The organism is Commensalibacter sp. M0268, assembly GCF_016101925.1.
Lineage (GTDB): Bacteria > Pseudomonadota > Alphaproteobacteria > Acetobacterales > Acetobacteraceae > Commensalibacter > Commensalibacter melissae.
The window spans coordinates 1-57671 of sequence record NZ_JACFPQ010000001.1; the positions used below are offsets into that span (position 1 = coordinate 1).

General features: G+C 38.4%; 53 protein-coding genes and 3 tRNA genes (1 of these 56 running past the window's edge). 32 read left to right on the top strand and 24 right to left on the bottom strand.

Annotated elements, in window-relative coordinates; all coding sequences use genetic code 11:
* Nucleotides 1-73 precede the first annotated feature (73 nt).
* Nucleotides 74-424 carry a hypothetical protein gene (locus H3R28_RS00005; RefSeq protein ID WP_198209488.1) on the bottom strand — a complete coding sequence of 117 codons (351 nt, stop codon included), beginning with the start codon at nucleotides 422-424 and terminating at the stop codon, nucleotides 74-76.
* A 449-nt stretch (nucleotides 425-873) separates the two neighbouring features.
* Between H3R28_RS00005 and H3R28_RS00010 the strand changes: the two genes are divergently transcribed.
* Nucleotides 874-2271, top strand: a complete 1398-nt coding sequence (locus tag H3R28_RS00010) for a carbohydrate porin (RefSeq protein WP_232351191.1) — start codon at nucleotides 874-876, stop codon at nucleotides 2269-2271.
* 99 nt (nucleotides 2272-2370) lie between these two features.
* Nucleotides 2371-2631, top strand: coding sequence for a hypothetical protein (locus H3R28_RS00015; RefSeq protein ID WP_198184448.1), 261 nt, complete (start codon nucleotides 2371-2373; stop codon nucleotides 2629-2631).
* Between the two features lie 205 nt (nucleotides 2632-2836).
* On the opposite strand, the gene H3R28_RS00020 is transcribed toward H3R28_RS00015, so the two are convergent.
* The 4 genes from H3R28_RS00020 to H3R28_RS00035 all read right to left on the bottom strand — a co-directional run bounded on the left by H3R28_RS00020 (nucleotide 2837) and on the right by H3R28_RS00035 (nucleotide 4136).
* Nucleotides 2837-2911: transfer RNA gene (locus tag H3R28_RS00020), tRNA-Thr, on the bottom strand.
* A 309-nt stretch (nucleotides 2912-3220) separates the two neighbouring features.
* Entirely contained in the window at nucleotides 3221-3751 is a 531-nt protein-coding gene (gene nusG, locus H3R28_RS00025) for a transcription termination/antitermination protein NusG (protein ID WP_110438580.1), read from the bottom strand.
* A gap of 7 nt (nucleotides 3752-3758) precedes the next feature.
* Nucleotides 3759-3953, bottom strand: coding sequence for a preprotein translocase subunit SecE (secE, locus tag H3R28_RS00030; protein ID WP_110438579.1), 195 nt, complete (start codon nucleotides 3951-3953; stop codon nucleotides 3759-3761).
* A 106-nt stretch (nucleotides 3954-4059) separates the two neighbouring features.
* Nucleotides 4060-4136: transfer RNA gene (locus H3R28_RS00035), tRNA-Trp, on the bottom strand.
* Nucleotides 4137-4321: 185 nt separating this feature from the next.
* On the opposite strand from H3R28_RS00035, the gene H3R28_RS00040 reads away from it, so the two are divergent.
* The 7 genes from H3R28_RS00040 to atpC all read left to right on the top strand — a co-directional run bounded on the left by H3R28_RS00040 (nucleotide 4322) and on the right by atpC (nucleotide 11391).
* Nucleotides 4322-4395, top strand: a tRNA-Gly gene (locus H3R28_RS00040).
* Between the two features lie 1408 nt (nucleotides 4396-5803).
* Nucleotides 5804-6004, top strand: a complete 201-nt coding sequence (locus H3R28_RS00045) for a hypothetical protein (protein WP_155569609.1) — start codon at nucleotides 5804-5806, stop codon at nucleotides 6002-6004.
* 320 nt (nucleotides 6005-6324) lie between these two features.
* Nucleotides 6325-6912 (top strand): ATP synthase F1 subunit delta, encoded by a 588-nt coding sequence (atpH, locus tag H3R28_RS00050; protein WP_122124050.1) that lies wholly within the window; start codon nucleotides 6325-6327, stop codon nucleotides 6910-6912.
* Nucleotides 6912-8450 carry a F0F1 ATP synthase subunit alpha gene (gene atpA, locus H3R28_RS00055; RefSeq protein ID WP_122124049.1) on the top strand — a complete coding sequence of 513 codons (1539 nt, stop codon included), beginning with the start codon at nucleotides 6912-6914 and terminating at the stop codon, nucleotides 8448-8450. Before atpH ends, atpA begins: the two co-directional genes overlap by 1 nt.
* A gap of 12 nt (nucleotides 8451-8462) precedes the next feature.
* Nucleotides 8463-9380 carry a F0F1 ATP synthase subunit gamma gene (locus H3R28_RS00060; protein WP_155567306.1) on the top strand — a complete coding sequence of 306 codons (918 nt, stop codon included), beginning with the start codon at nucleotides 8463-8465 and terminating at the stop codon, nucleotides 9378-9380.
* Nucleotides 9381-9460: 80 nt separating this feature from the next.
* Nucleotides 9461-10933: a F0F1 ATP synthase subunit beta gene (gene atpD, locus H3R28_RS00065; protein WP_110438630.1), complete on the top strand. Its 1473-nt coding sequence runs from the start codon at nucleotides 9461-9463 to the stop codon at nucleotides 10931-10933.
* Nucleotides 10934-10962: 29 nt separating this feature from the next.
* Complete coding sequence (atpC, locus tag H3R28_RS00070) at nucleotides 10963-11391, top strand: ATP synthase F1 subunit epsilon (protein ID WP_155569608.1); 429 nt, start codon at nucleotides 10963-10965, stop codon at nucleotides 11389-11391.
* 12 nt (nucleotides 11392-11403) lie between these two features.
* On the opposite strand, the gene queF is transcribed toward atpC, so the two are convergent.
* A complete protein-coding gene (queF, locus tag H3R28_RS00075) occupies nucleotides 11404-11871 on the bottom strand; it encodes a preQ(1) synthase (protein WP_110438573.1) in 468 nt (155 codons plus the stop codon).
* Between the two features lie 203 nt (nucleotides 11872-12074).
* On the opposite strand from queF, the gene H3R28_RS00080 reads away from it, so the two are divergent.
* From H3R28_RS00080 to H3R28_RS00090, 3 genes are all read left to right on the top strand, one after another.
* On the top strand, nucleotides 12075-12248 hold the full coding sequence (locus H3R28_RS00080; RefSeq protein WP_198209486.1) for a hypothetical protein: 174 nt from the start codon (nucleotides 12075-12077) through the stop codon (nucleotides 12246-12248).
* Between the two features lie 587 nt (nucleotides 12249-12835).
* Complete coding sequence (rnd, locus tag H3R28_RS00085; protein ID WP_155569607.1) at nucleotides 12836-14011, top strand: ribonuclease D; 1176 nt, start codon at nucleotides 12836-12838, stop codon at nucleotides 14009-14011.
* A gap of 59 nt (nucleotides 14012-14070) precedes the next feature.
* The gene (locus H3R28_RS00090) at nucleotides 14071-14607 is read left to right on the top strand and encodes a GcrA family cell cycle regulator (RefSeq protein ID WP_110438570.1); all 537 of its coding nucleotides are present in this window, start codon (nucleotides 14071-14073) and stop codon (nucleotides 14605-14607) included.
* Between the two features lie 98 nt (nucleotides 14608-14705).
* Here the strand turns inward: H3R28_RS00090 and H3R28_RS00095 are convergent, their stop codons facing one another.
* Nucleotides 14706-15206, bottom strand: a complete 501-nt coding sequence (locus H3R28_RS00095) for a polymer-forming cytoskeletal protein (protein WP_198209484.1) — start codon at nucleotides 15204-15206, stop codon at nucleotides 14706-14708.
* 290 nt (nucleotides 15207-15496) lie between these two features.
* Between H3R28_RS00095 and H3R28_RS00100 the strand changes: the two genes are divergently transcribed.
* The 3 genes from H3R28_RS00100 to H3R28_RS00110 all read left to right on the top strand — a co-directional run bounded on the left by H3R28_RS00100 (nucleotide 15497) and on the right by H3R28_RS00110 (nucleotide 19091).
* Entirely contained in the window at nucleotides 15497-16525 is a 1029-nt protein-coding gene (locus H3R28_RS00100) for an adenosine kinase (protein WP_155580852.1), read from the top strand.
* A gap of 130 nt (nucleotides 16526-16655) precedes the next feature.
* Nucleotides 16656-18479: a translational GTPase TypA gene (gene typA, locus H3R28_RS00105; protein ID WP_122124041.1), complete on the top strand. Its 1824-nt coding sequence runs from the start codon at nucleotides 16656-16658 to the stop codon at nucleotides 18477-18479.
* A 288-nt stretch (nucleotides 18480-18767) separates the two neighbouring features.
* On the top strand, nucleotides 18768-19091 hold the full coding sequence (locus H3R28_RS00110) for a hypothetical protein (protein WP_198192456.1): 324 nt from the start codon (nucleotides 18768-18770) through the stop codon (nucleotides 19089-19091).
* Nucleotides 19092-19151: 60 nt separating this feature from the next.
* Here the strand turns inward: H3R28_RS00110 and alr are convergent, their stop codons facing one another.
* Together alr and H3R28_RS00120 are read right to left on the bottom strand one after the other, a co-directional pair.
* Nucleotides 19152-20282 carry an alanine racemase gene (alr, locus tag H3R28_RS00115; RefSeq protein WP_198209482.1) on the bottom strand — a complete coding sequence of 377 codons (1131 nt, stop codon included), beginning with the start codon at nucleotides 20280-20282 and terminating at the stop codon, nucleotides 19152-19154.
* 24 nt (nucleotides 20283-20306) lie between these two features.
* A complete protein-coding gene (locus H3R28_RS00120; protein ID WP_198209480.1) occupies nucleotides 20307-21329 on the bottom strand; it encodes an NAD(P)/FAD-dependent oxidoreductase in 1023 nt (340 codons plus the stop codon).
* 231 nt (nucleotides 21330-21560) lie between these two features.
* Between H3R28_RS00120 and tsaE the strand changes: the two genes are divergently transcribed.
* From tsaE to trxA, 4 genes are all read left to right on the top strand, one after another.
* Nucleotides 21561-21998: a tRNA (adenosine(37)-N6)-threonylcarbamoyltransferase complex ATPase subunit type 1 TsaE gene (gene tsaE, locus H3R28_RS00125; protein ID WP_232347493.1), complete on the top strand. Its 438-nt coding sequence runs from the start codon at nucleotides 21561-21563 to the stop codon at nucleotides 21996-21998.
* A gap of 27 nt (nucleotides 21999-22025) precedes the next feature.
* Complete coding sequence (gene addB / locus H3R28_RS00130; RefSeq protein WP_198209478.1) at nucleotides 22026-25067, top strand: double-strand break repair protein AddB; 3042 nt, start codon at nucleotides 22026-22028, stop codon at nucleotides 25065-25067.
* A complete protein-coding gene (addA, locus tag H3R28_RS00135; RefSeq protein WP_198209477.1) occupies nucleotides 25040-28603 on the top strand; it encodes a double-strand break repair helicase AddA in 3564 nt (1187 codons plus the stop codon). Before addB ends, addA begins: the two co-directional genes overlap by 28 nt.
* Nucleotides 28604-28684: 81 nt before the next feature.
* The gene (trxA, locus tag H3R28_RS00140; protein ID WP_155580846.1) at nucleotides 28685-29014 is read left to right on the top strand and encodes a thioredoxin TrxA; all 330 of its coding nucleotides are present in this window, start codon (nucleotides 28685-28687) and stop codon (nucleotides 29012-29014) included.
* A 6-nt stretch (nucleotides 29015-29020) separates the two neighbouring features.
* Here trxA and hpnK read toward each other — a convergent pair whose 3' ends face one another.
* The 5 genes from hpnK to dxs form a co-directional block, all read right to left on the bottom strand.
* Nucleotides 29021-29872 carry a hopanoid biosynthesis-associated protein HpnK gene (hpnK, locus tag H3R28_RS00145; RefSeq protein ID WP_198184457.1) on the bottom strand — a complete coding sequence of 284 codons (852 nt, stop codon included), beginning with the start codon at nucleotides 29870-29872 and terminating at the stop codon, nucleotides 29021-29023.
* A 19-nt stretch (nucleotides 29873-29891) separates the two neighbouring features.
* A complete protein-coding gene (gene hpnJ, locus H3R28_RS00150) occupies nucleotides 29892-31316 on the bottom strand; it encodes a hopanoid biosynthesis associated radical SAM protein HpnJ (protein ID WP_110438558.1) in 1425 nt (474 codons plus the stop codon).
* A gap of 83 nt (nucleotides 31317-31399) precedes the next feature.
* Nucleotides 31400-32566 carry a bacteriohopanetetrol glucosamine biosynthesis glycosyltransferase HpnI gene (hpnI, locus tag H3R28_RS00155; RefSeq protein WP_198209475.1) on the bottom strand — a complete coding sequence of 389 codons (1167 nt, stop codon included), beginning with the start codon at nucleotides 32564-32566 and terminating at the stop codon, nucleotides 31400-31402.
* A gap of 13 nt (nucleotides 32567-32579) precedes the next feature.
* Nucleotides 32580-33257, bottom strand: a complete 678-nt coding sequence (locus H3R28_RS00160) for an ABC transporter substrate-binding protein (protein WP_198209469.1) — start codon at nucleotides 33255-33257, stop codon at nucleotides 32580-32582.
* Between the two features lie 27 nt (nucleotides 33258-33284).
* Complete coding sequence (dxs, locus tag H3R28_RS00165; protein ID WP_232351208.1) at nucleotides 33285-35273, bottom strand: 1-deoxy-D-xylulose-5-phosphate synthase; 1989 nt, start codon at nucleotides 35271-35273, stop codon at nucleotides 33285-33287.
* A 471-nt stretch (nucleotides 35274-35744) separates the two neighbouring features.
* Between dxs and hpnH the strand changes: the two genes are divergently transcribed.
* On the top strand, nucleotides 35745-36914 hold the full coding sequence (gene hpnH / locus H3R28_RS00170; protein ID WP_110438555.1) for an adenosyl-hopene transferase HpnH: 1170 nt from the start codon (nucleotides 35745-35747) through the stop codon (nucleotides 36912-36914).
* Between the two features lie 239 nt (nucleotides 36915-37153).
* Complete coding sequence (locus tag H3R28_RS00175) at nucleotides 37154-38443, top strand: hemolysin family protein (protein WP_155565909.1); 1290 nt, start codon at nucleotides 37154-37156, stop codon at nucleotides 38441-38443.
* A 46-nt stretch (nucleotides 38444-38489) separates the two neighbouring features.
* Here the strand turns inward: H3R28_RS00175 and H3R28_RS00180 are convergent, their stop codons facing one another.
* Nucleotides 38490-40409, bottom strand: a complete 1920-nt coding sequence (locus tag H3R28_RS00180; RefSeq protein WP_198209465.1) for a lytic transglycosylase domain-containing protein — start codon at nucleotides 40407-40409, stop codon at nucleotides 38490-38492.
* Between the two features lie 92 nt (nucleotides 40410-40501).
* Nucleotides 40502-41254 carry a uracil-DNA glycosylase gene (locus H3R28_RS00185; protein WP_198209464.1) on the bottom strand — a complete coding sequence of 251 codons (753 nt, stop codon included), beginning with the start codon at nucleotides 41252-41254 and terminating at the stop codon, nucleotides 40502-40504.
* Between the two features lie 78 nt (nucleotides 41255-41332).
* Between H3R28_RS00185 and H3R28_RS00190 the strand changes: the two genes are divergently transcribed.
* The 3 genes from H3R28_RS00190 to H3R28_RS00200 are packed head-to-tail and all read left to right on the top strand — an operon-like array spanning nucleotide 41333 to nucleotide 44404.
* On the top strand, nucleotides 41333-43087 hold the full coding sequence (locus H3R28_RS00190) for a lipopolysaccharide assembly protein LapB (protein ID WP_198209462.1): 1755 nt from the start codon (nucleotides 41333-41335) through the stop codon (nucleotides 43085-43087).
* A gap of 28 nt (nucleotides 43088-43115) precedes the next feature.
* The gene (locus H3R28_RS00195; RefSeq protein WP_198209460.1) at nucleotides 43116-43991 is read left to right on the top strand and encodes a 4-(cytidine 5'-diphospho)-2-C-methyl-D-erythritol kinase; all 876 of its coding nucleotides are present in this window, start codon (nucleotides 43116-43118) and stop codon (nucleotides 43989-43991) included.
* Nucleotides 43992-44041: 50 nt separating this feature from the next.
* A complete protein-coding gene (locus H3R28_RS00200) occupies nucleotides 44042-44404 on the top strand; it encodes a hypothetical protein (protein ID WP_110438549.1) in 363 nt (120 codons plus the stop codon).
* A gap of 9 nt (nucleotides 44405-44413) precedes the next feature.
* Here H3R28_RS00200 and H3R28_RS00205 read toward each other — a convergent pair whose 3' ends face one another.
* From H3R28_RS00205 to H3R28_RS00215, 3 genes are all read right to left on the bottom strand, one after another.
* Nucleotides 44414-44992 carry a YqaA family protein gene (locus H3R28_RS00205; protein ID WP_110438548.1) on the bottom strand — a complete coding sequence of 193 codons (579 nt, stop codon included), beginning with the start codon at nucleotides 44990-44992 and terminating at the stop codon, nucleotides 44414-44416.
* 66 nt (nucleotides 44993-45058) lie between these two features.
* Entirely contained in the window at nucleotides 45059-46447 is a 1389-nt protein-coding gene (locus tag H3R28_RS00210) for an ATP-binding protein (RefSeq protein ID WP_155565903.1), read from the bottom strand.
* On the bottom strand, nucleotides 46434-47159 hold the full coding sequence (locus H3R28_RS00215) for a response regulator (protein WP_110438546.1): 726 nt from the start codon (nucleotides 47157-47159) through the stop codon (nucleotides 46434-46436). The genes H3R28_RS00210 and H3R28_RS00215 overlap by 14 nt, the downstream gene beginning before the upstream one ends.
* 159 nt (nucleotides 47160-47318) lie before the next feature.
* Between H3R28_RS00215 and H3R28_RS00220 the strand changes: the two genes are divergently transcribed.
* Nucleotides 47319-47729, top strand: coding sequence for a rhodanese-like domain-containing protein (locus H3R28_RS00220; protein WP_155565902.1), 411 nt, complete (start codon nucleotides 47319-47321; stop codon nucleotides 47727-47729).
* 7 nt (nucleotides 47730-47736) lie between these two features.
* On the opposite strand, the gene H3R28_RS00225 is transcribed toward H3R28_RS00220, so the two are convergent.
* Nucleotides 47737-48633 (bottom strand): DUF2272 domain-containing protein, encoded by an 897-nt coding sequence (locus H3R28_RS00225; protein ID WP_155568467.1) that lies wholly within the window; start codon nucleotides 48631-48633, stop codon nucleotides 47737-47739.
* A 242-nt stretch (nucleotides 48634-48875) separates the two neighbouring features.
* Here H3R28_RS00225 and panC point away from each other — a divergent pair, with 242 nt between their 5' ends.
* Nucleotides 48876-49697, top strand: a complete 822-nt coding sequence (gene panC, locus H3R28_RS00230; RefSeq protein ID WP_198209459.1) for a pantoate--beta-alanine ligase — start codon at nucleotides 48876-48878, stop codon at nucleotides 49695-49697.
* 46 nt (nucleotides 49698-49743) lie between these two features.
* On the opposite strand, the gene dksA is transcribed toward panC, so the two are convergent.
* Nucleotides 49744-50175: an RNA polymerase-binding protein DksA gene (dksA, locus tag H3R28_RS00235; protein WP_110438542.1), complete on the bottom strand. Its 432-nt coding sequence runs from the start codon at nucleotides 50173-50175 to the stop codon at nucleotides 49744-49746.
* A 411-nt stretch (nucleotides 50176-50586) separates the two neighbouring features.
* Between dksA and speD the strand changes: the two genes are divergently transcribed.
* From speD to H3R28_RS00255, 4 genes are all read left to right on the top strand, one after another.
* Complete coding sequence (speD, locus tag H3R28_RS00240; protein ID WP_110438541.1) at nucleotides 50587-51051, top strand: adenosylmethionine decarboxylase; 465 nt, start codon at nucleotides 50587-50589, stop codon at nucleotides 51049-51051.
* Nucleotides 51052-51143: 92 nt separating this feature from the next.
* On the top strand, nucleotides 51144-52004 hold the full coding sequence (speE, locus tag H3R28_RS00245; protein WP_198209458.1) for a polyamine aminopropyltransferase: 861 nt from the start codon (nucleotides 51144-51146) through the stop codon (nucleotides 52002-52004).
* Nucleotides 52005-52167: 163 nt separating this feature from the next.
* Entirely contained in the window at nucleotides 52168-52320 is a 153-nt protein-coding gene (locus tag H3R28_RS00250) for a hypothetical protein (protein WP_155565898.1), read from the top strand.
* A gap of 22 nt (nucleotides 52321-52342) precedes the next feature.
* The gene (locus H3R28_RS00255) at nucleotides 52343-52921 is read left to right on the top strand and encodes a histidine phosphatase family protein (RefSeq protein ID WP_198209457.1); all 579 of its coding nucleotides are present in this window, start codon (nucleotides 52343-52345) and stop codon (nucleotides 52919-52921) included.
* Here the strand turns inward: H3R28_RS00255 and cobS are convergent.
* Genes cobS through H3R28_RS00270 form a run of 3 tightly spaced genes read right to left on the bottom strand, consistent with a single transcriptional unit; the run spans nucleotide 52889 to nucleotide 55994 of the window.
* Complete coding sequence (gene cobS / locus H3R28_RS00260; protein WP_198209456.1) at nucleotides 52889-53665, bottom strand: adenosylcobinamide-GDP ribazoletransferase; 777 nt, start codon at nucleotides 53663-53665, stop codon at nucleotides 52889-52891. The genes H3R28_RS00255 and cobS overlap by 33 nt on opposite strands.
* Nucleotides 53662-54678: a nicotinate-nucleotide--dimethylbenzimidazole phosphoribosyltransferase gene (locus tag H3R28_RS00265; RefSeq protein WP_198209455.1), complete on the bottom strand. Its 1017-nt coding sequence runs from the start codon at nucleotides 54676-54678 to the stop codon at nucleotides 53662-53664. Before H3R28_RS00265 ends, cobS begins: the two co-directional genes overlap by 4 nt.
* Complete coding sequence (locus tag H3R28_RS00270) at nucleotides 54675-55994, bottom strand: cobyrinate a,c-diamide synthase (RefSeq protein WP_232351189.1); 1320 nt, start codon at nucleotides 55992-55994, stop codon at nucleotides 54675-54677. The genes H3R28_RS00265 and H3R28_RS00270 overlap by 4 nt, the downstream gene beginning before the upstream one ends.
* A gap of 147 nt (nucleotides 55995-56141) precedes the next feature.
* On the opposite strand from H3R28_RS00270, the gene H3R28_RS00275 reads away from it, so the two are divergent.
* The gene (locus tag H3R28_RS00275; RefSeq protein ID WP_198209550.1) at nucleotides 56142-57218 is read left to right on the top strand and encodes a cobalt-precorrin-5B (C(1))-methyltransferase; all 1077 of its coding nucleotides are present in this window, start codon (nucleotides 56142-56144) and stop codon (nucleotides 57216-57218) included.
* Nucleotides 57219-57393: 175 nt separating this feature from the next.
* Nucleotides 57394-57671, top strand: partial view of a DUF3644 domain-containing protein gene (locus H3R28_RS00280; protein ID WP_198209454.1) — the beginning only. The gene runs 838 nt beyond the window's last position; the window shows 278 of its 1116 coding nt (coding positions 1-278); it begins with the start codon at nucleotides 57394-57396; the stop codon falls past the right edge of the window.

Consider the following 57671-nt stretch of genomic DNA (forward strand, 5'->3'; position numbering starts at 1 on the left):
TCGTCAGGCTCATAACCTGAAGGTCAGAGGTTCAAATCCTCTCCCCGCTCCCAATAACTTCCACTCAAAATTGCTATATCATCACGGACAATATCCTGTCGATCCCGTGTTGAGACGCATCATCCTTGTTGCCGATCCTGCTTCCGCAGGCCAGTGGCTGATCCATGTGATCTGCCGCTTTGGAACCGAAAAAGTCTTTTATACATGAAACCGTGAAAAAATGCGTCCTGTATGGCAATCTTGGCAAACAACATGGCCACTGGGCAGTCTTTATTCCCGAGGCTGGCGTATCACTTGAAAATACCATGAATTGTTGCAAACACAAACCTGCATGACCAACATGAAATCCAGTGCCAAACCCCTCCCATCCCCTCATGCAAAAAATGAATAAACCACTTGTGAATATCGCATGTCCACCTCTCATATACCGTAAAAAAACAAATAAATATCATAACTTAATAAATATAAAATTCTTATACAAAATAATTAATACTGGAAACAAAATATAAACAATATATTTAGTTCTGTATTTTTTCTGTTTTTATATCAAAAATATTTTGTTTATTAAAAATTAAAAAAAATTATTTAATATCATTTTTTATATTTAGTAAATAATTCAAAATGAAGTGTATTATAAAATATACAAATTTAAAGATTTTAACCAATTTTTCATTTTTTATCTAAGGTAACAATAAATTTATATTTTAATATATTAATCTAATGATTAACTAATATTGAAATTTTCAATTTAGAGAAAATATATCCTCTGATTGAATGTACTTTATGAGGAAAGGTTAAGTTATGGATAGTCTAATTGCTTTTTATAGTCCTATAAATTTCCTGAAAAAGTATATTATATTGGGTTTAAACGTAATGATTTTGCTTATGCCAATTAACAAATTAATGGCGCTTGATCTTTCCAATAATGGTAAACCTCCTCAAAATATTGATGATGCTTCAGTACCAGAGACGAATCGGAATGTTGCACTTGGTGAGATGAATAAATTCAATACACGTGAAGTAAACCCGTCCAGTCTTGATCCAACAAAAAGTATTTTTTCTAAACCGATAAATGACTATCTTGATAAATATGGTATTCAGCTTGGATTAAACTGGGTGACAGAAACAGCTGGTGTGGTTCATGGTGGACGGAGAAACGGTGCTGATTTTACACAACAAATAACATTTTCAGTTGATATGGATTGGGAAAAAATTGCCGGCTTAAAGGGCTTTTCAACTCATATGATTGTTATGAATCGTTCAGGTCGTAATGCCAGTGCTGATTATGTTGGGGATACGCAGATTCAGGCCCAGGAAGTATACGGGGGTGGCTATTCTCGCTTATTTCATATTTATGATGTTTATGGTGAACAAAAATTATGGAATGGTCGGGTCGATATTAAAGTCGGTCGTATGAGTGTAGGAGATGATTTTGCCCATAGTCCCATGGCATGTCAATTTATGATTCTTTCAACTTGTGGCCATCCAAGAAGTACTCAATCTCAACAGGGATTTTCAGATTGGCCTGGTGCAGTTTGGGGGGGAAGAATTCTTGTTAATATGACATCTAATAGTTATTTTGAAGTGGGTGCATATCAAAGTACACCTTGGCCACAAGGAGGAGCAACTGGATTTTATTGGGGAACCAAGGGAACAACTGGTGCTTTCGTTCCTGTTGAATTTGGTTATAATCCTGATATCGGAAAACATCATTTAGTGGGTAGCATTCATATTGGTGCAGGTATAGATAGCAGTCATTTTCAAACCTGGTCTTCACAAGTTTTAAATAACAATAAAAAAGATTACCGTACCCAATTCTGGATTCAATCCTACCAAATGATTTATCGTCATGATGCAATTGATGATCATGGATTATTTGTTTTGGCAAATTATGGGCATGATTCTACGACAACATCAACATTTAAGGACTTTTACAATTTCGGGTTTTTGGATCGTGGATTTTGGAAAGACAGAGCCTATGATCAAATTGGGGTGATGTTTACATATTATACGATCCCTCATACTCTTCGGCATGCACAGCAATTTCAAGTGGCACATGGAGCACCATTAAATGGTAATGGAGTTTTCGCTCTATTGAATGGCGCCCCTGGAGTTCAGGGAGATTCAATTTTATTTGAAGCTAATTATGGTTTTGCTGCCTATCGTGGAATCATGATTATGCCAGTATTTGAATATTTTCATCATGTTGCCGCGACGAAGGCCTATAAAGATGCAACGATTGTTGGTTTGAAAACCAACGTAACTTTTTAAAAAACTATATTGCTTGTCACTGTAAAAAGAATAAATTAACGATAATAGCTATTCTCATTATAATCAAAAATCTTATTAAAGATTTCAGGGTTGAATACAGTGATAAACTATAAATCGATTTTAATTTTATTTACTGGATTACTGCTTAATGCCTGTAATCCAGAAATGGGGCGTTTACCCTTGGAAAGTGATGTTGGATGCCTGCGTAAAGAATTATCTTCTCCTGATCATCCTTCATTTCATATGGCGGCCAATTTTTGTCAAAAGACAAAGAATCATATATTACAACCCTTGAATTTAAAAAATGCCCCTGATCTGCAAAAAAAGGCTGAAAAAGCAGGAATTGCTTATTGTTCATAGTTGAAAAATAATTTTTTTAGAATTTATAATAATTTTATTGAAGTCAATAAAACAATTTTTTGTTTTATGACATTAAAAAAACAAAATATATATAATGTGTTTTTAAGCAGATTTAGTTTTATATTATTGTCTACTATAACGTCAGATTATTAAGTCAAGTCGGATCACGTTAAATTATATTTAGAAAATGATTTTATTATGTTCATGGTGCCGACACTCGGAATTGAACCGAGGGCCTACTGATTACGAATCAGTTGCTCTACCCCTGAGCTATGTCGGCGTGGTTTTTGTTTTATATAGGAGCTTTATTTATTCTTCAAGAGTGGAGGGTGAAATTTATTAAGAAATATGAAAATGAAGCTTATTATAGAAATTTTTTGGATATAAGATTTGTTTTATTAGGCTTATTGATCAATCACTATTATAAAAAAAGAGATTTTGTCTCAATGGATCTTATTTAAGTTTTATGAAAAAATCAGAATTTAGTAAAAATGGTTCTGAATATTTGGATAAGTCAATAAGGATGCAAAAAATGATAATGGGAAACGAAAAGCTGTTTTATATTGTTTTGCATCCAGTATTTAAGGGACTAAAGTTTTTCCACCTGATTATATTCCAGATCAACAGGTGTAGAACGTCCAAAAATGGAAACACTAACTTTTAGTCGACCTTTTTCAGTATCTATTTCTTCAATAACACCATTAAATGAAGTGAATGGCCCGTCGGAAACGCGAATTTGCTCGCCAACCTCAAAGTCTACAGAAGGACGCGGACTATTTGCACCTTCTTTGGCTTGATTAATGATATATTCGGCCTCTGCATTGGAAATTGGGGATGGATGCATTCTGTTTCCAAGAAAACCCGTAACCTTGGGAGTATCCTTGATTAAATGCCATGCCTCATCAGTCATCTCCATTTTGACCAGAACATAACCAGGGAAGAATTTACGTTCTGTTTGGACTTTCTGGCCACGTTTAACCTCTATGACTTCTTCTGAAGGGACAAGGATTTCTTCCACTTGGTCAGTTAAACCTTTTTGTTCAATCTGTTCTTTAATTTGTTGAACAACCTTTTTTTCAAAACCAGAATAGACATGAATGACGTACCACCGTTTTGCCATAACTGGTTTACCCTCCTAGGCCAAATAAAATCCGTATTCCAAAGCCGATAGCCTGGTCCACGATGAAAAAGAATGCAGAAGCACCCGCAGCCATTGCCAGAACAGCGGCGGTTGTGACTAATGTTGTACGACGTGAAGGCCAAGTTACCTTTTTGGCTTCAGCACGAACCTCATTTAGAAATTTCGTGGGATTGACCGGCACGAAATACCTTCCCTACATAAAATGATCCTAAAATACTATGTTAAATTATTATAATATATCAGGATGGGTTGAAAACAAAATGAATGTTTGTCATTCATATTTAATTTGGCAGGGGTGGAGGGTCTCGAACCCGCAACCTCCGGTTTTGGAGACCGGCACTCTAGCCAATTGAGCTACACCCCTGCAAAAAATTTGATATGAATAGATCAGAACCATCATATCTATTGATACAAGAAAAAGCAATGGAATGGACAGAAAGTCAAGTAAAAAATGAATAAAAATTATTTTTTATAAAAATGATAAAAAAAAGCTTGATTTGGGAAGAAAAATCATTAAAAGTTTTTTCAGACTCAATTGAGCATTATCAAGCGGGCGTAGCATAGTGGTAATGCAGTAGCCTTCCAAGCTACCGAGGAGGGTTCGATTCCCTTCGCCCGCTCCATTTTCAAATTTTCAGAATTTCACTGAATTTAGCTGCGTTCAACCGTATCATGATGTGCTCACATCTAAAATTGGTTGGGAAATGTAAAATGAATTCATTTTCGAAGATTTTCCTCTGCGACTGGCAATTGTTACCGGCTTCTGGATGGTTATTGATAGACATAAGCTGGCTGTGAGTGATACTGAGACGATAATTGGGTTATATCGCTACTTTACTGTCATGCTCATTATCTGGACATTCAAAATAAAATCAGCGTTAAAAACTTATGCTCAAATGAGTTTAATTTAAACTGAAAATGAATCCATTCTGCATATTTATTTTTGGTATTATATTGTATATTGCAATAACGGTATGGAATCAGAGCTATAAAATTAATATTATTCATAGTCAGAAAATAGCTGGATACGATGCTAGAATTTTTTTGGAGGTTCAATATCCTACGTTCCATGCGGTTTGCGCATACGCATTTCTAATAACATTTTTTGAGGTGTCGTATTAGATAAATAACTAAATTCTTTTCTGAATTTCGTCTTACGATAGTTTCTTTCGGCTGCGGGGATTAATGCCAATCAGTTCGGATAAAAGGCAAGGGCTATGGATATGTAAAATTAATTGGTCTATACCGGCTGAAGAAGAATTGAGATGGCGTATTAATTAATATCGAGGCGTAAGATAGACTGGCGTGTGATGTTTTCTGATGCAGCAGCTGATTTAATTGTTCATTTCCTAACAGTGAGTTGGCGCCTTTTCGCCGAGATATACTGGTACATGTGCTAATAATAATCCGTAAAATCAAGTTTCAGAGCAATAAAGCAGATTTCAATCTGTGGTGAGATGATCTTGGCACATCAAGTGTTGAGCGTCATGATTTATATACAGTTGACTTGAGTATAGTGAATAATTGTGAGGTGTTTTTAACAACGTTAAACTTGATGAAAGTGAATGAATAGGTGAAGAAGGACGTGGTTTTATCCAGATGATGAAAAATTTGATCCTGACCGTTTGGTAGTTGTCATTTTTATTTAGTTCACTAGATAAAAATTCAACGGGCTTAATTAATTGTGCGGGGATTTTTAATGCCAACGTATGAATATATGGAAAATAATATAGCATAGAAAATGTTTTTATTATAAATATAGCCAGATTTGTATTATCGGACTTATTATTTTCACACTGGTTATGATGACACGGTGATTATCGTGATAGCAGATAAAACCGAATAGCAATTTGAGTATTATCTTATATTCTCGTAGTATGGCGTGTTAAATACAGAGGTTTAATAATAGCTGATAACTATTTTTTTTAGCAGTAATCGCCATCTAGTGCCTGTGACGATTAAAGATTGCGGCAGTGTTTAGGTAGAATGTTCCCGCATTACGATTTGTTTCTCTTGTCCCGTTCAGGCCCTATGAAAAGCTTATCGGAGTATTTATCGAAACGCGCATGTTCTGCCAATTTGGATGCATTATCCGATCAGTCGGGATTGAGCGGGTCAAGATCAGTTGTAGTTTTATCGTGCTGCCCTGTGTCCAAACTGGCTGAGACAATAATGTTTATCGGAACAGGCTTTTATTCGTCGGCATTGCATAGACTTGCCAATAACGGGTAAGAAAGTGATTTACTTATATCTTTGTCGACGCACCAAAATTGATATCCAATAATTGTTATTTTTCCTTAAATAAAAATATTTTTTACTAAAAATTATATTAAATCGAATTGATCGTTTGAATGATTGTCGGTATAACAATCATTCTGTATGACTTGAGACAAATTTATTTTTGAAAAATATTTTTGTTTTTATTATTGATTTACTTTAAAATATAGGCTTTTAATAATATCATTTTGGACTGTAAAACCTTTGCTGAAGAGGTAAAATGAAGCGGGTGAAGTTTCAATTGCATTTTAGTGAACGATGAGAGAACAAGCGAAGTGAATACCGATGCAACACATGCTGCGCTTGCAGCTTCCGCCTTTACGGCAAATAATCTTAAGGGGCGATATGCTACCGCGTTATATGAATTTGCTGAGGAACAGCATGCTTTAAATGAGGTGATTGCAGAGGCCGAGGGTTTGTTAAAAATTATTTCTGAAAATGAAACATTGAGAAATGTTTTAAATAACCCTTCTTTGGATACTGTACAAAGCAAAGCAATAATGGCTGAGTTGATGAATCATTGTGGATTCAGTCAGATTTTGCAGAATTTTGTAGGTGTGGTTGCAAATAATCGAAGACTTGCTGATTTAAAATCTTTTTTAATGGCATTTTTTGCTTTGGTTAATCTTCGTCGTGGCATTACTGCTGCTGAAGTCATTACAGCTTCTCCTTTAACGGATATGCAACGTGCCCAATTAAAGGATCGTTTTTCCCAAGCAGGGTACAATAAAGTAGATATTCAAGAGCGTATTGATTCAAAGATACTAGGTGGAATTATCGTACGTATTGGGTCAAAGCTCTACGATGCTAGTCTTCAATCACGTCTTAATCGCCTATACAATGTTATGAAGGGAGCCGCGTGATGGAAATCCGTCCCGCAGAAATTTCGGACATCCTTAAAAAACAAATTGCGTCCTTTGATAAAGAATCTGACATTGAGGAAACAGGAATTGTTCTGTCTGTTGGTGACGGTATTGCATTGGTTTATGGCCTGCAAAACGTTATGGCGGGGGAATTGGTTTCTTTTGTCAACAGCAATTTGACCGGGATGGTTTTAAATCTGTCAATCGACCATGTTGGTGTTGTTATTTTTGGTGACGACAGTCAAGTTCGTGAAGGGGACAACGTTACTCGTACAAATCGGGTTGTGGATGTGCCTGTTGGTAAGGGATTGTTGGGTCGTGTTGTTGACGGATTGGGAAATCCGATTGATGGAAAGGGGCCCTTGAAAGATGTCGAACGTCGTTTGGCAGATGTTAAGGCTCCCGGAATTATTCCGCGTCAATCCGTATGTGAATCAATGTTGACCGGGATCAAGGCTATTGATGCTCTGGTTCCAATCGGGCGTGGACAGCGTGAATTAATCATCGGTGACCGTCAAACTGGCAAATCAACAATCTTGGTTGATACGATGATTGCCCAAAAAACCATGAATGCTTTAAAGGATCCTAAGCAGACTCTTTATTGTATATATGTGGCTATCGGTCAAAAACGCTCCACTGTTGCACAGGTTGTTCGCACGTTGGAGGAACAGGGTGTAATGGATTACTGCATTGTGGTGGCCGCAACCGCTTCAGATGCTGCGCCAATGCAATATATTGCACCTTATGCCGCCACGGCAATGGGTGAATATTTTCGTGACAATGGTATGCATGCATTGATTAGTTATGATGATCTGTCAAAACAGGCCGTAGCTTATCGTCAAATGTCCCTTTTATTGCGTCGTCCTCCTGGACGTGAGGCTTATCCTGGCGATGTATTCTATTTGCATTCTCGTCTCTTGGAACGTTCTGCAAAAATGTCCGATGAACGTGGTGCAGGTTCATTAACTGCCTTGCCTGTTATTGAAACACAGGCTGGTGATGTTTCTGCATATATTCCTACCAACGTTATTTCCATTACAGATGGTCAGGTTTTCTTGGAAACAGAATTATTTTATCGCGGTATTCGTCCTGCGGTTAATGTGGGGACTTCAGTTTCCCGTGTTGGGTCAGCGGCACAAAGCAAAGCAATGAAACAGGTTGCCGGCAGTATTAAGCTGGAGCTTGCCCAATATCGTGAAATGGAAGCGTTTTCTCAATTTGCTTCCGATCTTGATGCATCGACCCGTAAGTTGCTTGAACGTGGCTCAAGATTAACAGAATTGTTAAAACAGCCCCAAAATTCTCCCTATACCATGGAAGAAGAGGTCGTTGTTTTATATGCGGGTACCCGTGGTTACACTGATGAAATTCCAGTAAACAAGATTCAGGAATTTGAGCATCAATATATTGAATCCATGCGTTCTACCGGTATCGAAATTCTTAATGGAATTCGTGATGCACGCCAGATCACTAAGGAATTGGAAGAAAAATTGGCAGCATTCCTGAAAAATTTTGTTGCACAATTCAAACAGGCTTAGGGAACTTTGTGAATGGCTTCTTTAAAAGAATTGCGTGCTCGTATAAATAGTGTCAAATCGACCAAAAAAATAACGAGTGCTATGAAAATGGTTGCGGCAGCCAAAATGCATCGTGCTGAGCGACGTTCTCGTCAGGCTCAGCCTTTCGCTATGGCGATGCAGCGTATTCTGGTTAGTTTGAAGCAGTCTTTGGATGGTCGTCCTGGTTTGCCTGCATTGTTAACAGGTACTGGTAAAGACAAGGTTCATCTTATTGTTCCAATGAGCAGTGATCGGGGTTTGGCAGGTGGATTTAACAGTAATATAAATCGTACATTACGCAATATGGTTAAACGTCTACAAGAACAGGGAAAGACTGTTAAGATTTTTCCTGTTGGCTTGAAAACGTATGTATATTGCCGTAGTGAGTTTCCCAATCTTATCATCGGACCTGAACATGTCGATTATCGTTTGGGTAACGTTGAATATCAGTCTGCAGACCAGATCGCTGCCTATATCGAGTCTTTATTAGAAGAACAGCGATTTGATGTTTGTACTGTCATTTACAATAAATTTAAAAATGTGATGGTTCAAACACCAACGGAGTTGCAGCTTATTCCATTGGAGCTTGCCGTAAAGGATACGGACCGTAAAGACGGTGCTGATCAAAAAAACAGTTCAGGATTGCGAGATCAGGCAGATTATCTGTTTGAGCCTGAGGCGGAAGATGTATTGCATCGTTTGCTTCCGGAAAATTTGAGAGTTCAGATTTTTGCGGCAATGCTTGAAACAAATGCTGGTGAACAGGGCGCTCGAATGACTGCAATGGACAGTGCGACACGCAATGCCGGAAAGGCTATTGATAAGTTGAGTTTATATTATAATCGGACGCGTCAGGCCAATATTACTAATGAACTTACTGAAGTTATATCGGGTGCGAATGCTGCCTGATTGTTATTATAAATTATACTATACTGCTAGGAGCTGACCTTATTATGTCGGATACAGCAATTAATGAAAGTAATGCAACAATGGGTGATTCAGAAGCGGGGAATCAAGAAAATCAGGCATCTAAAAGTAATTCTGTGGGAAAAGTTACAGAAATCAAGGGTGCTGTTGTTGATGTGCAGTTTACAGGGGAGCTTCCTTATATTTTAAATGCGTTAACATGTAAGGTCGGGGATCGTACGCTTGTATTGGAAGTTGCACAGGAAATCGGTGATAACCAGGTGCGCTGTATCGCCATGGATTCAACAGATGGTATGGTTCGTGGAATGGAAGTGATTAATACGGGTAGCCAGATTTCCGTTCCTGTCGGGCCTGAAACACTCGGTCGTATTTTGAATGTTATTGGTGAACCTATTGATGAAATGGGCCCTGTTCATTCTGCCAAGCGAATGCCAATTCATCGCCAGGCCCCTTCATTCGAGGAACAGGGTGTAACAACTGAAATCCTGCAAACCGGTATCAAGGTTGTTGACCTTCTTTGCCCTTATTTACGGGGTGGTAAAATTGGTCTGTTCGGGGGTGCCGGTGTTGGTAAAACCGTTTTGATTCAGGAATTGATCAATAATATTGCGATGGGTCACGGTGGTGTTTCAGTTTTTGCTGGTGTTGGTGAACGAACCCGTGAAGGAAATGACCTGTATCATGAAATGATTGATGCGGGTGTTATCAAGATTAATGAGGGTAAAACTGACGGCTCAAAAGTTGCTCTTGTTTATGGCCAGATGAATGAGCCACCCGGAGCCCGTGCGCGTGTGGCGTTATCCGGTCTGACGGTTGCAGAATATTTCCGTGATGAAGCTGGACAGGACGTATTATTCTTTGTTGATAATATTTTCCGTTTTACCCAGGCTGGTTCTGAAGTGTCTGCCTTGTTGGGTCGTATTCCTTCCGCCGTGGGGTATCAACCGACATTGGCGACTGAAATGGGTGCATTGCAAGAACGTATTACCTCTACGCAAAAAGGTTCTATCACCTCTGTTCAGGCTATCTACGTGCCTGCGGATGACTTGACGGATCCCGCGCCAGCAACAACATTTGCTCACTTGGATGCGACAACAGTTTTAAACCGCTCAATTGCTGAATTGGGTATTTATCCTGCTGTAGATCCTCTGGATTCAACTTCACGTTCCTTGGATCCCCGTATCGTTGGTGAAGAACACTATGAGGTTGCGCGACGGGTACAGGAAATTCTGCAAAACTATAAATCTTTACAGGATATTATTGCAATTCTTGGTATGGATGAGCTTTCCGAAGAAGACAAAAAGATTGTTGCACGGGCACGGCGCATTCAGCGTTTCCTGTCTCAGCCTTTTCATGTTGCTGAAATCTTTACCGGAATGCCAGGTAAATTGGTGGCGGTAAAGGATACAGTTCGTTCCTTTAAAGAAATTGTCGATGGAAAACATGATGATTTGCCAGAAGCTGCTTTTTATATGGTAGGCACTATTGAAGAGGCAGTTGCAAAAGCCGAAAAAATGAAACAAGAAGAAAAATGAACGGTTAAAAGCCATAAAGGAAAATAATAATGTCAATCAAACTTGAAATTATTAGTCCCGAGAAGGTTGTTCTTTCTCAGACAGTGGATATGGCTGTTTTACCTGCTTTAGAGGGGGATATTGCCGCAATGGAAGGTCATGTCCCCATGATTTTTCTTCTTCGTGCTGGAGTGATTGATCTTTATCAGGACAATAAGGTTATCCATCGTCTGTTTGTTGAAGACGGGTTTGCCGAAATGCAAGAAAATTGTTGTACTGTTCTTGCCAAACAAGTCAGAAAATTGAATGAACTTTCTGAAGAGGAAGGGATCAAGCGTTTGGCAAAATTGCAGGAAGAGTATAATAGGGTTTCAGGTACCAATGATACTGATAAGCAACGTGAGTTGATTGACAGAATGCAGGGAGCCAATGCTATTATTGATTTGGCTGTTTCAGGTAAACATAACCAAACCTTTTAGTAATGAAAGATATTATCTGCCACGATAGGCAGGAACATCTTGTGAAGGAATCCATACATTTTCGGGAGGTGTGCTGGTTTGCCAAAAAACATCTATAGGCATTCCCCCTCTTGGATACCAATATCCACCAATTCGTAACCATATTGGGTCAAGTAATTTTGTCAGTGTGGTTGCGATTTCAACTGTACAAGCTTCATGAAAAGCTCCATGGTTTCTAAAACTTGCCAAATATAATTTTAGTGATTTGCTTTCGACAATCCATTTATCTGGAATATAGTCGATTACAAGATGAGCAAAATCTGGCTGTCCGGTAATTGGGCATAATGATGTGAATTCTGGTGCGGTAAAACGAATAGTATAATCATATTCCGGATAAGGGGCAGGCACTTTTTCAAGTTTTGCTTCGGATGGAGATTGAGGTAAAGAGGTATTTGCCCCAAGCTGGGTCAGGTAGTTTTTAAGTTCTTTGGTATCATTCATTGTTTTACCTTTTACTGTAAGGTTGAATATAACATTTTTGGATTCATAATATCGATTAAGTTTATATTGGATTTACTTTAATCATATTCTATGAAAACGGAAACAGGATTTAGTGACGTTGGTATTACAATAGGATAGAAAAAACAAGATGTTTACAGAGGAAGAAAAACAGTTGGCAAAATTTAAAATATTGTTAAACGCCAATGTCGGAATTGCCAAAATATTTGAAAGCCCAATATTTTAATATAGTTGATGATCAGAATGGCGTTCAGGCAGATCAAAATTGCCTGTGGAAAAAAGATTATATTTTTTGGCGCGATTATCATTTGCAAGCCGACGTGGGGGAATCTATTCAAAAAATAAACAAAATGCAATAACAATTACGTGGTTACTTTTTTTTGATTTTGATCAATCTTATGATTTTATAAAGCAATATTATCTTTTTGAATTTGCTAATTTATTTCAGGGTTGCTGTATTTATTCAGTAATGCAATCAGACATTTTTCGTTTCTGTTATCTATTGCAAATATATTGATGTTGAAATTGATTGTTATGCAAATCTGGATAATATTTTTGTATTTTTGTCTATCAGGAATTTGATTGTTATTTATTATATGTTCAGGGAAATGATTCCTATATTGAAAATGGTTTGATCGTATCAAAAATGGAAAATAAAATAAAAAATCTGACTGAAACAAAAGCATTTGCCAATATAGGGGAAGCGTACTGGACCAGGTCTCTTATCAACGAGTGTTTTGGAATTGTTAATGGATACAATTTTATTAAATTAATCTTTTTTGTTTATTGATACTTTGAGATTAATGTCAAATTATTTTATAAATCGTGCTTATAATCATGCAGAGTGATCTTGTAAAAACACAGAAATAGGAAATTGGAGGAAATTAAATTACCTTGAAAATCATATTATTTATAACGATTTTCAGTGTAACTAATTTAATTGTTTATGAAATCATTTAAGGAATTTCCTGCTCCTCAATTAATATCAGACAGTCATTCTCTGAGACAAATGGTTGATTCATTGTTGATAGAAAACTATGTAACAATGGATACTGAATTTGTAAGAGAATCGACTTATTGGCCTGAACTATGTTTAATTCAAATTGCAGGTAGTCATCAGGTTTATTTGGTTGATGCTCTTTCCAAGACAATTGATTTATCCTTATTAACCCCTCTATTGCTTGAATCAAAGATTGTTAAGGTTTTTCACGCCGCTCAGCAGGATTTGGAAATTTTTTTGCATTTATTTGGCTTTTTGCCTGTGTCGATATTTGATACGCAGATTGCTGCAATGGTTGCAGGGTTTGGAAATCAAATCGGTTATGATTCATTGATTGAATCGTTACTGAACCATAAGGTTGATAAATCCTATCGGTTTAGTGACTGGTCAATACGTCCCTTAACAAAAGCACAACAGGATTATGCAGTTGCAGATGTAACCTATCTGTGGAGTGCTTTTCCAATTTTATATGAAAAATTACGATTGGATAATCGCTTAAGTTGGGTTGCTTCTGAAATGGAACTTTTGTCCAATCCGGATTTTTATTTACCTCCTATTGAAAAAATCTGTAAAAAATTAGGGGCAAAAATTCGTAATGGTCGATCATTGGCCTGTTTATCTTATTTAATACAATGGCGTGAAGAGAAAGCTCAAAAGGTGAATATCCCAAGGCATCATTTCATTAGGGATGAAAGTCTTATTGCTATTGCCGTGGCTTTACCCGATACTGTAAAAGCCTTGGAAAAAACAAGAGGTATTAATAGAGATTTTGCCAACGGCCAAGATGGTCAATCTGTCTTAGAAATTATAAAAAAAGCGAAAGCGATTGATTCTGAATCATTGCCAACCCCTTTTATCTATAAAAATCATGCAGAAAAACCATCAGAAGCTCTGGTTTCGTTGTTAAAGGTAATGCTATTGGCCAAATGTGAAATTTATAAAGTGGCTCCTAAGCTGGTTGCCAGTAGTAAGGATATTGAAAAAATAGCTCTGGGTTATCGAGATTTGGAAATATTTACAGGTTGGCGTCATGAGGTTTTTGGAAAAGATGCCATTGATCTATGTGAAGGGAAACTCATGATATCCGTTCAAGATAAAACATTAAAATTTGTAAAAGTTTGAATTTTGTTTTTAAAAAATTATTTGTTATTTATAAAGTGAAGTAATTAAGGTGAAAATGTATGGAATGGACTGATGAAATCGTTGCCCGCCTACGGGAATTATGGGCACAAGGTCTTTCAACAGCGGAAATTGGCAGACAGCTTAATGTAACGAAAAACGCTGTTGTTGGTAAAGCGCATCGATTGGGACTTGAGGGAAGACCTTCCCCGATTCGCAAGGCGAGTGTAACAAAAGATAAAGTGGGTGAAACAAAATCTCAAAAAAATGCTATATCAAAAAAGGATGAGTCTAAAAAAAATAAAACCGTTACACAGACTGTTATAGAATCAAAAGAGATTAATGCTGTCAAAGACGAATCAGTTAAAGAGAAGCTTGAGGTTAGGACTAAAAAACCTAAAAAGCTTGAATTTATATCACCAAAAGAGCTGCCTTCTTATCGAAAATCAAATTCAGAATGCTGTTGGCCGATAGGTGATCCAGGCGAAAAAGACTTTCATTTTTGCAAGGCGCCGATCGTTCCGGGTAAACCCTATTGTTTGGAACATGTTCAGATCGCCTATGTAAAATTGAAAGATCGTAAGAATAACGTTGCCTAATAAATCTATCTTTTCTCATAAAATTAAATTTTGATGAGAGAAGATATGGTTATATAAATATTTGTTATGGTTATATAAATATTTGTTTATTATTTCGACTAAGTTGCTGAAGATTTAACTTCTTCTGTCACCACTTCCTCTTTATCGTTGCTATAATCGACAGCTGACGTTTGTTTCAGTTTGTCCGTGGTAATCATTTCAACCTGTCCGGTGATTTGTCCACCATCTTCAACTTTAAGGCGTCGGCATTTCGCCTTGCCAAGGAGCTTGCCACTTGCAGTGACTGTAAGATTCCCTTGAGCGGTAATATTGCCTTCCAGTATACCGGTTATTTCAATATCCTGGGATTCAACAGTTCCACGGAAAACTCCAGATTGCTGAATGACAAGTTTTTTCAACTTGATTGAAGAGGTTTCAATCGTTCCTTCAACTATGAGTGTTTCAACGTCATAAAACGTACCTTGTATGTGTATACCCTGACCAACGACAAGAGCCCTGCGATTTAGGGATGCGTCATTTGAATATGTATGTTCTGTATTGTTTAAAAGCGTATTTCGATTAATAAGTTTTTTTTCAAGAATAGGGGTTAGATTATTCATTGTAAGATAAGACTTTCGTTTAAAGAACAAAGTAAAATCGGGTAACATTGGGTTACGGGTTATTTTTGTTGTTTAATAATGGCTTCTTGTATAGTTTGTAAAGCAAAGTATAACAAACCTGCTAGGGAAAAATGACATTTAGTCAAAACAGATTGAAGATTTTTGAAAAATTAGTAAATGTTTTAAATATATTAATTACTTTTTAAGTATGCTGGCAAGAAAAAGAAATAACATCATTTAAGATTAGTGAATATAATTTTTATAATTATATGGAAAGGAAATAGTTTTTTATGCGTGGTTTTAAAAATTTACTTGGTCGGAAGAAAGAGGATGATGTTGAATTTGATATTGCAGGAATAGGGAATGCCATTGTTGATATATTGACACGAGTTAATGATGATTTTCTCGAAAAACAGGAAATGATACCCGGAAGTATGAGTTTGATTGATGCAAAACGGGTCAAGGCCTTGAAAAGCCTGATAAAGCCGGAAAAACAAATGAGTGGGGGATCAGTGGCAAATACCTGTTTTGTTGCGGCCCTGATGGGGGCAAAAACGGCTTATTTGGGAAAAGTTGCGGATGACACCGTCGGAAAACGCTTTGCAGAAGATATTCAGCAGGGTGGTGTTTATTTTCCATCGACCCCTTTAAAATCATCCCTGCATCCAAATCTATATACAGCTCGGTCAATTATTTTTGTAACGCCCGATGGACAAAGAACCATGAATACTTATTTGGGGGCTTGCACTCAATTTACACCAGATGATGTTGATGAAGAGGTCATAAGTCATGCCAAAATAACTTTATTGGAGGGATATTTATTTGATGGTGAACTTGCACAAAAGGCATTCTATCAGGCTGCAGATATTTCGCACAAAGCAGGAAGGAAAATCGCGTTGAGTTTGTCCGATCCTTTTTGTGTAAAGCGACATCTGGTACAGTTTAAGGATTTTGTATCAAATCACGTGGATATGGTTTTCGCAAACCAATTTGAAATTTGTGCACTATACGAAACGGAAGATTTGGAAAAAGCCATTCAAAATGCTTCGCAGGATATTCCAATCGCTGTTATAACCTGTGGTGAAAAGGGCAGTGTTATTCTTGCCAATTCAGAGCGGATAGAGGTTGCAAGTGTTCCAACGGTTGTTGTGGATACGACAGGGGCAGGTGATGCTTATGTTGCTGGATTTTTGGCTGGCTGGACAACTGACAGGACTTATGCCGAATGTGGTCGCCTAGGGAGTGTTGTGGCTGCGGAAGTTATTTCCCATGTGGGTGCCAGACCATTACCGGAATTGAAAGAAGTCATGAATTTCTAATTTTTGGCTTTTTTGATAAAAATAACTTTTGTTATTAATTTACGTAACTTTTGAAAAAAAGAATAATATGTATGTTTTGTAGATAATGCGAAACATACATATTTTGTATTGTTGGAGAATGAAAAACATCATGGAGATCCGAAATATTGCCATTATTGCACATGTTGACCATGGCAAGACAACGTTGGTTGATCAGTTATTACAGCAGTCCGGAACTTTTCGTGAAAATCAGCATGTGGTTGAACGTGCAATGGATAGTAATGATTTGGAACGTGAACGAGGAATTACGATTCTTGCCAAATGTACCTCTGTTGTATGGAATAATGTAAGAATTAATATTATTGACACCCCAGGACATGCGGATTTTGGGGGGGAGGTTGAACGTATCTTATCAATGGTTGATGGGGCGGTTGTCTTGGTTGATGCAGCCGAGGGAGCTTTGCCACAAACTAAATTCGTAGTTGGAAAAGCTTTGAATCGTGGTTTGCGCCCCATTGTTGTGGTGAACAAGGTTGACCGTTCAGATTCTCGTGCGGATGAAGTGCATAATGAAATTTTTGACCTGTTTGCAGCGATGGGTGCCAATGATGAGCAGCTGGATTTTCCAATGCTTTATGCGTCAGGGCGTCAGGGATGGGCTGATTATACAATTGAAAACCATAAAGAGGATTTAAGTGCGCTGTTTGATCTTATCGTCAAACATGTTCCTGCACCAACGGTTAACCTTGATGCGCCTTTTGCAATGGTTGCTTCTATCCTTGAATATGACAATTTCCTTGGACGTATATTAACCGGACGGGTAGAACAGGGAACGGCAAGGGTAAATATGCCTGTTCGTGTTTTGCAACATGATGGTAAAATTATTGAGACAGGCCGTCTAACAAAATTGTTAGCCTTCAGAGGCCTGGAACGTGTTCCTGTTGAGGAGGTCCAAGCTGGTGATATCGTGGCTGTGGCAGGTTTATCCAATACAACGGTTTCAGAAACCATTGCTTCTCCAGAAATAACGGAACCCTTACATGCTACCCCGATTGATCCTCCAACCCTATCTATGACCTTTCGCATTAATGACGGTCCTTTGGGTGGACGTGAAGGAAAAAAGGTGACCTCTCGTCAAATCCGTGAACGCCTGTATCGCGAGGTTGAGGGTAATGTTGCTATTCGTGTTACGGATAGTGCTGAAAATGATGCTTTTGAAGTGGCTGGACGTGGAGAGCTACAGCTCGGTGTTTTGATTGAAACGATGCGTCGGGAAGGATTTGAACTGACTATTGGCCGTCCAAAAGTTCTAACCCGCATTAACGAGGAAACAAGTGAGAAAGAAGAACCCTATGAAGAGGTTCTTATTGATGTTGATGAACCTTATTCTGGGGTTGTTGTTGAAAAAATGTCCCTACGAAAAGGTATAATGCAGGATATGAATCCATCTGGTGGCGGAAAAGTGAGATTGACTTTCTCAATTCCTTCCCGGGGTTTGATTGGATATCATAGCGAGTTCTTGACGGATACACGGGGAACCGGGATCATGAACCGGCTTTTTTCAGGTTATGGTCCCTGGGCTGGCCCCATTGCTGGGCGTCGTAATGGTTCGTTGATTTCTGCCGAAAATGGTGTTGCCGTTCAATATTCCCTTTTCTCTTTACAGGATCGAGGGGTTTTGTTTGTAGAACCTTCTGACAAGGTTTATGTCGGAATGATTATTGGTGAACATTCTCGTGAAAATGATCTGGATGTTAATCCAATCAAAGAAAAGAAATTAACCAATATGCGTGCTGCGGGTAAAGATGAGGCACTTTTATTGACTCCGGCAAGAAAAATGTCATTGGAACAGGCTATAGCTTATATTGAGGATGATGAATTGGTGGAAGTTACACCGTCAGCCATTCGTCTTCGTAAATTATATCTTGATCCACATGAGCGGAAACGTCATGTCAGACAAAGAGCTGAAAGCTGATTAAACATAAATTTATACAGGATTATAATAGGATATGATCCTGTATGTAACAATTTGTAACTTGATTTTAAAACAGGTCATTTTATAATTAAAATGATTGCAAGGATTGCTGATTTTCTGTTTTCTTTTAAGAAATGAAATAAGACCAAATTAAGGCATAATTGTAAAAAATAGCAAAAATAATGCAATTATAATGTGAGACAAACCCATCAGGTTATGCTAACTTTTTTATATATCGGATATAGATTTTCGATACGGTTTTAATTGATAATTTTGATTGGGAATAAAATGAAATTATTAGCTCGTCGTCTTTCTTTCGCTCTATCAACAGCAGCGGTATTAGGTTTTGCAGCTCCAGCTTTCGCTCAAGAAGCTGCACCAGCATCTCCTGCTCCTGCCGCTGTTGCACCAGCGGCTCAAACACCAGCATCTGCTCCAGCAGCGGCAGCTTCTGAAGCTCCAGCAACAGACGCAGCAGCTCCAGCTACTCATCATGGTAAAAGAGCGCATCACGGTAAAAAAGCGCATCATGGTAAAAAAGCACACCATGCTAAAAAAGCGGCAGCTTCTGAAGCTCCAGCAACAGACGCGGCAGCTCCAGCTGCTAACTAATTATTCCGTTTAATTAGTTGTTCAAGACAGGGTTGTATCGTACCACCCTGTCTTTTTTATTTAATTGTAAATACGCCGATAACGGTTTCCCAAGGCAGTAAGAATTTCGTAACCAATTGTATTTGCCGCGTTGGCTATTGTTTCAATTGGACAGTTGAGGCCAATAATTTCTATTTCATCGTCAATCATAACTTTTTTGTTGGCAAGGGGTGATATATTGATACATAAACAATCCATCGAAATTCGCCCAATTACGGGCAAGGGAATGTCAGGGTGATCAATATGTTTGACGCAGATTTTATTGCTGAGCGATCGAAAAAAACCATCTGCATAGCCCGTTGAAACGATAGCCAGTTTTAACGCTTTGTCTGCCGTGAACGTTGCACCATAACCGACAGTGGCCCCTTTGGGAATTTCCCTCAATTGTAAGATTTTACTTCGTAATGTCACAACAGGATACATGGGATTCTTGTGTCCAGGAACAGGGTTGATCCCATATAATGCCGCTCCTGGACGTGTTAGATCGAAATGCCAATTTTCACCTAGAAAAATACCACTTGAAGCGGATAAACTGGCCGGTACGGAAGGAAAGTGATGGATAAAAGCCTTAAACCGTTGCAATTGAATAAGATTTAATGAATGATTTGGATCATCGGCACAGGCTAGATGGCTGATGGTCAGGGTAGGAATGAAAGGTGATATAGATTCATCCTGGATGATTCTTAAATCGTTTATGTCAATACCGAAACGAGACATGCCTGTATCAAATTGCAAGGCAGCAGGATAATTAAAATTGGCTTCCTTACAGGTTTGGATCCATAACTTTACCTGTTTCAGGTCATTTAGAACTGGGATCAGGTTATAATTGATAAACGTTTTGGCATCATATGGATAAAAACCGTTCAGGACATATATTGCGTATTCATTTCCCAATATTGATCTAAGGGCAATTCCTTCATCTAGATAAGCAACAAAAAAATCCTTGCATTCTGTTTTTTGTAATGCCCTTGCCACCGGTAACATTCCCAGCCCATAAGCATTTGCCTTGACGACAGCCCCACATCGTGCCATTTTTGTTTTGTTATTGAGCAAATCATAATTTTTTATAATCGCACCTAAATCAATAGATAAAGTTGCCCCCGCATTTTTGGTAAAAAGATCAGGGTTTATGGAAATATAGGGTTGCATCATTATAAAGACCTTGGAAACTGGGATCTATGGCTTTACTGGAATTCCGTGTGTTGTTGAGTGTTCAAAATGCAGTGGTGTTTCTGGATTAACAATATTATATAACGCATAAGCAGCCATAGAGGCCTCGCTGAATCCTTGTAATATAAGTTTTAATTTTCCTGGATAAAAAGCGATATCTCCGATGGCAAATGTTCCTTCCAGACTTGTTTCACAGGTCGATGGAGTTACCGGAATTCTCCCTTGAATAATGTCAATATCCCAGGATTGTAAAGGGCCAAGATCAGTGGTCAGGCCAAAAAAGGCCAGTAAATGATCGGCTGGAAGAGATCTAATCTGTTTGTCTAGTGAAATAACATCAACTGATTCTAGAAAGCCTTGTTTTCCATGCAGCTTATGAAGCTGGTAGGGGACAAGTTTATTGATTTTTTTTTCTGAAATTGCCGTTTCAAGACGTGCAAGACTTTCCGGTGAAGCCCGGAAACGGTCTCTTCTATGAATCAAAGTGATGGATTTGGCCTTATCTTTTAAGGCCAGTGCCCAGTCAACCGCTGAATCCCCACCACCGGCAATGACAATATTTTTGTCTATAAATAAATCACTTTTTCGGATGTAATAATGAACGGTTTTGGCCTGTTCATAAGCTTCTATATTTTCCAACGGTGGACGATTCGGACCGAAAGACCCTGCACCAATGGCAATGATTATGCCTTTGGCATGAATGATATTGTTTTTATCGGTTTTTAAAGTGAAATTCCCTTTCTGACCTTCCATTTCTACAACCTTGTTTGATAATAGGCGTGGAATATCAAAAGGTTCAATTTGTTTTTCTAGAGAATCAATGAGAGATTGTGCGGTAATACTTGGATGAGCGGGAATATCATAAATTGGTTTTTCTGGATATAGGGCTGAACACTGTCCCCCCACTGTATCCAGTGTGTCAATCAAGATAGACTTCATTTTTAGCATACTGCATTCAAAAGCGGCAAATAAGCCGGCCGGACCCGTACCAATTATGGCAATATCAGTCGTGATAGAGGTTCCAATCATTATATTGACCTTTAATATAAGAAAAAAATAGAATTATAAGGATGATTGCAAAGAGTTTACATATTAAAATAAGCATAAAATAATAGTTTGAAAAAAAATTGTTATAAAATGAATTTTATTGAATATATTTATTATCAAGACATATCTGTAATCTAGAAATGTTAACTTTCTGTAAGTTATTATTAAATCGTTTTATTACCAGTTAAGTTTTATGTAATCATGATTATAAAAATGTATGATTTACCAAATTTGCAAGCAACAAATGATTTGGCTGTAAAAATTTCCCGTTTAATACAGACAGGTGACGCCATTTTATTATCAGGTCCTTTGGGTATTGGTAAAACTGCTTTTGTTCGGTCATTCTTGCGATCTATTTGTGAAGATTCTGAAATGGAAGTTCCCAGTCCCTCTTTTACCTTGGTACAACATTATGAAAGCCCAAAATTTCATTTATATCACTATGATTTGTGGCGGTTGGAAAATGAACAGGATTTAATCGAGTTGGATTGGGATGATGCAATGGAGGGTGTTGTCTTGGTCGAATGGCCAGAGCGTTTGCAGGATTTTGTTCCTGACGGGGCTTTGCATATTGATTTTTCCCTACATTCTGATTCCGGGCGTCGTGTTGTCCTTTCAGGCTGGGATGAACGGCTAAACTTGCTTGAATAATAAAATGACCTTCATGATTATTTGAAAATGTCTAAATATATCACGATCCCCTTTAATGCAGTATTTTTGGATACGATTGCTCAAAAATGGATGGAGGAGATGCATTCTCAAGGGGGTTACCCGTGTGGAATGGTTATTGTTCCCAATCAGAGAACCGTAAAAGCGTTAATTAATAGTTTTATTAAAGTTAATAAAGGGAAACCGCTGCTTTTACCCAAAATTATTTCCATTGGCACTATAGATGAGGCAGGATTATCTTTTAATAGCAAAGAGGAGTTGACACTTTTTCCCGCAGTTCATCCTGTAAAAAGATTATCAATTCTGACATCGTTAATTATACAAATGAATCATGAGCTTGGTAATCAAATTCAGGCTGGTGAAGCTTGGAATTTGGCTAAATCCCTGGCTGATTTAATGGATGAGGCGGAATGGATTGGATGTAATTTAAAGACGGCTTTATCAAAAGCGGTTGAGGATGAATATGCACAGCACTGGCAAAATATTCTAAAATTTCTATCAATTATAACCGAGATATGGCCTCAATGGTTACAGGATAATCAATTGATGAATCCCGTAGCAAGGGTAATAGCTCTTTTAAAAGCCCAGGCTAAAAGTTGGCGGAATTCTGGATGCCAGGATCCAGTTTGGGTGGTCGGATTTGCAGATGCAAGACCCGTTATTGTTGAATTTCTGTCCACGGTTGTTCAATTGCCACGCGGACGTTTGATTGTTTCCGGGTTACAGGAGGATTTGTCAGAGGAAAGCTGGAATGCTTTGCCTATCACGCATCCCTATGCCGAACTTGTCAAAATGTTTTTGGCATTAGGTATTAAGCGTTCTGATTTTCAATACTGGGATCATATATGTGTTCAACCAATTTGTAAGGAGCGTATATCAGCATTTCAGCAAATTTTATTACCTGCTGACCGTTTGGAAAGCTGGTTAATAAACCGGCGTCCTGTACAATTGGATCAATGTTTTTTAATTGAACCGCTCAATCAGCAGCAAGAGGCAATAGCCATTGCGTTAATGATTCGAGATGCTTTGGAAATTCCACAGAAAAGAATTGCACTTGTTACGCCTGATCGTAATTTGGCAATGCGTGTTTCTCTGGAACTGGGACGGTGGGGGGTTATCGCGGATGATAGTGCTGGTGAACCACTTTATAAAACGGCCGGCGCAGTCTTTTTAAATTTGATTTTGCAAGCTTGTGTCGAGGATTTTACCCCTTTATCTTTATTATCCTTACTTAAACATCCATTTGCTTGTTGTGGATTGCCTGCCAGTTTATGCCGTGATTATAGCCGTTTGCTGGAGATCTTTATTCTAAGACAATTTGCAGCTTCTGGTTTATCAGTCATTCAAGCGGCATTGAAGCGGAAAATCGAAGAAATTAAGCTGTTAGATAAGGATACCCTAAGAACCGATATCGCATATTTTTTTTCCAACTCATCTGAATTGGTCAGCTTGCTGGATCGATTGAAACAGAATGTGCAAACTCTGTTGGGAAAAACTACAAAATATACGGTTGGCGAATGGGTGACGTATTTGGCAAGAGCTGCGGAACAGCTTGCCTCTAATCAAGAACAGAATGGAGAGGATATTCTATGGAAAGCTGAAGAGGGAAATGCACTTGCCGAGCATTTAAGAGATCTTATTGTTGAAACTGAATATATAAAGGTGGTTACTTTATCTGAATTTGCCAGTATTTTCAGGGCATCGTTTCAAGGATTAATTGTTCACACGCGCCGTGCCCTACAAGGGAGAGAAGTTAGACAGCTTCATCCAAGGGTATATATCTGGGGATTGCTTGAAGCACGGTTGCAGAATGTTGATATGGTAATTTTAGGGGGATTATCCGAAGGGGTATGGCCACCCTCCATTGATTCTGGTTCTTGGCTAAGCCGTCCGATGCGTGAAAAAATGGGGATGGGACTGCCGGATATTGAAATAGGTCGTACAGCCTATGCTTTTATGGCTTTGTGTTGTTCGATACCAGAAGTGATTTTGTCTTCACCGTTAAGACAGGAAAATGCGCCAGTTGTGCAATCGCGTTGGATTGTCCGTCTTAAGGCGTGGTTGAAGGGGCGCAAGAGTGTAATTCAGCAGCATCCGGCTTTGATGTGGATAAAATATCTTGATCAACCAGATGGATCTCCAACCCCAATGGAATGTCCTTCTCCGAAACCTTTGCCGGCATTGCGTCCAAAATCCATTTCCATAACTGATGTTGAGCGATGGATAAAGGATCCTTATGAGATTTATGCGAAAAAAATACTTAATTTAAGAAAAATTGTTGGTTTGGAGGAAGATCGATCAACCAGTATTTTTGGGTTGATAGTTCATGAAGGGTTAAAGAATGTTTATGAAAATTATAGCAAACAATGGACGCTAAGCGGAATAGAGCAGACTCTTTTGGATGCACTGGATAAACGTCAGGATATCTTAATTTCTTATAAAAAATGGTGGCATGCACGGTTATTAAAAATTGCCCATTGGGTTTACCAACAGGAAAAGTCACGTCGTAATAGTCGAATGCTTCCTCAGTTTTATCTTGAAAAAGAAGGCCATTATTATTTTCAGTTGACCGCAGGAATTGACTTTACCTTACGGGGTATTGCGGATCGAATACAGCTAAACACGGATGGAACTGTAGAAATATATGATTACAAAACAGGTGTTACCCCTGCGTGTATAAATGTGAAGAACGGATTGTTTCCGCAGTTACCCTTGGAAGCGGCAATGGCTTATTATGGCGGGTTTGATAAAAGTCTGGCTGAACATGAAATTTCTAAATTTACATATTGGGAGTTAAAGGGGGGAATAGAGGAAGGTAAGGAAATCCATATAGATAATATTCAAAAAGAAGGGGATGCCACAAATTTAAGCGAAAGATACTGGCAAGTTCTTCAAAAGCTAATTATTGCCTATTGTGACCAGGAACAGCCTTATTTATCTTGTCCACGTCCTCATTTAATAAAAGAATATGTACAAACCCTGCCTGTTTTTGGAGATTATAAGCATTTGGCTCGTTTTCTTGAATGGGGACTGGGAACTGGGGGATCATGATGCAGCGGCAGTTTTTTTTTCCAGATCCTGTTGAAGAAGCGAACAGGCAACAAAGAGATGCCTCTAATCCGCATTATTCAGTTTTTGTATCCGCATCGGCAGGAAGCGGTAAGACAAAACTTCTTGTTGATCGTTTATTACGGTTAATGATGCCCTGGACTGATAAAAAGGGTAAAATTCATCCCGGTATACAACCGCAGCGGATCCAATGTTTAACCTATTCCAAATCCGCGGCTGCCGAAATGGCAATTCGGTTGCAAAAAAAATTAAGTGAATGGGTTGGCTATACGAATCAAGAACTGGATAGGGCTTTGCTCGATTTACAAATCAAGCCGTGCGATAAGATGCGCAAAGCGGCTCGGGCATTGTTTGCAGAAATTTTGGATTTACCAGGGGGTATGCGGATTGAAACCAATCATGCATTTTGTCAATCTATCCTGCAGCGTTTCCCTTTGGAGGCCAGAATTATTCCTCAGTTCAGAGTTATTGAGGAGGGTGATAATTTATTAACCTTCAAAAGGGCTTTTAACGAAAAAATTGATGAAATTGCTGATCATGATATTCAGGTCTTAAGCCCATTAATCAATAATAATCATTTTTTGGAGCTTTTACAGGAACTACAACAAAATCAGCAATATTTACAGCCAGTTTTACGTTTGATTCAACAGCGACAATTTTCCGCTTATTTACGGTCATGTTTAAAGCTGGATTTTTCCAATAAACAGGATTATTTAGCTCGTGTATGTGAAATCTGGCCAGCAGAAAAGGACATTAGAAAATGTCTGGAACTGAATCGGGATATTAAAAATAAAAAATCTAGAGCGGCAATAGAATCCTGTATTCGATGGTTTGATCTTTCGAGCGATCAACGAATTGTCCAATGGGATATAATGCAGGAGACCTTGCTTAAAAAAAATGGTCAAGTTAAAAATTTTACTGTCAATAAGGGGGAAAATAACGCGATTGCAGTTTTGTTGAATGAACAGGCTGACTATATGTATCAGATTGCTGAAACAATCAATCGCTATGACATTTATGAATATACAGGGGCTCTTTTGAATGTCTTTTCATTAATTTGGCAACATTATCAAGATATTAAACGTGCCCAAGGGGTTTTGCATTACAGTGATTTGATTAATTACACTTTGGATTTGCTTGATAATCCTGGTGCCGCTTGGGTTTTGTTCAAGCTCGATGGCGGTTTGGAACATATTTTGTTGGATGAAGTACAGGATAATTCGGCTGAACAATGGCGGATTGCAGATAATATTTCGTCTGAATTTTTTGCGGGATTGGGTAAGGATCCTGTTTCGCATCATTCTAGAACGATTTTTGCCGTTGGAGATTACAAACAATCCATCTATTCTTTTCAGGGGGCAAAGCCACAGGAATTTTTTAATTTTCGTGAAAAAATATCAAAAAAGGTAAAAGAGGCAGGTGAATTATGGGCGGATCCTCAATTACGGGTTTCCTTTCGTTCCAGTCAGATTATTCTTGATTTCGTAGATCAGGTCTTTTCGCCTGAAAATGGATTAACAGGCGTCTGGGATAATTTATCAATGGATCAGTTTCGCCTGCATCGTTCGGCTAAGATATCTGCTCCCGGACGGGTTGATATATGGCCATTAGCGATGATGGATGATATGGAAAAGGAGGATTTGGAAACCTTATGGAAACCATTGAGGAAAAATCAGTATCATTCAACACCTGACATGGTTTTGGCTGAATGTCTTGCCGATTGGATTAAGAGACAGATCGGCAGGGTACCACCTTATGGTGGGCGTCCCATCAGGGCAGGTGATATTCTTATTTTAATCCGGAAACGATCTGATTTTTCACGGGCCTTGATCCGGGCTCTGAAAATGAAAAATATTCCATTGGTCAATCTGGTTAAAACACAATTGCTTGATCAAATAGCCGTACAGGATCTATTGGTACTTTGTGAGGTGCTTTTATTGCCGCAGGATGATTTGACCTTGGCATGTGTCTTAAAATCACCTTTGGGGGGTTTGGATGAAGAAAGTCTTATGGAGCTTGCCGGATCAAGAATAAAAGGCCAGACTTTGTGGAATGCCTTGTTTATTCGGCATTTGGAAAGGAAAGACTGGCAGGAGGCATGGTTAATGCTCTCAAAATTGTTTGCCAGAGTGGATTATGTTACGCCCTATGCCTTGTTGGTTGAGATTTTGGGAGAATATCGTGGACGGGAAAGATTTCTTGCCCGTTTGGGGGAAGAGGCACTTGAGGCGATTGATGAATTACTTTTCCAGGCAATGCAATATGAAGATAATCATATCCCATCTTTACAGGGTTTTTTATATTGGTTGAAACAATCCGAACGTACCATAAAAAACGAGGCGGAAGCAGACCTTGATATGGTTAGGATTATGACGGTACATGGAGCGAAAGGACTGCAGGGGCGTTTAGTCATTTTACCTGATACCGTGAATCCCGCATCTAAACAGGGCGGATTTCAATCTGATCAGGTTCTGGTTTGGAAAGAGGATGCGGAAAAGAATATCAAAATCCCTTTATATGTTCCAAATAAAAATTGCGATATTAGGGAAAGTAAAGAATATAGGTCATTTAAATTGCAAATGGATACCGAAGAAAGCAATCGTCTGCTTTATGTTGCTTTAACGCGTGCAAGTGAATGGTTATTGGTTTGTGGCTGGCAAAAATCCAAAAATAAAAAAACTGAAAACACTTGGTATGATTATTGTGAAAAGGCGATGAAGCAGTTGCCTGATTTGCAGGCCTGTTTTTTCCAAGAAATTTGGGAAGGAACACATCATTTTATAGAAAATAAAAGTAATTCCCTTTCATACAATACGAATTGTTCACCGGATGATTTTGGAAATCAATCCAGCAAATCAATAATTTTACCCAAATGGTTGCAACAAAAAGGAAAGGCTGTTGCGTTACCTGATGAAAATGTCATATTACCCCATTATATTCCAAGTCGACCAGACGGGATAATATTTGGTGAGGTTCCTTCTAAAATATCACCGGTTAAAACAAGAAAGAAAAAAGATCCTTTTTATCGTGGTCGAGTCATTCATGCCTTATTACAATATTTGCCAAATTACCCTTGTGAAAAGCGTTATGACTTGGCATATCAATGGTTCAAGCGAGAAAATGTTAAACTATCCGGTCAGGAATTGGATAAAATTGTTCATCAAGTTATCCAGTTGATTAATAATCCAGAATTACAAAAATTGTTTGATTCTGATAGTTTGGTTGAACAACCTGTAACAGGTATTGTCAATGATCTTGTCATTACGGGTCAGATTGATCGTATGCGTATTTTATCGGATAAAATTTTACTATGTGATTTTAAATCCGGTCAAAAAGTGCCGGATACTGTTGAAATGGTATCCAAAATTTATTTAAGGCAGATGGCATCTTATTGGATCTTATTAAAGGAAATTTATCCATATCATCAAATTGAACCGTTACTGATTTGGACAGATGCTCTAAAAATAATGAAATTGCCCATTGCTTTACTTGAAAAATATTTGCCGGCACAGATATAGACAATCTTAATAATATTTGACATCAAGGACAGTCATCTATTTAGTAGATATGAAGATTATTTTAAAAGTTGTGAGGTAGAAATGAGCGAATTTACTAAAAAAGTAACAGATCAAAGTTTTGAACAGGATGTATTGAAATCCGATCAAATCGTCCTGGTTGATTTTTGGGCGGAATGGTGCGGACCTTGCAAAATGATTTCTCCAGTTTTGGAAGAATTAGCAAAAGAAATGCAGGGTAAATTAGTTGTTGCCAAGGTTAATGTCGAGGAAAACCCTGAGGTGCCAACAAATTATGGAGTTAGGGGAATTCCAACCCTTATCTTGTTCAAAGATGGACAGCCTTTATCAACCAAGGTAGGAGCCTTACCAAAAGAAAAATTGAAAGGCTGGATTGAAACAGCTATCCGTTGAGATATTTTAAATGTTTTTCCAAGTAATTGGATGAATGCCATGTTCCTGAAGCAGCTTGGGGAAGTCTGGGTGACAGAGGGTCTCCAGCTCCTTTTCAGGTTCATATTGAGGCATAAGTTGATTATATAATCCCGTTTTTGTGGTTGCAGGATGGAAAAACAATTCAGAATTACCTTGTGGTAGGGACGGGATTAATTTCTGAATACGGTCAAATGTCATATGCCCACACCAAGATAAGCCAAAGCACCAATCAAAATATTTCATCCCGGCTTTTTTGATCTGTTCTTCAAGAAGTTTGCACCAATAATAAACCAGCAAGTTATTTGTATTATTTAGATTGGTTGTCTGATCAATGGATCTGAGAATCTTAACGGGTTCTTTAGGAAGTCTTATTCGTTGCAACCGATAATCATGACTGATTTTTATAATAAGCTGAGCAATGGTTGGGTGAAGATGCATATGTTTATGCACATCGATATGATCAAGAGCCAGTCCTGTTTTTCTAAAGGTTTCAAATTGAGCCCTGATTTCCTTTTCCAGTTGTCTACGGATGTGTTGATTGAAAAAGTAGTTGATTCCCATTTTAAGTTGTTGTGAGGGGAAAAGACGATTTTCATCGACAAGAAGTGGAATTTCACTTTTTGGCAAAATCGATTTTCCCTCAATGACAACAACATGCAATCCAACCTGCAAATTTGGCATTCTTTTGGCTCTTATGATTGCATCCTCAGCTGCATCGCCTGCAATCATAAGATTCGCAGTACTCAGGACTCCTTGCCGATGTGCAATTTCAATTGCCTCATTGACCTCGACAGATAAACCGAAATCATCTGCTGAAATAAGAATTTTTCTTGTCACAAAATTTCTTTATCGTTTATTATGATGTATGGCGATCTCGTAGAAATTGGAAAAATTCGACGCCTTCACGTAAGCGACGTTTCATCATTTGTGGGCTGGTGATCATCTCTCCTACAATAGATGCTATTTTGGGAGCGCGAAAGTAAAATTTCTTATAAAATGTTTCAACGCTATCAAAAATTTCCGTATGAGATAAATGAGGATAATGCAAAGGGGCGATCTGAACGCCATGTTCATCAATCAATTCCGCATTATTTTCATCCAGCCATCCATTTTCAAGTGCCTGCTGATGCAGAAATGTTCCTGGATATGGAGCGGCTAGGGAAACCTGCAAAGTATGAGGGTTGATTTCAGTGGCGAATTTGATTGTTTCCTGGATTGTTTCCTTGGTCTCTCCTGGTAAACCAAGAATAAAGGTGCCGTGGATTTTAATTCCAAGTTCATGACAGTTTTTTGTGAATTCACGTGCAACCTCGATTCGCATTCCCTTTTTAATGTTATGCAGGATTTGCTGATTTCCGCTTTCATAACCAACCAGCAATAGGCGCAACCCATTATCCTTTAACACTTTCAAGGTGCTACGGGGAACATTCGCCTTGGCGTTACAGGACCAGGTCACCCCTAATTTTCCCAATTCACGAGCGATTGCCTCCGCACGAGGAAGATCATCTGTAAATGTATCATCATCAAAGAAAAATTCTTTAACTTGTGGAAAATATTGTTGAGCCAAACGAATTTCTGCCGCGACATGTTCTGGACTTCGTGTACGATAACGATGTCCACCTACTGTTTGTGGCCACAGGCAGAACGTGCAGCGTGATTTGCATCCACGGCCAGTATATAGGGAAAGATATGGATGTTTTAAATATCCAATGAAATAATCTTCAATATGAAGATCCCTTTTGTAAACCTCGGTAACAAAAGGCAAGGAATCCATATTTTCAATTATTGCCCTGTTTTTATTATGAACAATTTTGCCATTCGCATCCCGCCAGGATATGCCGTCAATATCTTTGAAATCGCGACCTTCTGCGACTTCTTTCAATGTAAAGTCAAATTCATTCCGGGCTACAAAATCAATAACATCGCTTTTTTCGAGACTTTCCTGGGGTTGAACAGCAACCTTTGCACCGACCATGCCAATTTTGAGGGAAGGATTTGCATCCTTGAGCATTTTTGCAACCTTGACATCCGATGAAAAGGATGGGGTAGAAGTATGCATGATCACCAGATCACGGTTTTTCACATCAGCAAGAATGGGTTCCATCGTCATTCTTGCAGGGGGCGCATCAATCAGGCGACTGTTCGGGATAAGGGCTGCCGGTTGGGCCAACCAAGTTGGATACCAGAATGATTTAATTTCGCGCTTGGCTTGATAGCGGGAACCTGCACCTCCATCAAAACCTTCAAAGGAGGGAGGTTGTAGAAACAGAGTCTTCATCATGATGGAACTAATCCTTTGATTTTTTCTATTTTATTATGGTTGTTTAAAAATACTTAATTGGTTCAATTATCTATCACTATCGTTTAACTATTGGAACCTTGGTTTTTTTTAAAAGTCATTTTTTGTCCACGCCATTCAATATCTTCTTTGAAAATACTTCTCATCATAATAGAAGCCGAGATCCAGTCCCTTAAGGGTAACAGGAAAGGAATTAACTTAAGGTCAAGTTTAATCTTTTTATTGATTACTAAACAACAAATAGATTGAAAAATCCAGCAGCTTAAAAAATTAATCCATGATTTTTTTTTCAGAGGGTTTAGTAAAACAGCAAGAGAAATCCAGAATAGGGGAAGCTGGATGAAAGAGCATGTAAAACCAAGGGGTTCCACCGTAAAAACGGTACGATTCCAGCGCAACTCATGTTTATATAAAGCTTGAAAAGTATTTTCAGAAACAGTTGTCTTAACGATGGAAGGTGAAAGAACAACCTCTAAATTTTGTTTTCTGATAAGCTCTCCAAGTTTTGCATCGTCTGCAATATAGGGTAACAAAGCTTTTAATCCGCCAATTTTCATAAGTATGGACCGTTTGATTGCAACACAGGCACCAAAACAATCCTGACGGCCCAGATAGCGTGAAAGTATCACGCCCGGCATAAAGTTATAATTGATATGAGCACTGGCCAGCATTTGGACAATAGAGGATTCATAAGGTAATCCACTATATAAAGAGGTTATCAGTCCAATATTGTCATTATCCAATAAGGGAATGGTTTCTCTTAAATAATTCTGATGCGGTGTGTGAATATCGGAATCTGAAATAAGCAGACAGTCATGGATTGCGTAGGCAAACATGTTTATTAAATTTGATACTTTGCGGTTTACCCCGTGAATCTCTGGATTGATAACCAGTTTAATATCGCGATTGGGATATTGATTCTGTAGATGATGAACAATTTCAATTGCAGGGTCTTTACTATCTTGAACGCCAAAAATTAATTGAAAATCTGGATAATCCTGTTCGCAGAAACTTTGTAAAGCCTCATAAAGGAGGGGTTCTGCATTAGCCAAAGGCTTTAAGATTGTTACTGGGGGAAGGGAAGAGGGGGCTGTATATTTTTTTTGGTTTTTGATTTTTTTTTTAAAGAAATAGATAAGCAGACAGCTGATTCCAGATTGAATGCACCCCAGTAATGTACAAATGGATAAAATTCGTGTTAATTTAATTTTCGTTTGTAAGGACCAAAACATATAGACTGTTAGTTTAGGAGTTGTTTTTTGACATGAAGGATTGTGTTTTCTTGTTTAACATTTCAATCAATCCTTGACTGCCACCTTTTGCCAGGGTCGAACTAAAGTCACCATGTTGAATGGCGATTTGACTGATATGACCATTCAGCAACACATCGACAATTTTCCATCCTTGTGGGGTTTTACGCAACAGATAGTTGATTTCTGTTGCTGATCCCATATCACTTGCGTCCCCAACCCTGGTTTTAATAATTTTATCATCGTTTGTCGTTGCATTTTTAACATTTGGTAAAATTTTAAATCCCGTACCTTTTTCTTTGGCAAAACTGGAATAATACCGTGCAACTGTATAATTAGTGAAAGCTTGCAAAAGCTGCTCTTTTTCAGCTTTGGAATATGAATCGTAACGATAGCCAACCGTACTGCTTAAAATTGAAGAGAAATCATAGGAATCATTTAAAACTTTTCTAAGAGCGGTCATGCCTTTTTCAGCAGGGGTTTGCTTGGACTGTTGAAGTTGGCTTAGGATGCGATACAGATTGACAACAGGTGTTTTAATGGAATTTTCTGTATCAGATCCGGTTACAGAAACAGGACGGACGGCAGTATCATTTGCATGAATTGCGATTGGAGAATTAAAGCCTATAAAGGCTGTAACACTGCATAACAGGATATAACGATGAAATTTCATAGTTGAATCTACCTAAACTTTTTATATTTAAATTTCCAAAGGTACATCTAAAGCTTTTAAAGCGGTTTTGACAATAGATGGAGCATCTAAACCTGCCTCAATATATTGCGCGGTTTGGTTATTATGGTTAATGAAATAATCAGGTAGAACCATTGGCCTGAACCTTACATGATCTAAAAGACCGTTCTGGGCAAGATGTTGCATGACAAATGCTCCAAATCCGCCTGTTGATCCCTCCTCAATAGTGATAAGAACCTTATGGTTTCTAGCCAGCTGATCAATTAATCCTTTGTCGAGAGGCTTAGCAAAACGAGCGTCGACAATTGTAGGGGGCAATCCATATTGTTTAAGGGTTTCGGCAGCTTTTAAACATTCTGCCAAACGGGCTCCGAAAGACAAGATGGCAATTCCCCCCTTTTCATCACCAGTCTGCTCTCCCATTTCCTGAATGATTTTTCCTTTACCAATTGGAAGAATTTGGCTTTCTGCCGGTAAAGAAAGACCAATACCAGAGCCACGCGGATATCTGAAGGCGATTGGACCTTCATCAAAAGCTGCGGCGGTTGCTGTCATATGAACTAATTCAACTTCATTGCTGGGAGCCATGATAACAATATTTGGTAGACACCCCAAATATGCAATATCAAAGGTACCAGCGTGGGTTGCCCCATCAGCCCCAACCAGTCCAGCGCGATCAATGGCGAAACGAACAGGTAAATTCTGCAGGACAACGTCATGCATGACTTGATCATAGGCACGTTGCAGAAAAGAGGAATATATAGCACAGAAAGGTCTTAACCCCTCGGTTGCCAGACCTGCAGCAAATGTAACCGCATGTTGTTCAGCAATGCCGACGTCAAAATAGCGTTCGGGAAATTTCTGTTCAAATTTGTCTAATCCTGTACCAGATGGCATCGCAGCGGTTATGGCAATAATTTTGTCATCTTTTTCAGCGCATTTTAGCAGTTCATTACTGAAAACTGAGGTATACGATGGTGGTCCGGGCGGTCCTTTATTCTGTTTTCCTGTTATGACATTGAATTTGGAGACAGCATGATATTTATCGCCTGAAGATTCAGCTGGTTTATATCCATGTCCCTTTTGGGTTACGACATGTAAAAGCACTGGACCGATATGTTCGGCATCGCGCAGATTTCTTAAGACAGGAACCAGTTGTTGTAAATTATGTCCATCAATTGGTCCCACATAATAGAAACCTAGTTCCTCAAACAATGTCCCGCCCGTCATTAAAGCGCGGGCATATTCTTCGGCCCGTTTTGCCTTTTTTTCAAGACTCTCGGGTAATTTGCTGGCGACTCTGGCGGCAAGATCTCTTAGCCCCAAGAAATGACGTGATGAGAGAAGCTGCGATAGATAAACGGACATTGAACCGACAGGTGGAGCAATGGACATTTCATTATCGTTCAGGATAACAATTAATCGTTCTGCACCTGGCCCAGCAACGGCAGCATTATTCATGGCCTCATAGGCCATACCAGCTGAAATGGATCCGTCACCGATTACTGCTATAACACTGCGTTCATCATATGTTGGATCTTTTTTGGCCTTAAAATGGTTTGCAACAGCTATACCCAATCCTGCCGAGATCGAGGTTGAGGAATGGGCGGCTCCGAAAGGGTCGTATATACTTTCTGAACGTTTTGTAAAGCCTGATAATCCTCCAGGTTGACGTAATGTACGAATAAATTCACGACGACCAGTTAATATTTTGTGGGGATAAGCTTGATGACCAACATCCCATATTAGTGAATCATTTGGTGTATCAAAAACGGCATGTAATGCAACAGTAAGTTCAACCACACCCAAAGAGGCCCCTAAATGTCCACCTGTTGTGGAAACGACATCAATTGTTTCGGCACGTAATTCCTTGGCTAACTGTTCTAGCTGTTCAATGGAAAGGTTTTTGAGATCTGTTGGGGTATGAACGCGGTCTAATAAAGGGAAACGTCCATAAGTAGGAATGGATTTTAAATGATTAGCCGATTCATTTTCCATAAGATTTTCTTTGTTCTTAGGCGTTTCGGTTTGTTCATCCATGTTATATTTCGTCCGTAACTGTTACATAATAGCTTAATATAAATGTTAAGTTTTTTAGCTTATACTCGAGTTTAGATGATATTCAAATACACGTTATGTAAAATCTATCACCTTTCATGAATAAAAAAGGATAAAAAGCGAACAATATATTACACTTTTTTATTAAGCTTTTATGGCTGATTTTATCTTTTTTTTCAAACGAGATATTAAATTTGTTGCTTGAGGAACACATCTATAAAGTAAATTGTTACTTTAAAAAAGGAAAAAGAGAGACGGCAAGGCTTTTGAAATTTAAAATAAAATGTTTTTGTCGTAAAGTACGTTTTTTACTAATAATATTTTTTTCTTGTTGTTAAGGGTCATTTATCTTATGAATGACGCATTTATTATATGTTAATATCGGTTAAACCGGTTTGGGAGCTTAGATAAATGGCTGTTCCTCTGATGCAGGCAGTACGAGTCGGTAGCTACGTTGTTAAACAACATCTAAAAAGACGTGAAAAATATCCACTCGTTTTGATGTTGGAGCCTTTATTACGTTGTAACTTGGCCTGTTCTGGTTGCGGAAAGATTGATTATCCTGCTGAGATATTGAATCAGCGATTGAGTGTGCAGGAATGTTTGGATGCTGATGCTGAATGTGGTGCCCCTGTCGTGGCAGTTGCAGGGGGTGAACCCTTGTTGCATAAGGAAATGCCACAGATTATTGAGGGATTGATCGCTCGTAAACGGTATGTATATCTGTGTACTAATGGATTGTTGCTTGAAAAAAAGATTGACGATTATAAACCATCTCCATTCTTTTCATGGGATATTCATTTGGATGGTGACAAGTCCATGCATGACGCTTCTGTCTGTCAGCAGGGTGTTTACGATCGTGCCGTTGCAGCAATAAAACTTGCCAAGTCTAAAGGGTTCAGGGTTTCAATCAACTGCACCCTGTTTGATAATGCCGATCCATATCGTGTAGCGGCATTTTTTGACAGTGTTATGGAGTTGGGGGTTGATGGTATTATGACTGCTCCTGGTTATGCCTATGAAAGGGCGCCAGATCAAGAACATTTCTTGAACCGTCAAAATACCAAAAAATTATTTCGTGAAATTTTCAGATTGGGAAAGGGACATAAATGGCGTTTCACGCAATCTCCATTATTCCTGAATTTTCTGGCTGGAAATGAGCAATATCACTGTACTCCTTGGGGTAAGCCTTTAAGAACAGTTTTTGGATGGCAACGTCCATGCTATCTGTTGGGAGAAGGTTATGCACCGACGTTTGAAGCATTGATGAATGAAACTCAATGGGATCAGTACGGTACGGGCAATTACGAAAAATGCGCCAATTGCATGGTTCATTCTGGATATGAAGCTACCGCTGTTAAGGATGCGATCAAACGTCCATGGCATATTGCTCAGGTTGCTTTAACAGGACCCAAGGTCGAAGGTGTGATGGCACCCGAAATAGATTTGTCACAACAGAGACAGGCAAAATACGATTATAATGAACAGGTGGCGGAATTAATGAAGAAACTGCCTAAGGATTCTGTTAAAAAACGGACAGCAGTTCGTCGTGTTAAAAAGGTGGCCGTTCAGGAAGCCTGATTATACATTGGTATCTTTTGTGGAATAAAAGGAAAGGCAAGCTTAGTTTTTCAAGCTTGCCTTTTTTAATAGTTGTGTAAGGAACAAATTTATTACAGAAATAAAAATAAAAATGTTAAATCATACTCAAAGTAAAAATAAGTATAACAGATTTATTATTTTTTATTAGTAACAATTTTGTTAGCTTATTTTTGTAATTTCTGTTTTTTATTATGATTACATTTATTGGATTTAAGTAAATGCTTGTTTCAATTATTGTTATTTTATGCTTGATTTTTTTGAATGGTATTTTCGCTATGGGCGAACTTGCTTTAATATCAAGCCGAAAAGCCCGGTTGGTTGCGATGCAACATCAAGGGGTGAAGGGTGTTGAAGGGGCTTTACGATTAATTGATAAACCACAAAGTTTTTTACCCACTATTCAGGTTGGTATTACGCTGGTTTCAATATTTGAGGGAGCCTTTGGGGGATCCCGTATTGAAAATTGTCTAAGGCATTGGCTTGAACAATTTTCGTTAATCAAAATCTGGGCAGATGACTTGTCGATTCTTATCGTTGTTTTGGTTATTACTTTTTTTATGCTAATTTTTGGGGAACTGGTTCCAAAGCAGTTGGCGTTACTAGAGCCTGAGGTCATTGCTGTCCGCCTGTCCTGGCTATTTATAATTATATCAAAGATTGCCTCTCCTGCAGTTTGGGTCCTCAGTAAATCCTCTGAATGCGTTTTGAAATTATTAAGAAGACATAATAAAGTTTCTGTCTCTGTAACAGAAGAGGAATTAAGGGCCTACATTGCCGAGGGTGCCAAGGTTGGTGTGCTGGAAGTTGAAGAACGGGATATGATTGAACGTTTGCTACGACTGGCTGACCGACCTGTCAGGGCTGTTATGCGTCCAAGGAATGAAATTATATGGATTGATCGTTCTATTTCAGGGGACAAATTGAAACAGGCTTTGTACAACATTTCACATACACGATTGGTTGTTTGTGAAAATGGAATTGATAATCCTGTTGGTGTGGTTTTGGTTAATGATTTGTTCAGCCAGCTTTTACATAAAAACAGCTTGTCAATTAATGCCTGTTTACAGCGTCCTCTTGTTGTTCCGGATAGTATGTCTGCCTTGGACGCTCTGGAACGATTGAGGGGTGATTTATTAGGAATATTACTGGTTCTTGACGAATATGGCTCATTTGAGGGAATTGTAACGGTTTCGGATATTTTTAAAATAATTGTAGGTGAAATCAATCAGTCTCTGGATGCCCCCCGTCTTGAGTCAGGGATAAGTAATGAATATTTACTGGAAGGGACGACTCAGGTCGATGAAGTCAGGGATCAGCTGGATTTAGGAGATTTACCTGCGGAAGGAAGTTATCATACGGTCGCCGGATTGATTTTGGCACTTTTACGAAGAGTCCCGGTTACAGGTGACAAGGTTGTTTTTTCAGGTTGGCTTTTTGAGGTTTTGGAGATGGAAAATCGTCGGGTTACTCGTGTAAAGGCAAGCCGACAACCTGTGGCAAAAAACTAGTAGGTATTAAAAAGCCCTTTTCTTTTTTTTAAGAAAAGGGCTTTTTTTAATGTAATGTAATGGCTTGGGCCAATTTTACTTCATTTGTAAATTTAGGCCATTTGTTTTGAGCCAGAGCCTTTAAGGAAGGAGAGGGTAAATCAAGCTTATCAGAATAAATCCAAAGAAAAGTAAGTGCTTTATGCAAATAGTTTTTTGTTTCCTTGATAGGAATTGTTTCCATGAACAGTAATGGATCTTGGTTATTCTCAGCTGAATTCAACCATTTTGATGTTATTACAGGTCCGGCATTATAACTGGCCAGCATATGAATAAGGCTTCCTCCTTTTGGAAGCATATCATAGTTTTTCTTGTTATAAAGTCCTGATAAATGGATAAGGTATAATTGACCGATTTCCAAATTTAAAGCGGAATTTTGCAGTTCATCCAAACGATGAATCGATACGTTATTTTTTTGTTTTGCAATATATTTTGCTGTCATAGGCATGATTTGCATTAAGCCACGTGCCCCTGTATTCGAAACAGCCTTGCTATTGAAATTTGATTCTAAACGGATCAACGCATAGATAAGTGCCGGATTGATTCTGTAGCCATTCCTTGGATGTAAATTGGGTAAGGGTAAGCTTTTATTGTGGTCGAGAAGATTTTCATTTTGTACAATTATCTCAAAAAGCTGTTTAGATAAATCGTTTGCGCCTATGGTTTTTGCAATCAATTGAATGGAATGCAAAAGGGCAAGATTCTTTCTATTTTTCATCCATATCTGTTTTAAAATAATCTCAGCCCGTTTTTTTTCGTCCACTTGTAGTAAGGCAAAAAACCTTTTTCCCTCAGCAGTGGCTTCAATAGTGTTGATATCCACTTGAGAAAGTGTTGTAGAAGAAAATTTAAGGAAATTTAGTAAAGGATGAAAATCAGTCTTCTCTGTTGAAGTATCATGATCGTTTTCTTTTAGAATCTGGTTGGCCAAAATACCATAAAAGGTATGCACAAATGAAGCCGATCTGCGCAACCAGATAATATATTCCTGTTTATTTTCCTTTCTTAGACATGAACGTGCAGCCCAGAAATAAGTACCTGCTCTAATATTGGTAGTGATAATATCTGCCTTTGAAGCCTGTGCAAAAAATTTCAAGGATTGATCAATATCATTATTTTTCCAGGCAATTAATCCAGCGACATATCCAGCCAAACCAATGCGGTAATTGGATGATTTAAACGCATTTTTAGCCAGTTGATAGGCATGATCTGAATAATTCATTGCAAAGAGCTGTTGAGCTATTTCTGCCTGTAATTGTGCGGCATATAGATTATTCATTCCGCGTGTCTGTTGAATAAGCTGCAAGGCACTTTTCGCTCCCTGCCAACCTGATGCGCTGCGTTCATGAACAGTTTGATCCAACAAAGGATTTCTTTTGAAGGAATTGGTTTCGAAATTAAGATGATCAAGGCTTTGCAAATAAGCCATGACATTATTGTTGTTATCAATAGGTAGATTCTGATTGACGGGAATTGATACTTTAATAGCGCCAAGATTGTTCAGACGCTTTTGAATATCAGGTGAATCAGGATAAGATGCAAAATTTTTCAGCCATAACTTTAATTGTCCTGTATTTGGTAAAAAATGTGGGTTTAGGTAACGCTCGGCAAGAATATCGCCGAGCAACAAATTGTCTGAAATCTGAATTGTTTCAGATTGAGCCGTTGTGAAATCCCCTTTGCGTTGTAGATCAAATATATAGCGAATACGCTGTTCATCCATTGAATTTAACGGACGAGGAAAGCTGACACGACCATTACCATTTCGAATAATATTTCTAGCTTGTGTAATGATTGTTTCTTCACGCTGATCTAACTGTTTTGGCGTAGTTGCCCGTATGGATACAGTTGATACGCCTGCAAACAAGGCTGCGCTTGCCAATAAAGCCCGGACAGCCAAAGGGGAAAGAATGTTTGTCCCTTGCATAATACATATTAATTAGGAAAGAGTGTCATGTAATTCAAGAGTTATTTATTTTAGGTAATTAAATATTATCGCTGAAATATATAATGCTTCAATCAAGTGTTTTTATCTATGGTGGCACGAATGTAAAGGAGATTTTTCCAGGTTACCTGGCGGATCTTGGCATTAATGTTAATTTGGGAAAGATGGTGTAATGGAAAAAGTTGGATGGGGTTAGGAATTCCAGAGTATGTGAATGAATGCCATTGATTTTTTAGCTGGTTAAAATTGATCGGGGTTTTTAGTAAGGTCTTAGCAGGTAATTGTCCAATTGTCAGGATATATCTGGGTTGATACAGGATTAGTAATTTATATAAAAAAGGTAGGCAAAGTTCTAATTCATTCGTTGATATTTGTCGTCCACCTGGGGGGCGCCATGGAACAAGCGGAATACGAAAACAAGCATCAAGAGAAATATCGATGTTATCAAGCATCTGTTCAAGCCAGAAATTTCCCGTATCTGCGAAAACCCTTCCGCTACGATCTTCATCGGCATCGGGAACATCCCCGATAATGTAAATATGGGATTTTGGATCTCCAACAGAAAGTATTGTATTCATGGCTGTGTTTTTAAGCGAACAGTCTTTGAATTCCAGGATAGCCTGGTTTATTTCTTGTAAACTATTGGTTTGAAAAGCGGAGTGTCGATTTGTTTTTGTTATAATTTTCGTTGAAACAGATTGTTTTTTAGGTAAAGGAAGAGTAGGAATAGGTTTTCTATTTTCTAAATGGTTGATACTTACTGAAGTTAAATTTTCATCTATACCCCATTCAGAATATAGCTGTAACAATGATAAATGGTCATACATTTTAGATTACGATGAATATAATGATGGTTAACGAAACCTTATATACTAAGATTTCAGTTTATTGAGAAGATAGTGATTATGCAATGCCCACGCTTTCTACGCACCATGCTTTTATCTTTTTCTCTAATTGCTGGGATGAGCTCGACATCTAAAGCGTCCGTAATTGTAAAGGATCCAGAGCCTGTTATTCCCTTGGTGCATCAAAGGGGCGGGTACGGGGATTATCTGTCTGCCTATTATGCGGGGCAGACCGATGATAATGTGACCGCTGCAAAATTTTATAATAATGTGTTTAATCATGATCTAAAAAACACGGATGCACGTGAAAGGGCATTTTACTATAGTGTGATCGCCGGCAATCCAGCCGCAGTAAATTTGGCAAAACAAGAAGATAAAGATCCAATTTCCGCCCTGGTATTAAGAAATGATGCAATTGTTAAGGGAAACTGGAAAGAGGCATTAAAATATTTTACTTCTCCTCCTGGTGATCCATTGGGTCAGATGACGTTTTTATTGTTGCAAGCATGGTGCCTATATGGTGCTGGTCAGATTGATCAGGCAAACGCTCTGTTTGAAAAAGGAATTAATACGCCTATTAGTGGGGTCTTTCTAATTCATTATGGCGTTGCGGAAACTTTATCACATCATGATAAAAAAGCTGGCATTTTATTTGAAAAAGCCTATCGGGTTTTTCCCGGGGCGGATCTGCTGTTAATGCGGGCTTATGGAAATTGGCTTTATCAGCATCATCGGGCTGGAAAAGCGGAGGCAATGGTCGATAATTTGACTGATATTTTGCCTTTTTTATCCATTTCAAAAAATAATTTACGTCGCAATCTTTCTCAGTTTCCAGTGCATGATGCTCAAGAAGCGGTTGCTCAGGTTTACTTGGCAATGGCCTCCCTGATTCAGCAGGATTTGGCCAATCAGACTGTTGATGAAAATGACAGGGAGGCTAAAATTTCGTATAAGGTTGCCCTTCATACTGAACAGATATTTTTACGGTTTGCTTTACAGCTCAATCCAAATCTTTCTGAAGCCAAAATTATGTTATCGGGCATTCTTGCGGAACAAAAACACCCTGAACAGGCCCGTAAAATCTTATTTCCCGTTAATCCGGATGATCCGTTAAAGACCAATATACAGTTACAACTTGCCCGTTATGATGCATTATTAAAACATTATTCTCGGGCGGAAAAATCCTTGGAAGAATTGTTAAAGGATTACCCACAAGAAATTAGTTTATGGCAAACGTTGGGTGATATTTATTTTGATCAGAAAAATTATCCAAAAACCATTCAAATCTACAGTAAAGTCATTCAGTTAAAGAAAAACAAAACTAAATATGATTGGACAATGTTTTTCATAAGAGGGGTTGCTTATGAAAAACAAAAACAATGGCTAAAAGCTGAACAGGATCTACAAATGGCATTAAAATTGGCACCAAATGAGCCAATTTTATTGAATTATCTGGGTTATTCATGGGCACTAAGACATAAAAACTTGCAGAAAGCCCAGATAATGCTACAGAAAGCCATTGATATTGCACCGGATGAAGGGGCAATCCGTGATAGTTTAGGCTGGATTATGGTTTTGAATAATCAAACAGCTTTAGCCATACAACAGTTGGAGCTGGCTGCCGAGACCATTCCACAGGATCCTGAATTAAATTATCATCTAGGGGTTGCCTATTGGAAGGTTGGACGCTATCAAGAGGCGATTAATCAATGGAATGTAGCCTTGACTTGCAATCCAAATCCTGAAAATAGAAATTTAATATTGAATGCATTACAAAAAGCCAAAAAAAATAAATTCTTGTCCTCTCACAACTAGGTAATTTCACTATTTGAAAAAAGATTCAATGTTTATAGAAAAAGCGTACGCCAAAATAAACCTTTTTTTGCATGTGACGGACAAACGTCCTGATGGATATCATATTCTGGATAGTCTGGTTGTTTTTCCTGATGTAGGGGATGAATTGATCCTGTTTCCAGTTTCAGGTAAAGAGGACAGACTTGTCGAGCTTGAAATAACGGGGCAATTTGTATCGCAGTTATCTCAGGAAAATCAGGACGATAACCTGATTGTTAAAGCAGCATATAAACTTGCAGCATGTACAAAACAACCTTTAAAGCCTGTTAAAATCCAACTGATTAAAAATCTTCCTGTCGCCTCAGGAATTGGTGGTGGATCTGCAGATGCAGCGGCTACTTTACGGTTATTGATGCGTTATTGGAATCTTGTAATTGACAATGATTCATTACAGAAGATTGCATTACGATTGGGGGCAGATGTTCCCGTTTGTCTTAATCCGGTCACACAACGCATGCAGGGAATTGGTGAAGTCATTTCGAGGGATATAGAAATTCCCTCTTTTGGTATGATTTTAGTGAATCATGGAGAAGGGGTGTCAACGGCGGAAGTGTTTAAGAAGCGTCAATCTTCTTTTTTTGACAAAGTTAATTTGAAAAATAGTTTCGATAATGTTAATTCATTTATTCATGATATAATGACCTATGATAATAATTTACAGGAGCCTGCTATTTTACTAAATTCTAAAATTGAAAAAGTTTTGGAAGAAATTAGGATGTTACCCCACTGTCGCTTGGCACGAATGAGTGGATCGGGTGCAACTTGTTTTGGATTATTTGAAACGGTTGAGCAAGCACAAAAAGCGGCAGAGATTTTATCCTCAAAATATTCTTGGTGGATATGGGGGGGGAAAGCTATTCATTGATTTAAATTTTATAGATATAAAATATTTTAGAGGGATAAAGAGGGTTACAAATGGCTATTGATGTGAATATACGGATTACGGAAGACCGTAAAAAAACAATTTTAACTTTTTCACCTGATAGTGGCGTAACCGGTCAATTAGAATTAAATCAGCTGGAACTGGACAATCTTATCCAAGCTTTGGGATCTGTTCGATGGATGATGGCAGAAGGTCAAAAAATAGCTGAAATAACCGGGGCGCAGATCAAACCTGCATATCAAACCAAATGGGCAATTCAGAAGAATATTGAAAAAGCAGAAACTTTACTTGCTTTTCAACATCCAGGGTTTGGTCCACTTGGGTTTGTTTTATCTGACCAACAAGTTAAGGAATATGTCAAGGCATTACAAAAAGGTCTGAAAATCAAGAAATAAATGTTATAGTTAGATATATTTAAAAGCGATAATACCCGATATAAGCAATAAGCAGATAAAACTGGTTACCCATATTAATCGCTTTTCAATAAAATCCTGAATAGATGACCCAAAAAAATAAAGTAGAACAGCTTCCAGGAAAAAACGGGAGCCTCGGGTAATTAAACTTGCGAGCAGGAAGGGTATCAGGGCAAAATGTGCCGCACCGGCAGTAATGGTGATGAATTTATAGGGGATCGGTGTTAATCCTTTGATTAGAATAATCCATACGCCATATGTATTGAATTTATCCTGCAAATTGATGAGTTGCTGTTCTGCGTGATAGAAATGAATGATGGGCATTGCAAGATAATGAAGTAAAAAAGCACCTATTATCCATCCCAATAACCCTCCGACAACACTACTTAAAGTTGTAACTGTTGCATATAGCCATGCTTTGCATCGTTTAGCGAGAATCATTGGACAAAGGAGAATATCCGGCGGTATTGGGAAAAAGCTTGCCTCGGAAAACGCGGTTAGCATAAGCCAGAATATCGCGTACTGACTTGCGGCGAGTTGTAAGGCGCGTGCATAAAGATGTTTGAGCATAAAATAAATAAATGTTTTATATTTGTATAGATTGAGGTTAATGTAACGAAATTCGTTTCGGGAAAGTTATTCTATAAGCATAACGACTGCACATAATCCATGAGGAATACGATTATGTAAAGTAATATCTCCACCTTGTCCGCGAATAATATTTCTGGCGATTGAAAGTCCCAGTCCAGTCCCTCCTGTAGAACGGTTGCGACTTGTTTCCATACGGACAAAGGGTTCAAAAACATATTCAAGATTTTCCTGTTTCAATCCGGGTCCATCATCTTCGATCAATATGAAGATATGTTTGTCTTTCTGGTTATAAAGTGATGGGAAGGGAGGTTTTGAGGTTAGCGATACAGTAACATTCCCTCCATAATTAAGCGCATTATTCATTAGGTTTTGTAGGGCTCTTTTTAGGTTGATCGGACGAGCCTTGATTGTATAACTGGGTAAGGGATGGTGAAGACGGATTTGATCAATTTTATCCGGATGGGTTTCCTGTAATTCATGGATAAGGGTTTCAATCAGGCTTGTTAAATCAAGATTGATAACAGGTTCATGATGCGTATTGTCACGTCCGAATGCCAGGGTCGCATCAATCATTTTTTCAAGTTCATCAAGATCTGAGATAAATTTTTTTTGTAAATGTTTATCATTGATAAATTCAGATCTTAATTTCAATCGTGTAATCGGTGTGCGCAGATCATGACCAATTGCCAAAAGAAGTTGTGTACGATCATTTACAAAACGATTTATACGCCGTGCCATATCGTTAAATGCCCGTGCGGCTTGGGCAACTTCTTCTGGTCCAGATTCAACAAGAGGAGTGGCATTGACATCTTGTCCCAGCCTTCCCGCTGCTGCGGCTAATGTACTGACAGGGGCAATTAATCGTCGAACACTCCACAAAGTAAGCAGGCTTGTTGCTGTTGCCATGATAAAAAAGCTGATCGGAAACGTTGCTGATTTGAAAGGGTTTGGTGTGGTTAATTCATATATGATGTTTAACCATTGTTTATCATCTGGTAACTGAAATGCGATTGCATTTTTATGTTTGTCTGGATCAGAGGTGGCAATAATTTTGGTTGGACGTAATTCGGGTGGGAACAAGATTGTTGTAAGAAGGTGGGAAACAGTTTGTTCCAATTTAGGGGAAGGGAGATTGACATTTTTAAGATTGGGTTCGTTTGAAAGAAAAATGGTAAATCCATGTATTGGATCTAGATCATTAATCTCATCGGACCGATCCTTGCTATCGACTTCCGAAATATCACGATAAATAGCTGTTGCGCGATTTACAGCTTCCTGTTCTTGGGTGAGGCGATTGAAATCTAGCCGATCCAAAGTATTGATTAACAAGCCACATGCCTCGATCAAACCCATCCCAATGATTAAGATCAAGGCTGTACGAGCTGCTAGAGAATAGGGCCATAAATGCCACTTTCTTGGTTTATGTTGTGACATAGTGAATGGGTAGGGCCAACAAATAGCCCCCTCGGTGAACGGTTTTAATTATTTTTGGCTGGCGGCTGTCATCTTGCAGTTTTCGACGCAATCGGCTTAATGTAACGTCAATTGTACGATCGGTGGAAGGAAGCTGATGCCCATATAGAATTTCGGATAAAGTTTCCCGGGTAACAATTTCTGGGGCATGTTCGATTAAAGCAATTAACAGGTCATATTCCTTGCTTGTCAGGGAAACCTCAACATTTTGAGGATTCAGTAGCTGTCTGTGAAGTAAATTGACCTTCCAGTCTCCAAACTGGATGATTTTCTGTATGTAAGGGTTGTGAGCGAATTGTTTACGTTGTGAACGATGCAAAACGGCATGGATACGGGCCAGTAATTCTCTTGGGTTGAAAGGTTTTGCCATATAATCGTCGGCACCTAGTTCTAGCCCGATAATCCGATCTGCTTCGTCTCCCATAGCGGTTAACATAATGATAGGAATATCAGCTTTTTTTCTTAACCAATGGGCTATCTCGAAACCACTTTCCTGAGGTAGCATAAGGTCAAGAATCACAAGGTCAAAATGATTGTTTTTCCAAATTTGGCGCACTTGCTCCCCATTATATGCATAGGAAACCTTGAAATGATGTTTTTGCAAGAATTGAGAGAGCAGATCTACAATTTCGTGATCATCATCAATTATTAAAAGATGTATAGTTTGTTCCATAAGATATCAAAAACAAGAAAAGTTAAAATCTGGTCAGAATAGATAACGTGATTAAAGGCAAATATTATTTATTAACAAAACTTTGAGTAATGATGTTTTTTCTTTTGGAAACCATTTTATAGTGAAAATCAATTAAATTAAAGTAAAGGATAGATTATCATGATACCAGAAATAAAGCCTAAAGAGGCTTGGGATTTGTTAAAAAAGGATGGGCAGGCTCTGTTAATTGATGTCAGAACGCCGGAGGAGTGGGAACAGGTCGGCTATCCAGAGTTATCATCTCTAGGCAAGGAAGTTATCAAGATTAGCCTACAAGACAGGATGGGAAATAGAAATGTGAATTTTATACGGGAGTTGAAAAAAACTGTAACGCAATTAGATCGGCCTTTATTATTCCTATGTCTTATGGGAGGACGAAGTCGAATCGCTGCAATCTTGGCAAAAGATGAAGGCTATAAAAATGTTTATAATATAAAAGAAGGTTTTGAAGGGCCAGCAAATGTCAATGGAGTAAGGGGGACAATTGCTGGTTGGCTAGCAGATAATTTACCTTTCACGAAAAAATCTTAAATAATTTTCACATATTTGTAGAAGGGCTTGCCTCTGCATCATATACGATTTCAATGACAATACACCAGGGATAACGATAGTCATAGCTTGCACCATTTGCATTGGATATCATGCCCTGAGTGTCAACAGGTACATGGGTCAATGCAACGGAATCATTTACGTTGCCGCCAATAATACTGATTTCCTTGCCAAAAGGTTGCATGTTCTGGTTTGTCATAACGACAATACCGCAATGTGCAGGAAATCCGTATGTTGTGGGAAGTGTATTAAAACGGATAGTGTTCCGGCTTTTACCTCTGGCGGTACAAATCATGTCACCCAGTTTTGGTGCATAAGTGGCTGGATCATGTCCCCTTAAGACAGGAGATGTTCCAGAAGCGGCCGCATTAATATAGGTTGAATGATTGGGTGAATAGGGGAAACGGTCATTTGCACCTGCAATTCTCATGATATAAGAGATAAAAGCCGCGGACCAGGCATAATTTCCATCGTTGATAAAGTTGAAAACGGTTCCATTACTATTATGTTTTCCAGTATAACTTCCTTCTTTCATGCCGGGATCCATACCGATCCACCAATATTCACCTACCCGTTGCCATAAACCAGATGAACGTTCAGCCTTTACATCCGGACTTGTTGGTTCAGGACGCTGAAGGGGATCTTCATCGGCAATGGGTTGGTTAAATACGCGCCATTCGCGTAAGGTTAACGCTACTACTTCCTGGCGGGAAAAAGGTTCATAATTTCTAACTGCAAAATCTGGAACACGGTCATTATAATAATATCCGACCGGTTTTTGCGATGATGCTGTTTGTTGAGTTGGTGTTATACGGGGGTTATTTGGTGGTCCACCACAGGCGACAAGAAACGTAAGGAAAAAAACCGAGATAATTTTACGGATCATTTTAATAAATCATCTTGAATGTTAAAAAGATTAAGAAATGAATATATTATCTCTGATAATTAGTCTTTTTGAAATGATTTTTCTTTCGTAAATAATGTTATTCAAAACAAACTGTGGCTTTAAAACATCTTCATTTTACGATAAGGAAAGGAATCGTTGTTATCCTGACTAAACTGTCATGAATTTTAAAATTATTATTAAAAAACGTATTACATAAATATACTAGGGAAATAGGGGAAGATATGATTATTACCCATGATTTGAACGAGTTTTTAAGGGAGAGAGGGCATTCGGACATGATTGATGTATCCTTTGTTCCAACGATGGGAGCTTTACATGAGGGTCATCTTGCTTTGGTAAAGAAAGCCAAGAAAATAGCCAAACATTGCATTGTAAGTGTTTTTGTCAATCCTTTACAATTTGATCAGAAAGAGGATTTTCTTCGATATCCTAAACTTGAAAAAGAGGATGTTCATTTGCTTGAACAAAATCAGGTCGATATAGTGTGGTTTCCAAAAGTCGAGGATATCTATCCAAAAGGTTTTGACACGCGTATTGAGATAGGTGGACCAGCTTTACAATGGGAAGGTGCATTGCGTAAAGGTCATTTTTCAGGCGTTGCAACCGTTGTTTATCGATTGTTTTCTTTAGTCAGACCTAAATTTGCCTGCTTTGGGGAAAAGGATTGGCAACAAATTCAGGTGATTCACAGAATGGTAAAGGATTTGCTTTTACCTGTTATTTTGGTGAATGTGCCAATCGTGCGTGAAAAAGATGGTCTTGCAAAATCATCCAGGAATCGTTTTCTTACGAGTGAAGAGCGTTCGCGAGCACCGTTTTTGTATAAAATATTACAAGAGGCTTATCTAAAGTTAAAAAGTGGAGGTAATATTTCACTTATTTTATCAAACGCAATAGAGGCATTGGAAAAAAAAGAGTTTAAAGTGGATTATTTTTGTGCGGTTGATGGAAATTCTCTACAGAAAATAACCAAGTGGAATGATAATGCACGTCTTATTGCAGCGGTAAAACTGGGAAGTGTACGATTATTGGATAATATATGAAATTTATTTTCCATTTATTTAATTGAAATGGAAAATAAGTCATGGTTTAGTCAATTGGTTGATCATCTCGATAAACGCGTTCCTTTCTCTCATGTTGTTCTTGAGCTTCAATGGAAAGAGTGGCGATGGGGCGGGCCTCTAGCCGCTTCAAACTGATGGGTTCTCCTGTTACCTCACAATAGCCATAAGAACCATCTTCAATTTTCTGAAGTGCGTTATTGATTTTTGCAAGCAGTTTTCTGGCCCGGTCATGAGTGCGCAGCTCAATTGCGCGGTCTGTTTCAGAACTGGCCCGGTCATTGAGATCAATATCAACATTTTTGTCTTCTGAGAGATGATTAAGGGCCTCAGTTGAATTTTGCAAAAGAGAATCCCGCCAATCTTCCAATTTCTTTTTAAAATATGCAAGCTGACGAGGATTCATGAATTCCTCATCTTCAGAAGGGCGATAGTTTTTATCAAGCGGTAACGTATTCATTATGCACCTGCTATAGATATGGAATAATAAAGTAGCCTAAATTACTTTTATTAGAGCTTTATAATAGCGAGTAACTATTTCGCCAAGTAAAAAAAATAAATTTTAAAAAATAGTGGGTAAATTAATAAAAACAAGATTTTGAGTCTAAAAATGTAAAAAAAATATTTTTTTGAAAAAATATAAAAAAAAACTTGAGATTCGTCAGTGAAGGGGTCATATACTAACCTAAATATAACGGTGGTCGTTATTTCGCGGAATATATGATATATTATTGATTAGGACAAATTCTGTTTGATTACTAGAACAGGGTTCGTTTCTGATTGAAGTTTATGTATGTTCTAGTTTCACTTTATTCTTTGGCCCAAGGGGGCATATTGCCCAACAGGCCGTCTACTGGTTTAGGGGTACGTGATGAACGGACTTGCTCAACTGGGGATGGTCTCGGAAACTCCGAGAAATAACCAGGTTTCAATTGATTTTTCAGAAAATATGGAAGATCGTAAAGATTATTTTATTGTTAAAGATGGTATGCGTTTTGCAGGAACGCATCTTCTTGTTGATTTGTGGGATGCAACCAATCTGGATAATCCAGAAGAGATTGATCGCATCTTGTGTGAAGCTGCTGTTGTAGCTGGGGCCACGATATTACACAGTCATTTTCATCATTTTTCACCGAATGGTGGGGTTTCTGGTGTTGTTGTTTTGGCGGAAAGCCATATTTCCATTCATACTTGGCCAGAACGGAATTTTGCTGCTCTGGACATTTTCATGTGTGGTTCTTGTGATCCGTATCTTGCCATTCCTGTTTTACAACATTTCTTTAAACCTGAAAGAATTGTACTGGACGAACAGAGGCGTGGGAAAGAAAATTTATAGAAAAACGATATTTCTATAGCAGTAACAAACACTGGACAAAAGAATATTGTCCAGTTTTTTTTGTCATTCAATAAAGGTGAAAGCAGAATTTAATGTCTTTTAAATGGGTTGATGAAACGTTGTATCCGGCCTGGAAACAAAGCTTCCGTGCTGATAGGGAAATCGTGCATAAAAAATCTTTATTTCAGGATATACGCATTATTGAAAATGAAGAATATGGCAAGGTTTTATTCCTGGATGGCGTGACCCAGATTACTGAAAAAGATGAATTTGTATATCAGGAAATGCTTGTTCATGTTCCCTTGTTGACACATGGCAATGCAAAGCGTGTTCTGATTATTGGTGCTGGAGATGGTGGGGTTTTACGTCGGGTTTTACAGCATCAAACAGTTGAAAAGGCGGTTATGGTGGAGATTGATGGGGATGTTATCGCTCTGTCCAAGGAATTTCTGCCTGAAATTTCAAAAGATTGCTGGAATGATCCACGTGCAGAAGTGATTATTGGGGATGGTATCCAGTATGTTGCCGATGCGCCAAAGGAAAGTTTTGATGTTATAATTGTGGATAGCACTGATCCAATTGGTGTTGGTGAAGTTTTATTTACGGATGATTTTTATCGAAATACAGCCAGAATTTTAACTGGAGACGGCCTGATTGTGAATCAATGTGGTGTTCCGTTTATGCAGGCCGAGGAATTGCGGGAAACCAGTTTGCGTCGTAAAAAGTTCTTTTCATATGTATCGGCTTATGTCGCTGCGGTTCCAACCTATGTGGGTGGATTTATGACGTTAGGGATTGCAGGAAAAAAAGAAAATCAAACCAATCAAACAGTTGATATAATTAAGCAACGAGCAAAGGTGGCAAAACTTGAAGGATTGACACGGTACTGGTCTCCAGATGTTCATTTGGCATCTTTTTGTCTCCCGCCATATATTAAGGAAAATTTACCATAATAACAATGTGGTTTGAAAATTAAGGATTCTATTTCATGTAAAAAAACGTATAGTTTACAAATGGTCGGATTTTATGACAATCTGGATTATAGTTTAAAGAATAGAATACATTAATTTTTTTATAAAATTTTCTGATGGCAGGTTGGTAAGAAAGGAAAAGAATATGGCGGCAGCAATTATTTTCTTATCAACCTGTATTGTTTTACTGGTAATGTATTCCATAATCTGTGCGTTATGGGATGTGATATTGGGGCGTTGGAGCAGAGAAGAACAGAAAAAAAATTTTCAACAGGATCTTAATGATTTTGATGAATGAAAGGACAGGTTGATTCATTATTATGAGCATAAATGATCATTTCCAGATTGGTTTAATGCGTCATCCACCTGTTCAGGTTCCTGTTGGCATGTGTTACGGGCATTCAGATATACCTTTACGAAATGGATGGGAACAGTATGTTTCGATTCCAGAAGGGTTTGCAATTGATCAGATTTATACCTCCCCTTTGTCACGTTGTCTCAAGTTGGCCCGTGCCATTGCATTGCAATATCAGATCCCATATCAGGAAGATAGGCGCTTGATCGAATTGAATTTCGGTTTATGGGAAGGAAAAAAATGGGATGAAATTCCCAAGGAATTCATTGATGCATGGGCAGAAAATCCTTGGGATTGGCAGATTCCGGAAGGAGAAACAGGTCGGTTACTTCTTGCTAGGGTTATTGAAATTTGGCATGAAATTAAAAAAAAGGGTCAAAATATTTTGATTGTCTCACATGGTGGCCCTTTACGGCTTTTAAGGCAGATTGCGTTAGAAAAATCAATTGAACTGTTAGGTCCATTACCAGATTTTGGTCGAATTGAATTATTTACCTTTTCAAAACATTATTTAGATAAACAACAAATTGCTTGTAACGAGTAAAGCGGTTGTGGATAATACCTGAACAGCGCCCAGGCAATCCCCGTTATATCCTTTAATATGGTTGTTGATAATCAAGCTGGATAAAAAACCGGTTATAAAGGAAACCAAAAGATACAAGATTGTAAATTTCCAGTTTAAGAAATAGAGACATATGCTTATCGTTACGGTGAAATGAATGAAACTGGAAATAAATGGAATATGATCAAGCTGACTGGCCATACTTTTTGATTGAACAGGGGAAAGGATAAAAATGGGGATCAACATGGATGATCTGGATAAAACCGCAATGGCTGTTAAAAGCGGAATAATTTTCTGATGAAGTGTCATTAGAGAGATCAAGGAGGTGATCTGTATTCCGAGTACAATTAATAATGTTAGAACCCCGTATGTGCCTAAACGGCTATCTTTCATAATGGTCAATTTTTGATCAATACTATGTCCGCCACCAAATCCATCTGCACAATCTGCCAATCCATCCTCGTGTAAACAGCCGGTTAGCAATAGATGAAATCCTAATGCTGAAAAGGCGATAATTGACGAAGATAGAGTGGTGAAAGAAAGGGTATAAATAAAACATCCTTCAAGCCCACCGATAAAAGCGGAAATAAATGGCCAAATCCATATGGATCTGGCAAATGAAAAGAAATGAAAATCATTATAAATATAATGAATTGGCAATCGTGAAAAAAAGGAAAGACTACTGAAAAAATCAGTTATGACTTTCCTTATGAAAAGAAAAATCATTTAGGATACGGTAATCCGGCCTCATCATAGGTGGACATACCTCTATAACAGGCTAGGGCACCTTGAAGAATTGGAATGGTTATTGCGCATCCGCTGCCTTCTCCCAATCGCATATTAAAGGCTATCAAAGGATATTGGTTCAGGTTTCCGGCCAATAACAAATGCCCTTTTTCTGCAGAAAGATGGCTGATTTTTGCATGATCAAGACCTGACGGGTTTAGCTTTTGCAATGCAGCAACAGCGCTGGTGCAAACAAAACCATCTAATAATACCGGAATATTGAGATAACGAGCAGCCAAAGTGGCCCCCAACAAAGCCGCTTCTTCATATCCACCAAAGTGGCGGCAAATTTCAAGTGGGTCATCGAGAATATCCTGATGTTTGGCTAGAGCCTCATCAACAATACGCTGTTTGTTCTGGATATATTCAGGCGATTGACTTGTGCCTTTGCTGACCCATTGGGCACCATTTCCACCAAACAGGGCGGCACTCAAAGCGGCAGCTATTGTTGTATTGCCAATTCCAACTTCCCCTAAACAAAGCAGATTGATATTGGGTGTTACGGCATTATATCCCGTCTCGACCGCCTTAAGGAAATCATGTTCTGACATGGCCGCTTCATGACAGAAGTTTTTGGTTTTCTCAAAATGATTTAGAGGGATAATACGCAGTTCTGCTCCCGCAGTTTTTGCCAGCTGGTTAATGGCTGCATGTCCCTGTTCGATCTGGGTGACCATCAATTCCGTAACGACAGCATTGTAGGGTGTGACACTTTCGTCGGTAATGCCATGGTTTCCAGCAAAAATCATGATACATACCTTATCGAGGCTGGGCATTTCTTTTTTTTGCCAGGATGCTAGCCATGCAACCAGATTTTCAAGTTCTCCTAAACTGCCAGGAGGTTTTAAAAGGTTATTCTGGCGGGTAAAAGTGGCCTGTTCAGCTTTTTTATCCTTTTCGGGCAGTACAAGGCACAATTTTCTTAATTCGGTAATAGACTTAAAGTGTTTCATGATTTTAATGCAATACTATGGAAAAAACAGCCTGTAACTTTATTACGTCTTCCACCTTCCGGGCCAAGATAATTGTCTGTTCCATCGCTCAGTAAGGCATATGGCTGGTCAGATCCTGGATCTGAAAGGGTTGCGTAATGAAATTCATGGCCATATATTGTAAGATCCCCGTTTTGGTTAGGTAACCTCGCTATACGATATCCTAAATGAATTTTAGGTTTTGCATAACTGCAGCTATGGCTGAGCAGCCCACTCATTCTATGTGCTTGCCCGTTTTTGTCAATGAGGCTTTTCCCCATAACCATATATCCCCCGCATTCACCATGCACAGTTTTAGTTTGGGCAAAGTTTTGTAAACCCTGTAAAAACTGATTGGCATTGGCAATTTTTTCAGCATATAGCTCTGGATATCCTCCTGGTAGCCAGCAACTATCACATTTTTCTGATGGTGCCTCATCTTGCAGTGGAGAAAAAAAATGGATGGATGCTCCCTGCCGATGCCATCCATCAAGAATATGGGGATAAATGAAACTGAAAGCGAGATCTCTTGCGATTGCTATTCTTTGACCAAGGGGTGGTAGGGCAATAATTGAATTGTCTGATGGGATGGAAAGCTGAGGAATATATGACAATAATTTATCCAGATCTATATTTTCTTCAATAAAATCAGCCAGAAAATCAAGGTGATTATCCAGATCCTCATGTTCTTCGGCTTGAATTAATCCCAGATGCCTTGTCGGTAAATGAAGTTTTGAATTACGGGGAACACTGCCCAATATCGGAATATTAATCCGGTCAAAGGCAGCTTTGGTATTTTGATAATGACGGGGGGATGCCACATTATTTAAAATTACACCGAGAATCTTGAATTTCGGGTTTATATTGGCGAAACCATAGGCAATAGCAGCGGCCGATTGCGCCTGACCAGTAATATCCAGAACCAATATGATTGGAATCTTGTAGCGTATTGCCAGATCGGCTCCACATCCTCTTTTGCCTTCTTCATTTTCGATGCCGTCCAAAAACCCCATCGAGGATTCAATGATGAATAATTCTGCGTTTTTTGTTGAGGCATTAAATAAATGGTCAAGTAAAGGAAAAGGCATGGCCCAGCTATCTAAATTAAAGGATATGTTTTGCGTTGCGATGGCGTGAAAGGCGGGATCGATATAATCTGGTCCTGATTTTGCCGCACGAACATGTATGTTTTTACGGCGTAAAGCAGTTAATAATCCTAGGGTGATGGTTGTTTTTCCACTTGCCGATTTGGGAGCGGCGATCATAAATGCTTTGATAGAATGCGGTTGATTGTTCATATAAATATTTGAACTTGAATGAAAAAAAGTTTATTGATGATAGAAATAACCTGTAAAATACAAGCCATTTGAAGAATAGTAATCATAGATCAATTTTCCCTGATTTAGAATTAAATTAAAAAAATTACTATTTCGTGAAAAGGAGGAATATTGGAACATGTCAAAAAATTAAAATATGGTTGGACAACGGGGGCTTGTGCGACAGCAGCTGCAAAAGCGGCTTATTTGGCTTTAAAACGTGGTTTTTTTTCGGATCGTGTTACAATTACTCTTCCACAGGGGAAAAGAGTTTCATTTAGGATTTTTAACCACAAAATTCTGGATCGGCACTGTGCCATTGCCTCGGTTATCAAAGATGCAGGGGATGATCCTGATGTTACCCACGGAGCGGAAATCCGTGTAAGAATAACAATCTTGTCCATTGATCGTGGAATTGTTTTCAAGGCAGGAAAAGGTGTGGGGACAGTTACTAAACCGGGATTACAATTGCCTGTTGGTCAGCCTGCAATCAATCCAGTACCTCGTCAAATGATCCGGTATGCATTGAACGAGGTATTTCCTTCCCCTGATGTAGAGGTGGAAATAAGCGTTGTGAATGGAGAGGAGCTTGCAAAAAAAACGATGAATCAAAGACTGGGTATTATGGGTGGATTATCGATTTTAGGAACAACAGGCATTGTTGTACCGTTTTCTTGCGCAGCATGGATCGCGAGCATTCATCGCGGGATAGATGTGGCACGGGCTGCAAATTTGACGCATCTAATTGCCTCTGTCGGGAATGTATCTGAAGAAACGGCCAAAAAAATCTATACATTGCCCGAATCAGCCTTTATTGAAATGGGTGATTTTGTCGGGGGAGTTCTGAAATATCTAAAAACACATCCAGTTCAATGGCTAACCTTGGCAGGAGGCGTTGCCAAATTTACAAAATTGGCACAAGGTCATCTGGATCTTCATTCTGGTCGTTCACAGGTAGATTTTGCACAATTGGCAGAATGGGTTGCGGAATTGGGGGGGGAGGATAGTTTTGTTGAGAAGGTCAGGCTGGCTAATACTGCCCTGGAGGTTTTCAGGAACTGTCATGTAAAACGGTTGCTCCTGGCTGATTTTATTGCAGAAAAGGCACTGGCAGTTGTAAAAGAAACACTTGATCCCGTGATTTTTAAAATCGAAATTCTGATGATTGATCGTAAGGGTAATTGTCTTGGGAGGGCGTTTGGGTAATTATTTAAGTAACAATTAAATGATAATTGATTATAATATTTCTGCTGTAATATTTTAATTTTCTAATTATGAAGATATATTTTAAATAAATGTCATTTAAATCTTTAACTGTAGTTGAAAAAAAATTATAAAGTATTTATTACAACATGGAGAAAGCAATCAAGAAATTTTAAATTTGATTAATACTAATCGAAAAGCACTTATTAATCCTGGTCGAATTTCTGAAATTAAAAAAGATAAAAATCAAGAATTAGCTACCAAAGATGAGGTTGATTATTTTAAATTAATAAAAAGTAATTATGATCCAAAAACAGGTTTAAATTACTATGAGGATGAACGCCTAGTAAGGGCTAGGGAGGCTATGATATTAGCTGTTCATTTATTTAATAGCACCTCTATAAAATTTAAAACCGAGTGTTTTGTAGTATTAGCAAATATTGCCTGGACATATTT

Bases quoted from the DNA above. Each gene is read 5' to 3' on its own strand.
- H3R28_RS00045 (WP_155569609.1), top strand. From the start codon at position 5,804: ATGAAAAGCTTATCGGAGTATTTATCGAAACGCGCATGTTCTGCCAAT.
- hpnH (WP_110438555.1), top strand. From the start codon at position 35,745: ATGGCTGTTCCTCTGATGCAGGCAGTACGAGTCGGTAGCTACGTTGTT.
- nusG (WP_110438580.1), bottom strand. From the start codon at position 3,751: ATGGCAAAACGGTGGTACGTCATTCATGTCTATTCTGGTTTTGAAAAA.
- tsaE (WP_232347493.1), top strand. From the start codon at position 21,561: ATGTATGATTTACCAAATTTGCAAGCAACAAATGATTTGGCTGTAAAA.
- queF (WP_110438573.1), bottom strand. From the start codon at position 11,871: ATGAATGATACCAAAGAACTTAAAAACTACCTGACCCAGCTTGGGGCA.
- dxs (WP_232351208.1), bottom strand. From the start codon at position 35,273: ATGGAAAATGAATCGGCTAATCATTTAAAATCCATTCCTACTTATGGA.
- atpD (WP_110438630.1), top strand. From the start codon at position 9,461: ATGGGTGATTCAGAAGCGGGGAATCAAGAAAATCAGGCATCTAAAAGT.
- H3R28_RS00060 (WP_155567306.1), top strand. From the start codon at position 8,463: ATGGCTTCTTTAAAAGAATTGCGTGCTCGTATAAATAGTGTCAAATCG.
- H3R28_RS00010 (WP_232351191.1), top strand. From the start codon at position 874: ATGATTTTGCTTATGCCAATTAACAAATTAATGGCGCTTGATCTTTCC.
- H3R28_RS00090 (WP_110438570.1), top strand. From the start codon at position 14,071: ATGGAATGGACTGATGAAATCGTTGCCCGCCTACGGGAATTATGGGCA.
- H3R28_RS00110 (WP_198192456.1), top strand. From the start codon at position 18,768: ATGAAATTATTAGCTCGTCGTCTTTCTTTCGCTCTATCAACAGCAGCG.
- hpnJ (WP_110438558.1), bottom strand. From the start codon at position 31,316: ATGATGAAGACTCTGTTTCTACAACCTCCCTCCTTTGAAGGTTTTGAT.
- H3R28_RS00195 (WP_198209460.1), top strand. From the start codon at position 43,116: ATGTTTATAGAAAAAGCGTACGCCAAAATAAACCTTTTTTTGCATGTG.
- addB (WP_198209478.1), top strand. From the start codon at position 22,026: ATGTCTAAATATATCACGATCCCCTTTAATGCAGTATTTTTGGATACG.
- H3R28_RS00180 (WP_198209465.1), bottom strand. From the start codon at position 40,409: ATGCAAGGGACAAACATTCTTTCCCCTTTGGCTGTCCGGGCTTTATTG.
- H3R28_RS00200 (WP_110438549.1), top strand. From the start codon at position 44,042: ATGGCTATTGATGTGAATATACGGATTACGGAAGACCGTAAAAAAACA.
- atpC (WP_155569608.1), top strand. From the start codon at position 10,963: ATGTCAATCAAACTTGAAATTATTAGTCCCGAGAAGGTTGTTCTTTCT.
- speD (WP_110438541.1), top strand. From the start codon at position 50,587: ATGAACGGACTTGCTCAACTGGGGATGGTCTCGGAAACTCCGAGAAAT.
- speE (WP_198209458.1), top strand. From the start codon at position 51,144: ATGTCTTTTAAATGGGTTGATGAAACGTTGTATCCGGCCTGGAAACAA.
- hpnI (WP_198209475.1), bottom strand. From the start codon at position 32,566: ATGTTTTGGTCCTTACAAACGAAAATTAAATTAACACGAATTTTATCC.
- H3R28_RS00265 (WP_198209455.1), bottom strand. From the start codon at position 54,678: ATGAAACACTTTAAGTCTATTACCGAATTAAGAAAATTGTGCCTTGTA.
- H3R28_RS00210 (WP_155565903.1), bottom strand. From the start codon at position 46,447: ATGTCACAACATAAACCAAGAAAGTGGCATTTATGGCCCTATTCTCTA.
- typA (WP_122124041.1), top strand. From the start codon at position 16,656: ATGGAGATCCGAAATATTGCCATTATTGCACATGTTGACCATGGCAAG.
- alr (WP_198209482.1), bottom strand. From the start codon at position 20,282: ATGATGCAACCCTATATTTCCATAAACCCTGATCTTTTTACCAAAAAT.
- H3R28_RS00120 (WP_198209480.1), bottom strand. From the start codon at position 21,329: ATGATTGGAACCTCTATCACGACTGATATTGCCATAATTGGTACGGGT.
- H3R28_RS00100 (WP_155580852.1), top strand. From the start codon at position 15,497: ATGCGTGGTTTTAAAAATTTACTTGGTCGGAAGAAAGAGGATGATGTT.
- H3R28_RS00220 (WP_155565902.1), top strand. From the start codon at position 47,319: ATGATACCAGAAATAAAGCCTAAAGAGGCTTGGGATTTGTTAAAAAAG.
- addA (WP_198209477.1), top strand. From the start codon at position 25,040: ATGGGGACTGGGAACTGGGGGATCATGATGCAGCGGCAGTTTTTTTTT.
- H3R28_RS00005 (WP_198209488.1), bottom strand. From the start codon at position 424: ATGAGAGGTGGACATGCGATATTCACAAGTGGTTTATTCATTTTTTGC.
- H3R28_RS00250 (WP_155565898.1), top strand. From the start codon at position 52,168: ATGGCGGCAGCAATTATTTTCTTATCAACCTGTATTGTTTTACTGGTA.
- H3R28_RS00080 (WP_198209486.1), top strand. From the start codon at position 12,075: ATGTCGGAATTGCCAAAATATTTGAAAGCCCAATATTTTAATATAGTT.
- atpA (WP_122124049.1), top strand. From the start codon at position 6,912: ATGGAAATCCGTCCCGCAGAAATTTCGGACATCCTTAAAAAACAAATT.
- panC (WP_198209459.1), top strand. From the start codon at position 48,876: ATGATTATTACCCATGATTTGAACGAGTTTTTAAGGGAGAGAGGGCAT.
- dksA (WP_110438542.1), bottom strand. From the start codon at position 50,175: ATGAATACGTTACCGCTTGATAAAAACTATCGCCCTTCTGAAGATGAG.
- H3R28_RS00255 (WP_198209457.1), top strand. From the start codon at position 52,343: ATGAGCATAAATGATCATTTCCAGATTGGTTTAATGCGTCATCCACCT.
- H3R28_RS00095 (WP_198209484.1), bottom strand. From the start codon at position 15,206: ATGAATAATCTAACCCCTATTCTTGAAAAAAAACTTATTAATCGAAAT.
- H3R28_RS00215 (WP_110438546.1), bottom strand. From the start codon at position 47,159: ATGGAACAAACTATACATCTTTTAATAATTGATGATGATCACGAAATT.
- cobS (WP_198209456.1), bottom strand. From the start codon at position 53,665: ATGATTTTTCTTTTCATAAGGAAAGTCATAACTGATTTTTTCAGTAGT.
- H3R28_RS00185 (WP_198209464.1), bottom strand. From the start codon at position 41,254: ATGTATGACCATTTATCATTGTTACAGCTATATTCTGAATGGGGTATA.
- H3R28_RS00160 (WP_198209469.1), bottom strand. From the start codon at position 33,257: ATGAAATTTCATCGTTATATCCTGTTATGCAGTGTTACAGCCTTTATA.
- trxA (WP_155580846.1), top strand. From the start codon at position 28,685: ATGAGCGAATTTACTAAAAAAGTAACAGATCAAAGTTTTGAACAGGAT.
- rnd (WP_155569607.1), top strand. From the start codon at position 12,836: ATGAAATCATTTAAGGAATTTCCTGCTCCTCAATTAATATCAGACAGT.
- H3R28_RS00270 (WP_232351189.1), bottom strand. From the start codon at position 55,994: ATGAACAATCAACCGCATTCTATCAAAGCATTTATGATCGCCGCTCCC.
- H3R28_RS00190 (WP_198209462.1), top strand. From the start codon at position 41,333: ATGCAATGCCCACGCTTTCTACGCACCATGCTTTTATCTTTTTCTCTA.
- H3R28_RS00205 (WP_110438548.1), bottom strand. From the start codon at position 44,992: ATGCTCAAACATCTTTATGCACGCGCCTTACAACTCGCCGCAAGTCAG.
- H3R28_RS00225 (WP_155568467.1), bottom strand. From the start codon at position 48,633: ATGATCCGTAAAATTATCTCGGTTTTTTTCCTTACGTTTCTTGTCGCC.
- H3R28_RS00175 (WP_155565909.1), top strand. From the start codon at position 37,154: ATGCTTGTTTCAATTATTGTTATTTTATGCTTGATTTTTTTGAATGGT.